The sequence below is a fragment of the Desulfovibrio sp. JC022 genome, from assembly GCF_010470665.1.
Taxonomy (GTDB): domain Bacteria; phylum Desulfobacterota; class Desulfovibrionia; order Desulfovibrionales; family Desulfovibrionaceae; genus Maridesulfovibrio.
On sequence record NZ_VOPZ01000009.1, the window covers coordinates 57,672 to 115,342 of the forward strand.

Sequence of the window (57,671 nt, forward strand, 5' to 3'; positions counted from 1 at the left end):
CCTGCTGCAAGGTGGAAGTGATGTAAGGAGGCAGGGGATTACGCTTACGCTCCTTCTCTGTGAGATCAGTAATCTCAAAAGGCACACCCTTTACGTTACTCTGGAGGGCTTCCGCTTCATCAGCAGAACCGATCTCGGCCTTTTTGCCGTCCACTTTCCAGAGGTCGGCCACGAAAGGCGGTGGATTATTGCCTTCCACATGGGCTTTAAAGAGCCAGTATTCTTCAGGAATAAAAGCACGGCGGGCCTTTTCACGCTCCACTACAAGCTTGAGCGCAACGGACTGCACGCGCCCTGCGGAAATACCCCTTTTTACCTTTTTCCAAAGAATGGGAGAAATTTTGTAACCCACCAGACGGTCCAGAATACGACGGGCCTGCTGGGAATCGAAAAGCTGTTCATTGAGCGGCTTCGGATGTTCTAGAGCTTCTTTAACAGCTCTTGCGGTAATTTCGTTGAACTGGATACGGCTGACGTTCTGGTTCACTTCCTGAATAATAGCCGCAACGTGCCAGCCGATGGCCTCCCCTTCGCGGTCGGGGTCAGGTGCCAGGAAGACATGATCGGCCTTAGCCGCTGCCTTCTTCAGCTTATTGACCACATCCTCTTTACCGGGAATGATCTGGTACTGGGGGGTAAAATCACCATCTTCTTCGACTCCCAGTTTATTCTTGGGCAGGTCACGCACGTGACCGACGGATGCGGCCACCTGGTAATTTTTACCAAGAAACTTACTGATAGTCTTCACCTTTGCCGGGGACTCAACAACAATCAAATCTTTGCTCATAGTTTGCAGCCTATAACCATCAAGTTGACACTATGCAACCATAAAAAACGGTCATCCAAAGCTTTTCAGCTTATGTGAATGGTATACTCTTTTGTTAAATATTATTTTTAACTAACCAAAAAATCAGGAAGAAATACATTTTTTCAACGCTGATAATTTTTCCTGTAAAATTTTTATGTCATTGCCATCACGGGCCGAAAGTTCCAGCTCCTTGGCCTTGACTGTCACTTTCGGCAAGCCGAAAGTCCGCGCCGAACCAGCCACAGCATGGGCGTTTTTGTACAGCTTTTCGAGATCAGCGTCATCGCCGCCGCGCTCATAAGCAGAAAGATAACCTTCCAGCTCTTCAACACGCCCACCGAGTGCCGCAGCATATCTCTTATTAAGCTCAGCAAGCTTTTCGTCAAGTGTAGCCATGTTTGCCTCCACCAAAAAAAAGCCCGCGTAGTGCGGGCTTTTGTCATTAGCGTTTGGAGCTGTTCATCAACAAGCCCCCTGCTGCTTGAATCAGCAGGAAGATTATCAGGAAGTGGATGAACATATCCTTCTGGATTGCACCCCAGATAATGTACACTGAACCGCAACCCGCCAGCAATGGGCAGAGGAAACGACTCAGAGGTCCGAGGTCGGTAAAAGTCTTCATCACCCAGATGTAAATAGAGATGTAAATCACATACAGGAATGCGATGGGCAGTTCGGATACATCCATAAACTGACCCCACCAGCCGTGAAAGTTACCGTACCAGACTACCAGCCAGAAGCAGGACAGAAAGTAACCGATAATTGCGGACCAGCTGGTGCTATTGGTAACCGGGTTAACCTGCCTGAAAAGATCAGCACGGGGACCGAGGTTACGGGAAGCAATGGAGAACATGCCGCGAGCAGACCCCATGATCAGGCCGTTCAGCGTACCGAGGCAGGAAATAATAACAAACACGGTCAGCAGGGTGCCGCCAACATTACCGAAGATCATTTCAATAACACGCACAGGTGCGGCGTCGCCTTCAGCAAGAACCTGATCATTGGTCAGTACGCCGGAAATACCCAGATAATAAAGCATGTAAATGGTCATTACCGCGATGGTACCGACAACAAGTGCACGGGGCAGGGTCTTTTTAGCGTCTTTAAGTTCGGCGTTGATGACGGTTGCGATAATCCAGCCTTCGTAAGCAAAGGCGGTGGAAAGGGTAGCCACGGCAAGTCCGCCGCCGCTGCCGGAAATTTCACTGGCAGTCTGCATGAAGTTCTGCATGGTCTGACCGCTGGAAAGACCGGTAATACCACCAACAACAGCCACAAGACCGAGCGGGATCAGCTTGATTATAGTAGAGGAAACCTGCCACTTACCGGCCAGAACCGGAGAATAGTAGTTGAGCAGGAAAAATGCGGTCAAATAAACAAAGGACAGGGGCCAGAGCATATCTTTCATACCCATCAAACCAACAGAATAGTTGGCGGATACCCAGGCCAGAACCGCAACCAGAGTCGGGTAATAGATAAAGGTCATAAACCAACCGACCATGTACCCGGCTTTCTCACCGTAAGCTTCTTCAAAATAGTCAACCAGACCGTTAACCTTCTCAATACGGGTCGCGATCTTTGAAAAAACATATGCGGTAACAACCATGATGGTACCACCGATCAGCCATGCAAGCAGTGCGGTGGGCAGATCGCCACCCGCAGCCTTGAGAACGTCATCGGCTTTAAAGAAAACCCCTGAGCCGATTACGATCCCCACAACCATAGCGGTTGCAGTCCAGAAACCGTATTTCTTCTGTAAATTATCCATATTTAACAATCACCCCTTTTACTCTTCTTCCATCCAACCTTCCCTTGATCCAAAAAGCTGCCTAGCATCTGGAAAACAAAACATGGGAAGCAAACCAACCGCAATATACAATGATCATGAAATAAATCCTGCATTATCCCTGCTGGAGATACATAAAAACATTGGCAGGATATAACCATCATCAGGCACAAACAGATTTACTTGCGCGGATAATGCGGTTATGTCCAGAATTTTTTTCCCATTTTTGCAAAAAAAGAGAATTTAACACTATAAAAATGCGTAAAAATCAGACGCATAGCAAAAATGACTTCCCTGAACTTTGCAGGCCATCGCCTCAGCTGATAATCTTTGCATTGACAAATAAGTAGAGAAATGCAAATTGGACCGAGTTATTAACTTTTAAAGGAGATTTTATGTTTACCAATGTGAGAAGGGTGTTCCTGTTCTAGGAGTGCACTTTAAGGACATTAAAAATTTAGAATATTTCTATTCTAAGCTTCAATTCTAAGCCTCTGGCTTAATTCTATCCGTCTTTTTTGTCATTCCACTCCCGCAGGACAGGTGCGCCCAGTACCTGATTGTTATTACCCTGATTAGTTTAATTTACAGCTGATTTGGCTGTTTTTGGATTTGTGTCTACGCACAGCAAGGGAATCCCATTACCTTCTGTCCGAACAACAATCCATAAACATCCTTTAAAGACAGCTGCTTATATAAGGTAAATACATTTATGTGTTTGCAGGAGTAGAGTCATGTCCAGACAACAAAAAACCATCCACATCGATACCAACCCGTTCATCTGCGAAAATTGCGGTCTTACAGTACCGTCCCCAGAAAGCGGTACCCAGAACCGGAACCATTGTCCCCATTGTTTGCACAGCAAGCATATGGATATGAAAATCGGGGACCGCCGTTCCGGCTGCCGGGGGATCATGGAACCGATCGGCTTGTGGGTAAAAGAAAACAAGGAGTGTGCAGTTATTCATCGCTGCCAGAAGTGCGGCTTTATCCGCACCAACCGTATTGCAGGCGACGACAATGAGGTAGTGCTGTTCACACTGGCTGCACGGTTGATTACCCAATTGCCCTTCCCGGCGAATATCGCACTGGAAAAAATTGAACGTCAGCAGATGGGCGGTGAAATATGATGAATATTAATAAATTAGGCTGGAATTCCTTTTTTGAAGACCAGTTTCAGACTTATAGGGAACAAGGTCTTAGTGTCGGCCGTGTTTTAAGGGAAGTGCGCGGGCAGTACACCCTCTACTCTGCACAAGGCCTTATCAGCGGGGATGTTTCCGGACATTTTCATTATAGAGCAATAGATCGCTCAGATTACCCTACAGTGGGTGACTGGGTGGTCTTCCGGCAATGTGCTGATTATGCCCAGATTGAACACGTGCTTGAGCGGAGAAGTGGATTTTCACGCAACAGTGCCGGAAGTCAGGCTCAGGAACAGGTGGTCGCTGCCAACATCGATTACCTGTGCATAGTCTGCGGACTGGACGGAGGCAGGAACTTCAACCTCCGGGGAATTGAACGCTACATTGCCATGGCAGTGGAAGGCGGTGCAAAACCAATCATCGTGCTGAATAAAGCAGACCTCTGTGATGACCGGGAAATAGCCCTCTTGCAGGCCCAAAGCGTTGCAGAAAATATCCCGATCCACATGCTCAGCGCATTAACCAAAGAAGGGGTAGACGAATTTTCAATGAGTTTTGAAAAAGGTTCTACAATAGCCTTCAGCGGTCAATCCGGTGTGGGAAAATCATCCCTGATCAATTGTCTGTTAGGCATGGAAACGCTGAAAACCGGAAATTTGCGCGAAAGTGACCTGCGCGGCAAACACACCACCACGCATAAGGAATTATTCTTCCTGAAAAGCGGGGCCATGGTCATCGACACTCCCGGTATGCGCGAATTACAATTATGGGGGAGCCGTAAAAGTCTGGATCAAACATATGGTGAAATTCATGAAGCAGCCAAAAACTGCCGCTTCCGGGACTGCACCCACCAGAACGAACCCGGCTGCGCCGTGCGCGAACTCTTGATAGACGGATCATTGGAAACAGAACGCTATGAGAATTACTCTGATATGCGTGCCGAACTCGCCTTTATCGAGAGCAAGGTTGACGAAACAAAGCGTCATGCGAGAAAAGCTAAAGAGAAGCAACTATCCAAGTTGATTCGCAAGACCATAAAAACCAAAAGAAAATAAATAAGAACCGGGTGGCTCAGTGAAAACAGAGCCACCCGGTTCCGTTACTTAGCTTTACGCTTTTCCCGCCACTCCATAACCCCCATCAGCAAATCCCATTCAATCGGGATAATAAACAGAGTCAGAAAAGTAGCAGTACAAAGACCGGTCACAAAAGTTGAAGCCATGGCTCCCCAGACAAGTGAGTAGGAAGGAAAACCCACCGCCATGGGTAAAAGCCCCAGTGTGGTGGTCAGGGTGGTTAATAGGATGGGCCGCAAACGGATGCGCACTCCCTCACGCATGGCTGCTTTGCGGTCCATGCCGGATTTATAAAGCTTGTTCATAAAATCCAGCAGTACCAGCGAATCATTGACCACAACCCCGGTTACCCCAACGGTGGCAATAAAACTGTTCACCGTGAAAATGGTCTGAGAAAAGAAGGTCCCCAAAATTACCCCGGTCAGGGAAAATATTACAGCGGAAAGGATAATCACCGGCTGAGCATAAGACTGGAATTGGGTAGCCAGAATCAGGTAAATGATCAGGATAGCAGTCATAAAAGCATATATCAGCGAAGTATAGGATTTGCGGGTGGATTCGAATTCACCGGAGAAATTAATGGTCGCTCCGGGAAATTCACCACGCACAGAATCATAAAATTCACTGACCATGTTCACTGCCGCCGGGGATGAAAGACGTGAACCTGGCTTGATGTTGGCAGTGATGGTCACAGCCCGCTGACTCATAAAGCGATTAAACTGCCCCGGTTCCATATAAATGGAAACATCGCAGATATCACCGATACGCACCGGACTCTCATTATGCTCCAGCACGGGCACGGAAAGGGCATCCTCAGGACTGTTCAGATATTGCGGATCGATCTTCAAACGCAAATCAACATCTTCATCGGAAAGCCTGAATTCTCCCACAAAGCGGCCATCCAAGACTGAACCGGAAAGATTGGCTACCTGTTTCGGGGTCAACCCGTATTCAGCGACCCGTTCATTTATGGGACTGAACCTGAAAATACGGTTGGGCGTGCCGTCATCAGTACCAAGGTTAACCAGATGCGGTCCAAGCTTATCATTTTCCTTGATAAATTTCATGATCTCCGCGGTCAGCCCATTAACGGAGGCATGATCGGCACCAAGAACCCGGATATTGATATCCTTGCCTGCTGGAGGACCGTCTTTTTCCGGTCGGATACTGAATTTCCAACCCGGCTGGGCAAACTTTTCAAGCTCTTTACGCATGTATTCAAGATGTGCACCCGGATCATTTTCCGGTGCATCCGCAAAAGCCTGCTTCTCTTTGGCCGGAAGCTCAACCACGATATTACCGAGGTTGGAACCGTAAACCATTTCATAATCTTCGTTTTGATAGAATCCGGCAAAAGCCGTAGCAGATTTGGCCATACCCGGACCCATCTTTTCCACGAAAACGGAAATACGTTTCAATTTGTCGGAAGTAACCTCAATAGGCGTAGCCACCGGCCCGTCCAATTCAATATAATAGAGGGAGTAATCATCCGGGAAAAACTTGATTTTGATCAGGGGCAGTTTCCCTGAGATGGAAACCCCGAGAATAAATATGGCTGAAATAAAAGCCCCTAGAACCACGGTCAGCGAAATAAATCTGAACCGCACAACCACGGAAAGCAGTTTGTCGGTCCATCTGCGCAAAGGACGCATGAAGGCCGGTTCGCGGGTATATTTTTCCCTGTTCTTCATCAGCCCCTTGGCACCGGGCCAATCCAGAAAGTGCGGAGGCAGAATCAGCAGACACTCAATCAATGAAGCAATAAGCGCGAAGGTTACCGCCTTGGGTACCTGTGCAAAAAATTCCCCGGTGGACCCGGTCATTATCAGCATGGGCAGGAAAGCAGCCACAGTGGTGGCAGTAGCTGAAAGAACAGGCAGAAAAACTTCAGAAGCTCCATCCACCACCGCTTCCTCTAAAGATTTGCCTTCCTGCACGTGACGAAAAATATTTTCCACCACCACAATAGCATCATCCACTATGATCCCACTGACCAGCACAAAGGAAAAAAGCGTAATCTGGTTAAGCGAGTTCCCGGTCAGCTTCATAATGATCATGGTCACCAAAAAAGCAAAGGGCACCCCGATGGTGGTCAGCATGGCATTCCTGAACCCCATGACAAGATAGATAACCACAAAGACAAGCACAATCCCCACCAGCAGGTTCATACCCAGCGTGTTGATGGCATCTTCAATGTGCAGACGCTGGTCGCTGGTCAGGATAAGTTCCACTCCTTCCTTATCCAGAGAGTCCTTAAAAGAAGCAGTTATCTTCTCAACTTCTTCAGCAATGGTCACCGCATTACCATCCAAGGATTTCACCACCTTGAGGGTAACTGCACTACGGCCATTAATGGAAGTGATCACCTGCGGATCACGGTAGGAAACCCGCGCGTCGCTCAGCACATCACCCACTGTAACGAATGATCCATCGCCGTCCATACGCACGATTGTGTCAGCTATTTCTTCACGGGTGCGAAACCGCTCATCCACAACAATCACATACTCGCCGCCAGCAGCGGAAAAATCACCTGCCGGAATAGATATATTGGCATCAGCCAAAGCACGAGCCACATCATCAAAGGTCAACTTGAAGCGGACAAGTTTATGTGGATCGAGATTTACATGAAATTCACGGGTATACTCCCCTTCCACTTCAACTTCATTCACACCCGTAATCTTACGCAGCTGAATTTTCATTTCATCAGCCATCATGGATAAAGCACGGTTGGCGCGGTCACCCACAAGACAGACCCGGATTACCGGGAGCCATTCGCTTACATTAATTTCTGTGAAAGTAGGCGGATCCATCTCCCGAGGCAGGTCATTCTGGATTGAAAGAACCCGGAAGCGCAGTTCGTCATAACCTTTGGCGTAGTCGGTATCATCAAGGAATTTGACCATGATACTGGTCCGTTCCCTGAACGACCTTGAGCGGATATATTCAACATTTTCAAGGTCATCCAGCGCGTCTTCGATCTTTTTAGTGACCAGTGCTTCAACATCCGCCGGGGATGCACCGGGCAGAAATCCTGAAATTACCACTTTGCCCATATGAACGTTGGGGTAGCGTTCAACAGGCAGGTCAGCCATGCTGAACACTCCAACAATCATCAACAATACGAAAATGATGTTGATGAAAACCGTCTGCTTAAGTGTAAAACGCATTAACTTTTTCATGATATATGCCTTCGGCGACCCTGCCGGGGGCCTTAAACCCTTTTGCAAAAGGGTTTAAGAATCCCAAAACCTTTTATTAGTTTTGGTCTGGATAAAATTCTACAATCAGGGCTTGAGAAGGAACTCTTCACCGGACTTTACTGCCCGTGAAGAAACCCTGACTTTTCCGTCTTCAGTATCGCCGAGCACTAACACTTTTACCCGCACACCGTCGGGACGGACAATAAAAGTATCGTCATAGGCTTTAAGCAGTGCGGATTTGGGAACAACCACCGCCCCGCCTGGATCCGGCATTTTGATATCCAGTTCGGTTCGCAGACCGCCACGGAATTGAAATTTGCCCTTGCTGATTTCAAAATCCACTTCAACCTTGCGGGTTTCGGGGTCAAAATCAGGGGAAATGCGTTCAAGGTTGGCGGGAACTTCAATACCGAGATCGGGAAGTGTCAGGGTAATATTACTTGATTTACTAATTTTCTTGAGTTCGGGGATAGTTAAGGCGTATGGCACGAGCAGGGATTTAAAATTACCCAGCTCCGCTACCTTCTCACCATTGTTGACCCACTCACCCGGCTCTATATAACGCTTGATCACCCGCCAGCCAGCTGGACCGCGCAATGTGTAACGACGCAGATGTTCACGATCCACATTAAGCTTGAGCTGGGTAGAACGAAGCAATGCTTCCGCCGATTCAAAATTACGGATATGCAGATCCAATTCGGACTGGGCAGCAGTGTTCTTTTTAACCAGCTTGATATAACGTTTTGCTTCCTTGTCATAATAGGTCAGATCGGAGCGCAGCCGTTTGAGATCCGCCTGTAGTTGGGCGATTTCAAGCTTAACGAAAGTGGGATCAAGCTCGGCAAAACGTCCGCTATCACTGATTGTATCACCTACATCAGAATAGACCTTGGTGCATACGGCGGATTCTTCGCTAACAAGGGTCATGGCTACCCGCGGACGGGTAAACCCGGTCAGGGTGATTATTCGCGAAGCTTGTTCTACTTTAAAAGTCTTGGAACTTGCGCCTGATGCTCCTGACACGGCAGGACCGATCCAGCCTGCCTGAATAAGCAATACAAAAAAAACCGCTATTCTAATCAGATTTATTTTCATTAGGTACCCCCTGTCTGGACCGCTCTTTTTGCGGAAGAGTTATAAAATCAAGGACCTGATCAAAAATAGTATCCATATCAAGATCCGGCATGCTGTTCTGTAGCCGCCCGGTTGAAGCAAGACTGGCCAGCCCGTGCACAGAAGACCATAACGAAGCAACGGCAATATCAACCGAAACATCGCCCAGCACCTCTGTTTCAATACATTGGCGGACAGTCTCTTTAAAATTCATGAAATTGCGATGCGGCTTGCCAACCCATTTTTCAGGATCACAAAAAGATGGTGCTCTTCTATTGAAAAAGAGCTCATAAAACTCAGGTTCGGCGCAGGCAAAATCCAGATAAATACGTCCGCCCTCACGCAAACGCTGAAATGGATCTTCCAACTCCGGTAAATGAGCCTGCATACGCCCGAATTTTTCCATCCCCTCCTGTTTGAGGGCAAGCAGCAGTTCTTCCTTGTTCTTGAAATACCGATAAAGCGCAGCCGGGCTGTAATTAATTTTCGCCGCTATCTTGCGCATAGAAACATTCTCAAACCCATCCTTGACGAACAGCTCTCTTGCCGCATCAAGGATTCTTTCTTTCATACGGTTATGCTCTTCTTCTCTTCTGGTGATTCTTGTCATAAGCAGTATTTAGCAAACAGCGTTCACATTGTAAACAGTGTTCACGGTATTTTAACACTAATTCAACTAGGTCTTAATTAAACACAAAAAAAAGACCGACCATGCATTTTTTAGCAAATGCAATGGGCGGTCAAAAATTAACTAAGTTCATAATTGGAAAAACCACTATGAATTCTTTTTCAAAAGATCGAACTGGATATTAATAATTTTCTAGATTATTAAAACTCTACAACTATCATGAAATTTCACAAATTTAACTATTCAATGAGCATGGATTGTCGTTTGAAAAGTAATTTATTCATAAAAAAATAGCAAAAGGATCAAATCGATGACCCAAAAAGCAACTTCCCCCAAACAAATCAAAAATGCCCCTACGTTAAAGAAACTTACCTTGACCACTTACACTCTTATCGTCCTGCTCACTGGCTCTTTACTTGGAGCAGGACTTGTGTGGGCATTTGGCCCCGCTGCACGGGTAGAACTGGGAGGTCAGCAGGTCGGTGTCACCATGTTGAGCAAGAATTCTGTACGTGTTATGATCTATGGTGGTCCTCAAATTACTAAAGTGGATAGATCCGGGCCATATGCGGATATTGAATTCAAATAAAAACTTCTAGCAAAAAATTAGTCCATGCATTTGTAAGCAAATGCATGGACTAACTATGACTTTTACCACAAATTACTAAATATTGATTAATCAGCACACCCCTCTTTTATGGAAAGTATCTCATCAAGATTATCAAAAAAGATATCAATCAGAGAAGGATCAAAATGAGCTCCACGCCCTTCTTTCATAATTTCAAGTGACTTCTCTATGGAAAACGGTTCCTTGTAAGGGCGACGACTGGTCAGGGCATCAAAAACATCCGCAACAGCACAAATCCTTCCAGGCTGCGGTATATTTTCGCCGGATAAACCGGAAGGATAACCTGAACCGTCCCATTTCTCATGATGACTCAACGCAATAATCGACCCCATATCAATATAATCAGAACTGCCCATGGAAAGAATACTTCCACCAATAACTGCATGGCTTTTCATCACATCCCACTCTTCAGCCGTCAGCTTGCCGGGTTTTAATAAGATATGATCCGGAATGCCTATCTTGCCGATATCATGCATGGGGCTGCTGGTATGAATAAGCTGCACAGTTTCTTTATCAAGACCGCTCTTTTCAGCGAGTATCCGGCTATACTCCGCCATCCTGATAATATGGTTTGCTGTTTCCTCATCCTTATATTCTGCTGCGGCGCAAAGATGATGAATAGTCTCAACATGTGCTTCATCAAGTTTTGACAGGGCGTCACGTAATTCGAGAGTTCTCGTTTCCACCATTTCATGTAGGTCAAACTGAAAAGCATTTATTTCATCCTGCTGCCCTTTCAGCCGCAACATGGACTCAGTCCGGGTTTTAAGCTCAACAATATCTATAGGCTTGGTAATAAAATCGTTTGCCCCAACTTCAACAGCCTTGAGGCGGTCATCCTTCCGGGAAAGGGTGGTGACCATAATTACCGGAATATCTTGTGTTTCTGTATTTTCCCGAATCTTAGTCACAAATTCAAACCCGTTCATAACAGGCATCATCACATCACTAAGCACAAGATCAAAAGATCGATCCAGCTTTTCAAGAGCCACAACAGCATTCTCAGCTCCGACCACATCATGGCCAAGCTTGGTTAAAATGCCTTCCAGCAGCATAATGTTATGCGGCTCGTCATCAACAACTAATATTTTTCTTTTGCACTCCATGAAAACCATCCCGTTTATTCAGGCCTTTCTTCAGGAATTGTGATCATTACCACAGTTTCGTTACGTTCATCAAAAGTCATCATCTCAATTTCATATTGCATGGCATCGGCCATAAGTTTTGCTGAGTAAGTACCAAGCCCGGTACCGCTGTCTTTACCGTAGGTCACATATTTTTGGAAAAATATATCTCTAATCTGCTCAGGCACAACTCCGGTATTACGAAAAGAAATCATACTATTCCCGTTACGCATAAATTCAATAACTATTTTTTTACCGGAAGGCGAGGCTTCGATTGCGTTGGTCAGCAAACCGGAAATAAGTGAATAAATCAATCTCTCTTCACCCCAGACAACAAGAGAATTGTCATCCGCATCGCCGGAGCTCAACATTTCAACTTCAACTTTCTGGGCGGAAATCTTTGATCTGCAATTATCAATAACCTGCTTTGCCACACCAATCACATCCACCTGCAAAGGACAATATTCGTATTTCCCGGTTTCCATTTTGAACATATCCAGCGACATATCAATCATGTGCAGCATATTCTTACCGGAATCTTCAATGGTCTTAAGAAGACCATGCTGCTGCTCTGTGAGATTATCATCCATACGTAATAACCCGGGAAGACCGATAATGCCGTTAAGCGGAGTTTTCAAATCATGGCGCATAATCAAATCAACATCTGATTTAAGACGCTCAAGATCCTTTTTGTCGCTTATGTCTTCCTTTACGGCAACATAACTTACTAACTCTTCTTTTTCATTGTATACCGGAGAAATAGAAGCAGCTTCCCAGTATAAAGAACCATCCTTTTTCCTGTTAACAATATCTCCGCGCCATGTCTGACCTCTTACAATGGTATCCCACATTTCTTTGTAGAATACTTCGTCATGCTTGCCGGATTTAAGAACTCTAGGATTCTCCCCCAGAGCCTCTTGTTTTGAATACCCTGTTTCTTTGCTAAAGTATGGATTTACATAGGTAATATTACCTTCAGTATCAGTAATAACAACAGATACAGGAGCATTCTCAATAGCCCGTGTAAGAATTTTCAATCTTTCCTCGCGCTCCTTACGTTCTGTAATATCTATGGCAACGCCTTCAAATATATTTTCATCCAATTCAAAATCATAAGTCATATAACCGAACACAGACATACAACATTCTCTGCCGTCAGGAATCGTAAACTCAAGTTCATATTCTACTGTGTCAACTTCCCCGGCTATGACCTGCTTATTCTTCTCCATGGCTTCCGCCAAGGATTCAGGATTGAAATCAAAAAGCTCCGTCCATCGTTGACCGATACCTGATTCAGCAGAACCATACCCCAAATGAGCAAATCCCTCACTTAAACGTAAGAAGACACCATCAACTGTGTGCGAAAAAAATATAAACTTCCTGCTGAGCTTATTGGTGACATGATCAAAACGAGTCTTGCTTTCTCTTAGCTCTGTTTCCATCAGCTTCCGACTGGTAATATCATGAATAGTACCATAGGAACGGATCGGCTTACCTGCATCATCATAGCTGAACTTACCCCGCTCTGAAACGTGCCTTACTTCACCATCTGGCCGCACTATTCTATGATCCAAGGAATAGGACTTCCCGCTCTTCATAGCTTCAAGATATGTCTCACGTACAATTCCCCGATCTTTAGGATGAACCAGTCTTGTAAAGAAACCTATTTTTGAAGGAGTGTATTCTCCCTTAACCACACCAAAAATTTGATAAGTCTCGTTTGACCACCATATTTTGCCACTCAAAAGATCCATGGACCAATTCCCGAGATGAGCTATGGACTGTGCTTCACTGAGATTTGTTTTTACCATCTCAACTTCTGCATTTTTGGTGATTATTTTGTAGATGGAGAAAGAAATGCTCAAAGCCAGCAATAAGAATATTGCATGCAGGATAAGAGATCCAGGGGGAATTACACCCCATCCGCCAACTGGAACAGCGGCAAGCTGCCACGATCCATTTGAAAGAGTAACCTGCATGACAACAGGGCTTTTATCCGGATTAAACACTTCAGGATCTCCAAAAAAAACAGCCCCGTCCGCTCCCTTGCCATCCACACCGCGTGCAGCAATTTTCAAATTTTTAATGGTGGTTAGCCCGGCGTTAACGAAAAGTTTTTCCAAATCAATGACCGCTGAAACTATCCCCCAGAAATATTCATTGGAACGAACAAATACCGGAGCCCTTCCTACAAATCCCCTTCCGCCCTGAACCAGATCAATCGGCCCGGCCACTATCATTTTCCCGGTATTATGAACCTGTTTTACCTGCTCCCACTGATCCGGGTGCAACCTGTAATCCATCCCAAGCACGTCCTCATTACCTTCAAGGGGGTACACATAATCAACAATATAGTCAGGAGCTACTCCGATATTTGTGATAAGTTTCGACCTGAAAAGCATTCCCCGGCAGTAACTCTCCAATTCACTTGTGCGCAATTCCGGATGGTAGGAGACATAATCCGCCAACCCCTGAATCAATAAAAGATTGCTGTTCACTTCCTTTTCAAGTTGAGCTCGAATTGTTGCAGTCTGATGGTAAACTGAAAATTTCTGATCATTTTTGTAACGCTGGTAAAGCTGATACTGAATAAATATATCCAGAGCCAAAAATATGCAGATTACAATTGCGACATATTTTAAAATAACAATCTTTGTTTCACGCATAATCTAACAATCAGCCTATCCGTCATATTCAGGGGATAACGGGCAACTTCTTAAAACAATGAATCCCAGAATTCCGGCAACAACAGATGCCGCAAGAATGCTGAATTTGGCTTCAACAATAAATGGTGAAGAAGCATCCCAAGCCAGAGTGGTGATAAAAATGGACATGGTAAAACCGATACCGGCCAACAATGCCGCACCGAGAAAATGACCGGGAACAAGCGTTTTAGGCATATCGGCTATTCCACTCTTAACCGCTACCCAGCTGGCAAAGCAGATTCCGATAACCTTACCCACAATCAAACCGGAAAAAATACCCAGACTTACCGGATGAAAAACATCCAGCCCGCCGCCCTCAGCACTGAAGTTTATTCCCGCATTAGCAAGAGCAAAAATAGGCATGATCCCGAAAGCCACCCAGTAGTGCAGATTATGCTCAATTCTCTTAAGCGGAGGGCTGGCCATCAAAACATCACGATTAATATTACCGAGAGCAGAAAGCATCTGCTTGTTGGAAAGAGTTACCCTGTTTTTATCCCCGCCCATTTCGTAATCCATGAGGTGGTTGCGCATTGGAATCAAAAAATCTGTGCAGCAAAGCCGGGTGGAAGCCGGGATAGTCATGGCCGCAAGCACACCGGCTACAGTGGCATGTACTCCGCTTTTCAGGAATGCCAGCCACATCAGGCAGCCAAAAAACAAATATGGAAGCGGATGGCGTACACCAAGTTTATTGAGAATAATCATGCAGATGAAAAAGAGCATACCCAGCCCGATAATCCAGAGCGATATACCGGATGAATAAAAAATGGCGATAACAAGGATCGCCCCTATATCATCCACAATGGCTACTGCGGTAAGGAACACCTTCAAGCTGAGCGGAACCCGGTCACCAAGCATAGAAAGTACGCCCAGTGAAAAAGCGATATCCGTAGCCATGGGAATTCCCCAACCGTCCACCGAAGGGGTTCCGATATTGAAAAATGCATAAACAAGGGCCGGGACAACCATCCCCCCCACAGCCGCGAAAATAGGCAACGATGCCTGACGGAATGAATTAAGTTCGCCAACCAGAATCTCACGCTTGATCTCAAGACCTACCAAAAAAAAGAAAACAGCCATAAGGCCGTCATTAATCCACAAAATGGCAGGCTTAGAGAGGATAAAACCCCCAGCCCCAACGGTAAGCGGCATATTTTTAAAAGCTTCGTAATAATGACCCCACGGTGAATTGGCCCAGATCAGGGCAATGACGGTTGCTATGATTAATACCAGACCGCCGGAAGATTCAATCTTAACGAACTCATAAAAAGGCTGGAGCATTTTATCAATTTTCGGCTCACTATCCTTGCTCACAACTTGTGCTTGGCCCATGGGAACTCCCTGCATTTTCTGATCAGAATATTGTTAACAGATGATATCCGTTTATTTGACAACACCATAACAGGAATGGATGTTTATTGAAATTACTTAAAATAAGATTATAAAAAGAAAAAACGGGCTCCAGTTACACTGAAACCCGCTATTAGCTACGTTATTAATATTTTTACTGATTTGAATGTGCTTCCTTAATCCTTGCTGCAATGTAATCCTTCGGACCGGCATCATCAGCATCAAAGCAATTTGCGTCCTCGCCAAGCAATCCTTCAGGAACAAAATCTGCCATTTCATCAGGATCGGTAATGCAATCGCCGTAAAAGCATACGGACAGCCAGCGGTTGGCGGGATCATCGTCAATAACATCCACCATCACAAAAAGAGGCCATTTATCCTGTCCTTTTTTTACTCCGCGCATAGAGTAAGTAACACCGGGACGGGCATGGAATTCAATCTCAGTATTATCAAGGGATTCCAGAATCTGCTTAAATTCAACAAAAACATCTTTCACGCCGGCAGGATCTTCAGTCCATTCGGAAATAAATTTTTCCAGCTCCATTTTGCAAAACTCCTTGGTTGAGTATTATCGATCCCATGAACGGGTAAAACGAAACAGCCCTGAAATGACAATAATTCATGATCAGGACATAATTCCGTCACTTTTTTGCGTTATCCATACTCCGATGTATAGAGATGAGCAATGATCATTTGACATTGACATTCAATTCAATGTAAGTGAACTGTACTCTAAAAAGGTAAACATAAAATTTTGGATACAGTTTAATGAAATCAGCACAGGACATATTTACTGAATACCTGACCCGTCAGAGACTTAAAATGACCCCCCAGCGCAGAACTATTCTGCAAGTGTTCCTTGCTGAGGAAGGTCATATCTCTTCAGAAGAACTGTACAACCTTGTCCGGGCAGAAGACTCGTCAATCGGACAGGCTACTGTTTACCGTACCCTGAAACTTCTTGCTGATTCCGGCATCGCCAAATCCGTCGATTTCAACGACGGTGTTATCCGCTATGAACATAAGTACGGTCATGAGCATCATGACCATCTTGTCTGCGAACGTTGCGGTAAGACCATTGAAGCTGTGGATAACGAAATCGAACATCTACAGGAAGAACTCGCCAAGAAATATGGTTTCGAACTTACCCATCATGAGATGTATCTTTTCGGCGTCTGCAAGGAGTGCCAAGGAAAAAGCGAGAAATAACGCACAAAATTTCCTTACACATACTTAAAAACGCCGCCTGAAATCAGTCGGCGTTTTTTTTTGCATCACGGGAAAATTTAATAACGGCAATTGGCGGGATTTCATAATCCCATTTCATATTTATAACCAAGGCTGCAAGGCCCCGCTAAACAGAGGATTGTATGATCAAGCCCGACTTTGAAAAAATGAACAATCTGGTACCGGCCATTGCTCAGGACGCCGAAACCGGTGAAGTCCTGATGATGGCTTACATGAATGAAGAAGCATGGAATAAGACGCTTGAAACCGGCGATGCCCATTATTGGAGCAGAAGCCGCAACACCCTCTGGCATAAAGGCGGAACATCCGGTCATGTACAGAAAATCAAATCCATAAAGATTGATTGTGATGAGGACACCCTCGTACTGCTCGTGGACCAGATCGGCGGCGCAGCCTGCCACAAAGGATACAGAAGCTGTTTTTATCGTGAACTTAAGGAAGGCGAAGTTATCAAATGTTCGCCCATGGTTTTTGACCCCAAGGAGGTATACAAATAATGTCTAAGCAACTGAAAATCGGACTGCCTAAAGGTTCTTTGCAGGATGCAACTATCAAACTCTTCGCCAAATCCGGCTGGAAAGTTAACCTGCACCACAGAAACTATTTTCCTGATGTAAACGATGATGAACTGAACATTTCCATGTGCCGTGTTCAGGAAATTTCACGCTATATCGAAGACGGTGTTCTGGACTGCGGTCTTGCCGGAAGAGATTGGGTTCTGGAAAACAAATCCGATGTTATTGAAGTCTCCAGCCTTGTGTACTCCAAAGTCAGCAACCGTCCCGCCCGCTGGATTCTGGCTGTTGCAGGAGACTCCCCCTACAAAAAACCGGAAGACCTTGCCGGAAAGAAAATCGCAACAGAACTTCTCGGTGCCACCAAGGATTATTTCGAATCCAGAAATATCGACGTAGATGTTTTCTACTCCTGGGGTGCCACTGAAGCAAAAGTTGTTGAAGGCCTTTGCGACGCAATTGTTGAAGTAACCGAAACCGGTACCACCATCAAAGCCCACGGGTTGCGCGTAATTGATGAAGTCATGTCCACCAACACCGTGCTCATCGTTAATAAAGACGCATGGAATGATCCCTGGAAGCGTAAGAAAATTGAAAACATCAATCTACTGCTCCAAGGCGCACTCCGCGCTGAAAAAATGGTTGGCCTGAAAATGAACATGCCCAAGGCTTCCCTTGAAAAAGCCATGGAAGTAATGCCCAGCCTGAACTCACCAACCGTATCCGATCTTTCCGATCCGCAGTGGGTGTCGGTTGAAATCATGGTCGAAGAAGTGGTTGTGCGTGAGCTCATCCCCGAGCTTATCGACATGGGCGCGGAAGGAATTATCGAGTATCCGCTGAATAAAGTTATTTAACTTTCTAAATAGCCTAATAAAAAACTGGACCGTGGATTATCTCCACGGTCCAGTTTTTTATTAGGTTGAATAACCCCGACTAATTCTATTGCGAAACAATCCTTACACACATGGGCACCTGCTTATCTCCGAGCTGAATCACGATTTGCTGCTGCCCTGCGGGGCATGAATTACTGTTAGCATAACTGATCTTGGCACAGCGAACTTTAGGATCACCTTGAATGCTGTAAGGAAATGTACCCGGAGGGCAGGTCATATTTATACCGACCCGGGGAGGCTGATTACCCATTAACTTACTTTTAACACCCGCAACACATACAGCAAGATACTCATCCCCGAGACCTTCGGAAGCCAATGATTTTCTACATTCCTGCTCAATAAGGGTATCCATTTCACTAGCCTGTACCGGTATCACCAGCAGGACTGCGAATAAAGAAATACACGCGATCAGAGTAGACACAATTTTCATACCTTTCATTTTCACTCCAGATTTATAAAAGAATAAAGGGACAAAAAGGCTTATAACATGTTCAACATCAATGAATCAAACATCATCATAAATTTTCACATTCAGGTGCCCCTCTCAGCTTTGCTTTTTTCAAGAAGACGATTTAATAAGTCTTACACATGTTCAAAATTCTTATCTTCATAGCAATCCTGATTCTGATATTCGGGTACCGCAAAAAGCAAAAAATCAAAGGCGGTATTAATATCAATACCATCCTGATGGCCGCTTTGGTGGTTCTTTTCATTATTTCCCTGCTTACCAGATTTCAAAACTGACCTCCTGAACGCTCTGCTTTAAATAAAACCTATCGATAACTACAAATCAATCTAAACCCTTAAATAAAAACATCAACACGTATCTAAAAAATATCAGCTGATTTGAATTTTAACATTGATATTCAATCCCCACCGGGCGTATCCTAAACCAACTCAGGCATTAAGAATCCACCCACTAAATACCTGAGTCAGGTTATCTCATGACCTCTGTTGCTTAGAACGGCTGCTCTTACCATGACAGCAGCCGTTCTATTTTTTTGGCTGTTGACCCTGCTGACGATTAAGGTTATCGATAAGCAATATTTTTGTTATTCATTTAATATATTGCATAAATTTATCAAAAAATCAGCAAGCAAACATAGGTTTGCGTATCTGTAGACCTGTAAAAAAGCGCATAGGATTAAAAATGACAGCTGAAACCTTCACTCACCGTGAGCTTTCCTCCATCACCGGAGTATCGGTCACCACCATCAAAAGTTATCGCAAAAAATTTCCGGAATTCTTTTTTATTGTCGGACACGGCAAACCCCTGCGCTTCAGAAAAGGGGCTGACAAACTCTGCCTGCGCATACGCGATCTCTTTAATAAAAATCTATCGGTAAAGCAGATACACGACAAACTTTTAACAGAATTTGAATCAGTTAAAGAAAATCGTCAGCTATCGGAAAACATCAAAAATTCAGATAATCCACAGGTAAGCAGTGATGAATTCGAAAAGCTGGCTAAAACCACAGCTCAGATGATGAACGGACTTGCAGCACTGGTCACCGTACAGGCAAAAGCTGAGCAGCGTCTTGCCCGCATTGAGAAATCACTGAAAGAACTGGTTTCGACCCAGTCTCAAGCACCATCCAGCACAGAAATGTTACAGGAAATAAAGGATATCCTTGCTGCTTCCGGTGGTTTGCAGCAGCCGGAAAGGATCACCGCCAAAAAAGTTGTCACCATTAAAAAAGATGACGGACAGGCTGAATCATATTCCTTAGATGCTGATAGATCAGCCATTGAACCGGAAGCTGAATTTCTGGAGCTCCCGGTGGTCATCCACTCTGAAAACGGCGAATTTCTGGGCCTGCCCGGTAAGCCAGGACATCCTTTCACTCTGCAAGAACTCGTTTATCTGGTCAGCAGCCGCAAAGAAGAAGGTGCTTCCAAGGTCTGGCATAAACAGGGACGGGACTGGGTTTTGGCCGTCAAATCTCCGGAAGGACCGTTGTATGAGCTTTATTTCAGCATGACCAAGACTCCTAAAGGAAATATCGTATCTTTCTTCAATAAATTAGATATAAATTCAGAATCAAGCAACCATGCAGATATCCTTGTTTTCTTCAAAGAAGTGCGGGATTTGATTGATTCAATCTAATTTCTGGAAAATTGTGCGGATACCGTTTGCATAAAGAATCTATATTCAGCTATTATCGGCTTGATATTCAATAATTAAGCACAATTATTTTCAACAATATCAACAAACTACCCTTAAAAAGCAATCAAAAATGATAACACTGCTTAGCGGGGGCTGTTTTTAAAACTTCTTTTTCAAGGAGGAAACCACTGTGGCTGCGCCAATTTTTAACTGCAAAAACGCTGATGATGTTCTGAAGGCTGTACGCGATTACAATATCAGTTTCGTACAGTTCTGGTTTGTGGACATTCTTGGAACGCTGAAAAGCTTCCAGATTACCCCCAAAGAACTTGAAGCATCTTTCGAAGAAGGCATGGGATTTGACGGTTCTTCCATTCTCGGTTTCACCAGAATCGAGGAATCGGATATGATCGCCATTCCCGACCCAACCACCTTTCAGCTCTGCTCATGGCGCCCCACGGACCGCCCTGTTGCCCGCATGTTCTGTGATATCCAGAACCCGGATGGAACACCTTATGAAGGCGACAGCCGCTGGGTACTCAAAAAGACACTCGATAAGGCTGCCGAGCGCGGTTACACCTATTACGTAGGTCCTGAACTTGAATTTTTCCTCTTTAAGGATGAAAAGGGCACCAAGATTATCGACCGTGGCGGTTACTTTGATGCTCCGCCGCTGGATCTCGGTAACGATGTCCGCCGGGACATCATCTTCTCCCTTGAGCAGATGGGGTATGATGTTGAATACAGCCATCACGAAGTTGCCCCGAGCCAGCATGAAATTGACCTGCGTTATGCCGAAGGCATGCGCATGGCCGACACCGCCATGACCTACCGGGTTATTGTCAAGGAAATGGCCCGGAAACACGGTATATACGCCACCTTCATGCCCAAACCAATTTTCGGTGAAAACGGTTCCGGCATGCATGTGCACCAATCCCTGTTCAAAAACGGCCGCAACGTCTTTTTTGATGCCAATGATGAGTACCATCTCAGTCCGGAAGGTAAAAGTTACATCGCAGGTATCCTCAAGCATGCCCCGGAAATGACCTGTGTAACCAACCAGTGGGTCAACTCTTACAAACGTCTTGTTCCCGGCTACGAAGCACCTGTCTACGTCTCATGGGCCCGTAAGAACCGCTCCACACTGGTCAGGGTGCCCATGTATAAACCCGGCAAGGAAAACGCCACCAGAATGGAACTTCGCTGCCCGGACCCGGCAGCCAACCCCTATCTCTGTTTTGCGGTAATGCTGCAAGCCGGACTTAAGGGAATAGACGAGGCTTACGAGCTGCCCGCTCCCATCGAAGAGAACATCTTTGCCATGGACGGCCCTACCCTCGCAGAGCACGGCATCACCGCCCTGCCCGGCAACCTTTACGAAGCTGCCGTAGCCATGAAAAACGGTGAAGTGGTTAAGGAATGCCTTGGCGAACACATTCACAGCAATCTTTACAGAAACAAGATCAAGGAATGGGATAAATACCGCACTCAGGTAACTGAGTACGAGATATCTACTTATCTGCCTGTACTTTAATATTGCCTTCGGCGACCAGAGAGGGGAAACTTTTTGTAAAAAGTTTCCCCTCTCTGGACTCTCCCCTTCAAAAACTTTTAATTCGCTTCGCGGTTCTATCCGTACAGGTGTCATATGCCTGAAATTTCATCTCTCAACGGACAATACAAATTAGATTCCCTTGGCCTCTTGCCTGACTTTTGCTTACAGGAAATCTTCAGCCGCAAAATCAGCAATGCCGCAGCGGCAAAAATAATTATTCTGCTTTCTGAACAGACACGCCAGAAGCTCTTGGATAATTTCAATATGGTTCGCACTGTGCGGATCAAAACAATTATCGATAAATATGAAAGTGGAGAACTTAAAATCCCATTTTCACGTTTTGAAAAGACCTGTGAAGATCTCATGGACCGGGTTCAAAACCTTAAAGAAGAGGGAAAGATTCAAATTCCTGAAGTAAGTCTTGATGAATCCTTTTTTAATTCTTCCAATGAATTGACTACCTTTTCAGACACTATTCCCCGATTCAATTTCTGCCATAATGATATTCATGATTTAATATCATGGTGGAATCTGGCTGCCAGAAATATCAGGTCCCTTTTCGGTAAAAAGGCTCAGGCAGAGGATATTGTTCTTGAGAGACTGGATGATGAATTCAGTGCCAAAATTTTTGCCCACGCAATTGATGATCTCAGGACAAATGAATTTAATGATAAAGCTGAAGAACTTCGTAAATCAGCCTTTCATGAATATGAACTGCGCCTTAACCTGATTGAAGAATTCCTGCTGGAATTGATAGACAAAAAAAATGACCGAAATTTTGCAGCAAAACTGGCCAGCTTTTTCCCGGAGGATAAATTGATGCAGGATAAACTGATCAAGAACGGCCCCCTGCTGCTTATACCTGCGGTTAAAGATGAGCTTCCGGTTAAAGATATCGCCATGAGTCTTTTTAAACTTAAGCTCATTTATGATGAGTTTGAAATGCACGGAATCGAAAAACTTGTAAGCACCTCCAACAACCATTTTTTCAAAAAAGGATTATCGATAACTTCATCGAAAATGAATCCCAGTTATGAACGTAGAATAATTACGGAGCGTAAAAAATCTGCTCTTGCTGAATTTGAAATCAAGTTGCGCATGATCATTGATGCGGCAATCTGTATCAGGGAAAACATCAGCACTTTCATCATGCTGGAATTGATGAGCAGTTATACGGTTTATGATTTTGAAGAATAATTAAAAAGTCGGCTCCAAATGGAACCGACTTTTAATTATTCAAATGTTCATAACTATTCTATTTCCCCAATTTCCTTCAACAATCCCATAATATGGGTTACTTCCCCTGCGGCCATTGTTCCGCCGAGAGAAATTGCCACTGCACATGTTTCAAGAATTTCATCAACAGTTGCGCCGAGATTCAGAGCTTCTTCGGTCTGATAAAGCATACAGGCCCTACACCCGCTGACCAGTGCCCCCACCAGAGCCATCAATCTCTTTTCTTTAGCTTTGACAGACCCATCCTTATATATTTCGCCATTATACTGATCGTAGAGATCGGCAACCTCGGGCATGAGTTTATTGTAGGTTTCCCAGTTCGCGCCGATTGAGTCCTTAAATTCAATTTGTGATTCAGCCATTTTCTAACTCCTTGTTTTTGGATTTAACTTCTTTCTTTTGGAGATAATGGCTGAGACATATACATTAGACAAACTAATGTTTTTTATCTAGGACATAAGAATGCTTGATATCACAAAAACAGCACAACTAACACCGGATCTGCTCCGCTCCTTCTTAGTAGCAGCGGATACCGGCAGCTTCACCCGCACCGCATCTCTTGTCCACAGAACGCAGGCAGCGGTAAGCATGCAGATGAAAAAACTGGAAGAGGACCTGAAATGTGTACTTTTCAAACGGGATGGCAGAGGGGTCAGTCTCACCGCCGAAGGGGAAATTCTTTACCGCTATTCAACTAAGATTCTTGATCTTCATGATGAAGCACTGTCCGCTGTGTCCGGTCCAAAACTTCATGGAAGTGTACGCCTGGGAGCCCCGGATGATTACGCCATGAAACATCTTCCCGGAATTATGCAGGAATTTGCAGTAAACCACCCACAGGTTCAAGTGGATGTATTTTGTGATGACACCCCGACTCTGGCCGGAATGCTGGATAACGGTAAGCTCGATCTGGTTATTGCTACGGACCATGCACAAACGGAGTACTCCACACCACTCGAACTGAGCTGGATCTTACCGGAAAGAATGGACCCGTCAGAAATGGAAGAACTTCCGCTGGCCCTGTTCCACCCAGTTTGCTGTTATCGTGAAAATGGCTTGAAAGCCCTTGAAAAAGCCGGGCGCAAATACCGCATAGCTTACGGCAGCCCCAGCTTGGCGGGCCTGCTTGCCGCAGTTCGGGGAGGGTTGGCAATTGCCGTTGTTACCAAAGATACGACTGCAAAAGGATGCAGGCACGTCCTTCCTTCAGACGGCCTGCCACCCATAAAATCGGTTTATATTGATTTGAGATTCCAGCCCGGAAACCGTTCAGAAGTGGTTTCAGTATTCGGAGGATTTATTGCGAAGGGATTGGGGATTGTGATTTAGCAGTTATTAAGAAAGACTTAATAACTGCTTGGTTAATCAATTTAGAGCTACTTAAAAATATCAAAACTTCTTCTTCAAATAATCCAGCTTATACCTGACCGCGTAAGGATTAGGATAAGTATCCAAAATCTTTTCCAGCAATTCAGCGGCACGGCGGTATTCATGACGGTCTTCATAGATATCAGCGAGCATGAAAGCTGCCTCTGCATGGATATCTTCGGGAACATCATCCATTTTAAGCAACTTTTCCAGCTCTGATTCCGCCCTTTCCCAGGCCTGGATAAGGGTCAGGGTATGGGCCATTTCAAAGAGCGCGCGAGCCTTTGTAACTTTATTATCGGTAGTTTTGGCTATGTCATTGTAAGTATAGATAGCGAGATCGTAATTCCTGAGTTTACGGAAAGTCTCGGCCAGCATGGTCCGGGTTGAATCGAGCTGCTCCTGCGGCTGGTCTGAATATTCAAGGCTCTTTTCAAGTGCCTCTACGGCCGGTTTATACTGCCCGGTACGAATATACATTTCAGCCAGATTACGCTTCATGCTCGAAGCAAGTTCCGGTTTATGCCCGAACTCAAGATACATGGCTTCAAGTATCGCGGCCCCGCGGTCACTGTCGTGACGGACTTCAGCGGCGATTTTTACCAGATAATTCCAGGCCTCAAAACGATGCTCTCCCTGCGGATTATCCTGCAAATACCTTTCAAACCCTTTTTCGGAATCAACATAAAAGCCACTGATGAAATTTGACCGAGCCTTATCGATAACCTCTGATGTGTTATCACTCGGTTTATCACATCCCTGCGCCATAAGCAGCAGGGATGTGATTATAATGATCAAACATCTTTTCATGATGCGGATTCTTCACCTTCAGGTTCGGAAACTGTTTCTTCATTTGCATCCTGAACAAGGTCAAAACCAACAACATGGTCACCGTCATCCATGCGAACAAGACGAACACCCTGAGTAGCACGGCCTACAAGAGATACATCCTTCACGCCCATGCGGATGATCTTGTTACCGGAAGTAAGCAGGACAACTTCATCATCAGGGGAAACCATGATTGAACCAAGCACCTTGCCGGTTTTGGTGGTCACCCTCATGCTGATGATACCTTTACCGCCACGGGTCTGTAAGCGGTGCTGTTCAATATCGGTACGTTTACCGTAACCGCCTTCAGAGATGGTCAGCAGCTGTATACGATCTTCATCACCGGTTACAACTCCTGAAACCACTTCATCACCGGGACGAAGAGCGATTCCTTTAACACCGCTGGCTACACGGCCCATGGAGCGGGCATCCTGGCAGCTGAAGCGGATGGAGGTACCGTTTCTGGTAACCAGTACGGCCTCGGAATCAGCGTTTACCTCTTTCACGGTAATCAGCTCATCGCCGTCTTTCAGAGCCACCGCACGGATACCGGACTGGCGGCAGTTGCGGTACAGGGCGATGGAAGAACGTTTAACCATGCCGTTCTTGGTAACGAACAGGAAGAAGCATTCTTCTTCGAATTCACGCATAGTCATTGCAGTGGCAATGGTCTCGTCCTTCTCAAGAGGCAACAGGTTGGCAATATGCGCGCCACGGGCAATGCGGCTTGCTTCGGGAACCTGATGAACCTTGATTTTGAACATCTTACCCTTAGAAGTGAACAGCAGCAGGTACTGGTGGTTGGAGGTGGTCAGGAAGGTGTGGATAAAATCCCCGTCCTTGGTCTGAACACCGGCAATACCTTTACCGCCGCGTTTCTGCTTCTGATAATTGGAAAGCGGGGTACGCTTGATATAACCGCGTCTGGAAAGAGTGATTACCGCATCGTCATCGGGGATCAGATCTTCGATGTCGATATCATCGGGGTTGTGATCCATGAGTACGGTCTTACGCTCGGTAGCGTAATTATCTTTGATCTCAACCAGCTCATCGCGGATAACGCCTTTAAGTACTTCTTCGTTTTCAAGAATAGACTTGAAGTATTCAATTTTCTTGAGAATTTCAGCGTATTCTTCAAGAAGTTTTTCCTGCTCAAGGTTGGTAAGACGCTGTAATCTCATATCCAGAATAGCCTGAGCCTGAACCTTAGAAAGTTCAAATCTGTCCATGAGTCCGTTACGGGCTTCATCACCGTTTTTGGATGCGCGGATAATCTTGACCACTTCATCGATGTTATCCAACGCAATGCGCAGACCTTCGAGAATGTGAGCGCGTTTTTCGCATTTATCAAGGTCAAACCTTGTACGGCGAATGATAACCTCACGGCGGTGCTCAAGAAATGCAGCCAGAATCTGCTTAATATTCATCAGCTGCGGACGGTTGGCATTAACAGCCATCATGTTGATGCCGAAGCTCTGTTCCAGCTGGGTGAATTTGTACAGGGAGTTAATGATGATATCTGCGATTGCGCCCTTCTTCAGGTCAACAACAACGCGGATACCCTTACGGTCGGATTCGTCACGCAGATCGGAAACACCCTCGATTTTACCTTCACCCACCAGCTGGGCGATTTTTTCAACCATGCTGGATTTATTCAAGGCATAGGGAATTTCGGTGATGACAATGGACTGGCGGCCGTTCTTTTTCTCCTCAATATTCACAACACCGCGAATTTTGATGGAACCACGTCCGGTCAGATAAGCCTCACGCAGACCTTTTCCGCCGAAACAAAGTGCTCCGGTGGGAAAGTCAGGTCCTTTGATGTGGCCCATGAGGTCTTCGATCTCACACTCGGGGTTATCAAGCAGATGTACGGTACCGTTGATCAGTTCGCCGAGATTGTGAGGCGGAATATTGGTAGCCATACCGACCGCGATTCCGGAAGTACCGTTCAGCAGCAGGTTGGGCACCTTGGTGGGCAGGACAGAAGGTTCCTGCAAAGAGTTATCGTAGTTGTCGCGGAAATCGACAGTCTTTTTCTCAAGGTCGGCCAGAAACTCGGAACTGAGTTTGGACATCCTTGCTTCGGTGTAACGCATGGCCGCTGCGGCGTCGCCGTCAATGGAACCGAAGTTACCCTGACCGTCAACAAGCGGATCGCGCATGGAAAATTCCTGCGCCATACGGACCAAGGCATCGTAAACAGCAGAGTCACCGTGCGGGTGATATTTACCGATTACGTCACCTACAACACGGGCGGATTTCTTGTAAGCCCTGTTGTAACTGTTTCCAAGCTCGTGCATGGCGTAAAGAATACGCCTGTGTACAGGCTTCAGCCCGTCCCTTACATCAGGGATCGCACGGCCTATAATTACGCTTAAGGAGTACTCCAGGTACGATTTCTTAAGCTCTTCTTCAATCGTAATTTGAGACATTATTTCTCCGAATTAAATATCAAGCTCTTGAACTGCCAGAGCGTTCTTTTCAATAAATTCGCGGCGCGGCTCAACGTTGTCACCCATGAGATCTTCAAAGATGTCGTTGGCACCGGATGCGTCTTCAATGGTCACCTGAAGCATGGTTCTCTTATCGGGATCCATGGTGGTTTCCCAGAGCTGTTCGGGGTTCATTTCACCCAGACCTTTGTAGCGCTGGAGATTGATACCTTTGTAGGCCTCTTCCATTACGCCATCGAGCAATTTAAAAATACCCCTGACTTCGGTTTCATTTTCACCGCGCGTGATTTTGAAATCAATTCCTTCACAATCATCAACAATCTTGCGGTTACGGTCATAGGTATTTCTGAACAGCTTGGAGTTGAAAAATTCAACCGCCAATCTGTTGCGGTGCCCGTTTTCGTTTTCAAAAATAACGTAAACGCGGGCTTCGCCTTCTGTTTCAGTCTCTTCACGCTCGATGATGACCTTGTAACCGACTTCTTCCATCTTGGAGACAAAAGATTGCGGATCGCTGTCAGCAAACATTTCAGGAGTCATCTTTTCATCAAGGCTGACCAGATTGGCAAACAGGGCATCTGAAATACCCATGTTGGCTGCTTCCCCGATTTTGTCTTTGATAAAACGGATGTCATCAAGCAATTCAACGAGTGATTCCTGATGATATTCCTGACCGCATTCGGTCTTGATGGTAATATCTTTGGCTACCCGCTGGATAAGCAGGGAATACAATTCCGGATCATCCTTGATGAATTTCTCATATTTACCCTTGGCAATGCGGTACAGGGGCGGCTGGGCAATATAGAGGTGCCCGCGCTGGATAAGCTCTTCATACTGCCTGAAAAAGAAAGTCAGCAGCAAGGTTCTGATGTGAGATCCGTCAACGTCCGCATCAGTCATGATAACGACCTTGTGGTAACGCAGCTTATCAAAATCCTTCTCACCTTCTTCCTGACCGATACCGATACCCATGGCAGTGATCAAAGCGCGGATTTCCTTGTTACCGAGCATCTTGTCAAAACGGGTCTTCTCCACGTTCAGGATCTTACCGCGCAGAGGAAGGATAGCCTGATGCTTGGGGTTACGGCCCTGTTTTGCAGAACCGCCCGCAGAGTCACCCTCAACAATGAACAGTTCACTTTCGCTGGGGTCTTTGGACTGGCAGTCAGCCAGCTTACCGGGCAGCGAGTGGTCGGAAAGAGCACCCTTACGGCGTACAAGATCACGTGCCTTACGCGCTGCATCCCTTGCACGGGCCGCATCAACCACCTTTTCAATTACAGATTTGGCGTCTTTGGGGTTCTCCTGAAAATAAGAGGAAAGCTTGTCGTAAACCATACCGGACACAATACCGACCATTTCGGAGTTACCGAGTTTGGTCTTGGTCTGGCCCTCAAACTGCGGTTCAGGCAGTTTTACGCTGATGACCGCAGTGAGGCCTTCACGCACATCATCACCGGAAAGTTTGATCTTAAGCTTTTTAGGCAGATCAGAATTCTGGATGTAGGTGTTGATGGCGCGGGTCAGCGCACCCTTGAAACCTGCCAGATGTGTTCCGCCCTCAACGGTACGGATATTGTTGGCAAAGGTATGGGTGTTTTCCTTGAAGGCAGTATTGTACTGAATAGCCAGTTCAGTGATCACGTTGTCGGTTTCGGACTCGGCATAAATAATATCACTGACTGTGGTCTGCCCTTTGTTCAAATCTTCGACAAAAGAAACAATACCGCCGTCAGCTTTAAAACTGGCACTTTCATTTGTCCTTTCATCCAAAAACTCAATCTCAAGCCCTTTGTTCAGGTAAGCCAGTTCACGGAACCGTTTTCTGAGGACGTTAAAATCAAACTGGTTGGTTTCAAAAATTTCCTCATCAGGACGGAAACGAATGGTGGTACCGGTGGTAACTGCATCACCAATGCACTCCAGAGGGCCCGTAGGAACCCCTCTCTCGTAACTTTGGCGATACATCTTGCCCCCGCGTCGAACCGTGGCCTCAAGATGCTCAGAGAGGGCGTTTACGCAAGAAACACCAACTCCGTGCAGACCGCCGGAAACTTTATAGGCATCGTTATCGAACTTACCGCCCGCGTGGAGCACGGTCATAACGATTTCAAGGGCCGGCTTTTTCTTTTTGGGATGGATATCAACAGGGATACCGCGGCCGTTATCGGATACGGTTACACTGTTATCCATATGCAGGGTGACCTTGAACTTGGAGCAGAAGCCACCCATGGCTTCATCGATGGAGTTGTCGACCACCTCGTAAACAAGGTGATGCAACCCCCTGATATCGGTGGAACCGATGTACATGGCGGGTCTTTTTCTAACCGCAGCCAGACCCTCTAGGACGGTAATCGATTCCGCGCTGTAATCTTGATTAGGAGCCATTAAACGTCTTCCTCGCTGTAGTAGGTCTCTTCCTGAACCTTCATGGGCATGACGATAACGAGATACTCGTTGTCATCATTTCCGGTTACGCCGCAAGGTGCTTCGGATCCGGTCAGGGTGAAATTAATTTTATCGGACTGGAAGTGTCCAAGGATCTCAATGAGGTTCTTGGTGGGAAAAGCAATGCGTTCCATTTCACCTGCAAATTCGATTTCCATGGATTCTGTTGCGGTACCCACTTCCTGCCCCTGAGAAAAGAGCACCAGCTCACCGGGGTTGAACAGGAAAGAAGCACAACGGTTGGAATCAGTATTGAAAATGGAGATACGATCCAGAGCCATGGAAAGCTCGGATTTTTCCACTGTCATACGGGAAACATCGTCATCACCCAGCTTGGCAAGAAAGTTCTTGTAGTTGGGATACTGGTAATAACTAAGTGGAAGGCTGAAAGTTTCCTTACCGTCAGCAGTCTTAAAGAAAAGACGCTTTTCACTGAGGCTGAGTTCAATCTCATCTTCGGTGAGCCACTTCTTCAGTTCAACCAGATATTTCTTCTGAATGAGGATTCCTTCTTCAGGGAGAATAGAATGGATGTCATCATTGATGAATTTAAGGCGTGCGAACTGGTGTCCATTCAAGCCGCATACTTCCACAAACTTACCATTCTCATCAGCAGAAGGGATAATGTTCATGCAGGCAATGGCTTCCATGCTGTCCTCATCACTGATGCAGAAGGCGATTCTTTCGATCATCTCCAGCAGGAAATCACCGGACCAGAATACAGCTCCCTCTGAAGGGAAATCGGAGAATTTCTGAAACCAGGTAGGATCGTTCACCGGCAGTTTATATTTTCTGGAACCCTGCTCCACCAGAATAGAAGAACCGTCTGCATCGTTCTTGATGGTCAGTTCTCCTGAAGGAAGCTTGCGGACCAGATCATAGAAAGCACGTCCCTGCACACCGGCAAGACCCTCTTCCACAATCTCAGCCGGATATGTTCCGCAGAATTCCAGATTGGAATCAGTGGACATGATGCGCAGATTTCCACTCTCACTTTTCAGCCAGATGGTGCGCAGATACGCAGCACCTGTTTTGGCGGGAATGATGCTGGCAGACTTCTGTAACCCTTCGATCACTTCATCCCTATTCACCTTTAAATACATATATATTCTCCTTGTATTTTTAATAAGGTCGGTTCGTATGTTTCTATTGTAGTTAACTGATTTAAATTAATGGATTTTTTTTGCACAATCAATGTTGTATTTAAGTAACATATCTACATGCAATTTGAACTTTCCTAGTTTGAGACACGCAAAAGACACTTATTCTTCAAGTCTATCAACAGTCTTTTCAAAACCTTATCATCTCGTTGTAATTCTTGTATTTTTTTAACAGAATAAAGAACAGTAGAGTGGTCTTTTCCTCCAAATGTCCGGCCCAGGGCGGGATAGGATATACCTAAAAGTTCCCTGCAAAGGTACATGGCCACCTGCCGTGCGTGGGCGGTCATCTTGTGCCTTTTGCTCCCGGTAAGGTCGGAAGGTTTGAGGTTGAAATGAGAGGCCACGCATTCGATCACATATTCAGGTGTGAGGGTCTCGTCGGCCTTTTCTTCCGTGTTACTGAGGATATGTTCAAAATCCCGGTCATCCATGTTCTTGCGTACAAGCTCACGGAATGCAGAAAGTTTGATGATGATACCTTGCAGGTATCTGAAGTCCTGAAATCTTTGAGAAAGAGTAAGGATCTGGTCCTTACTCAGGGGCAGTTTTTTTAGCTTACACTGCTTTTGAACATACTTGGCCCTGATCTCAAGGTCCGGTCTTTTCAGGGTGACGATAAGCCCCCACTCCAGTCTTGATTTCAGGTTCTTGTTCAAAAAGTCGTAGGAAGCCAGCTTGTCCGTACAGCTGAAGACCATCTGTTTTCCATGTTCATAAAAGTTGTTGAAAATGGAGATGAGTTCCTGCTGCAAATGTTCATATTTTTTGATCTGCTTGAGGTCATCAAGAAAGAAGTATTCGAAATCAAAGAAAAAATTCCTTGCGCGCATGACGTCTCCGCCGAAACGAACAGAGTAGATATTCTGTACGTCATCAACGTTTCCGAGGAATACTTTTTCCCGGTCGACATTTTTGCAGACTTCGTTGGCAATGGCTTTTAATAGGTGTGATTTACCTGAACCGCTTTTGCCGCAGATGACAAATGGGTTGAAAGATACGTTGTCCACACGGGTGACTTCTCTGGCCGAGGCAAGGGGAAAGTAGTTCTTCTTGCTGATCAGGAAGTTTTCAAAAGTAAAGTTATGCCCGAATGGAAAGTCAATTTTCTTGACGCTGACAGGCTGTTCCTGAACTGAAGTCTGGCTTGAACCGTTATTGGAATAGGATACAGAGAATCCGCTACCCAGAAACTGGCCCAGCTGTTCTTCAAAACGGTCCTGTATGCTTGATTTGAACCACTGCCCGAAAAAAGCGTGTGGAAAAGTAACTACAACTTCTCCGCTCTTGTCGGAAATGTCGATATTTATGGGGTCAAACCAGCGCGTCAGCTCGGAATCTGAGCATGAATTCAAAAGGTGATTTCTCAGTGCTTCTTTCACGTGAATAATTTATTTTTTAGGGGTGTTCTAAGTTGTTGAAATTAAAATAAAAAAAATCTTAAAAAATCCGAAATTCATTAACCCCCGCGACCACAGGTTCTTATACATTATTATATAGCTTAAGCCAAGGCATATTCGCCCCTGAAACGTTTTTGTAGCGCAAAATAATATCTACCCCTTAAAAAAAATAAAATTGCAATCAGAGGCTATTTAAGCCACAATCTCTGCTCGTCTGACTTTATACTCAAATGCACAGGGCGGTTCAGCCCGGATAATCCTTTTGAACGTATTGTGGAAAACTTGAGTCAGGCTTGCCAGTAACCAAATTCCAAACGGAGTCTTTTCCATGGCCACTACCTTTGAAGTCAACAAGACAATCAGTGAAATCAATGAACGAATCAAAAAAGGTAAGGCTGTAGTCGTCAATGCTGAAGAAATGGTCGAAATCGTCCGTTCCAAAGGCAAGGTTGAAGCAGCCAAAGAGATAGATGTTGTTACCACCGGGACTTTTTCTCCCATGTGCTCTTCCGGTATGTTTTTCAATATCGGGCAGGTTCCGCCGCTGATGAAGACTTCACAGGTCTGGCTGAACAATGTTCCCGCTTACGCCGGTCTGGCGGCTGTGGATTCCTACATCGGCGTTACCGAGCCTTCTGAAGACGATCCTTTGAACAAAGTCCATCCCGGACGTTTTGCTTACGGCGGCGGGCATGTCATTGAAGATCTCATTGCCGGGAAAACAGTGCGTCTCAAAGCCAAAGCTTACGGTACAGATTGTTATCCCCGCCGGGAAATTGAAAAAGATGTTTCTCTCAAGGATCTCAAGGACGTGACCATCCTCAATCCGCGCAATTGTTACCAGAACTACAATGCCGCGGTGAACATGACCAGCAGGACTGTCTACACCTACATGGGACCTCTCAAGCCCAATCAGCGCAATGTCAACTTTGCCACTGCCGGGCAGCTTTCCCCGCTTTTTAACGATCCTTATCTGCGTACCATCGGCATGGGCACACGAATTTTTCTTGCCGGGGCCAAAGGTTACGTCATCGGGGCCGGAACACAGCATGTTAAGAGTCCGCAGCGTAATGAACGCGGTATCCCGTTGACTCCCTCTGGAACACTCATGCTTAAGAGTGATAATGTAACTGAAATGGATTCACGCTATTTTCGCGGCCTCAGTTTCCCCGGATACGGCACTACCGCATCAGTTGGTGTAGGTATTCCCATTCCCATCCTGAACGAGGAAATGGCCTGGTTTACCGGCGTATCCGACGCTGATATCCAGATGCCGGTCAAGGATTACGGTTACGATTACCCCAACGGCGTAGGTAATATCCTCGCCCACGTGACTCTTGAAGAGCTCAAGTCCGGTTCCATCAACCTGAACGGCAAGGATATTCCCACCGTTCCGTTGACCAGTCATTCAATTTCCCTTGAAATTGCAGACAAGCTCAAGGATTGGATCCAGAAAGGCGATTTCTTGCTGACCCAGCCTGTAGAAGAAATCGAGTCTGAATAAATAATTTCAATAAATAATTGTGCTTAATCAATCCGGCAGAAAAATCTTTCTGCCGGATTTTTTTGAAAAGGAACATATGAACACCAAAAGTTTTAAAGCTGATATTTTATTGCTTATCACTGCAATTATCTGGGGTGCTGCTTTTGTGGCCCAGCGGGTGGGTATGGATTACATGGGACCGCTTACTTTTAATGCGGTCCGTTTTGCACTTGGTGCTGCGGCGTTGATTCCGCTGATTCAACGCATAGACCGCGAAAAGAAGAAAGACGGTACTTATCAGGAAGTGGATAAGAGAAGTTTTTTTAAGGGCAGTCTGATTGCGGGTGGGGCATTATTTTTAGGTGCAACTTTTCAGCAGTGGGGGCTTGTTTATACTACGGCCGGTAATGCAGGATTCATCACCGGATTGTATGTTGTTTTTGTTCCCATTATGGGATTATTTTTCAAGCAGAAAACTGGGTTGCCCACTTGGATAGGGGCGGTGCTGGCGGTAATCGGTATGTATTTGCTTTCTGTTAACGAAAGCTTTCATATTGAAATGGGAGATCTACTTGTCTTAGTTTGTGCGGTCTTTTTTGCCGGGCATGTTGTTGTGATTTCCCTGTTGGCAACCAAGGTGGATCCGGTAAAGTTTGCGGTCGGGCAGTTCGTAGCCTGTTCTGTTTTTAGTTTTATCGGTGCGTTCGCGTTTGAAACCATGACATTTGCAGGTATTTGGGCAGGAATTGTACCAATCCTTTACGGCGGCCTTATGTCTGTCGGGGTAGCCTATACTTTGCAGGTTGTGGGCCAGCAGGAAGCAAAGCCTGCGCACGCGGCAATTATTCTCAGTCTGGAATCAGTTTTCGCGGCTCTAGCCGGGTGGCTGATGCTTGGTGAGCTTTTGACAACGCAGGGCTTGATCGGTTGCGGGTTGATGCTTTGCGGGATGTTGCTATCGCAGATTAAGTCGTAGTAAAAAGGGGTGATGTTCATGAACATCACCCCTTTTTTTAATCCCATTTTTTCTTCATTAAAAACTTATACGACCGTACCCCGTGAACCATGTCGGCCAATATTCTGGGCATGGATTTGAACATCATCTTAAATGACATATGTTTTAAGAGCGGCTGGGAATAGAACAGAGTCCAGCGCAAACGGTTGGAGTAGCGCAGCTCTGGGAATACGTACTTTTCCAGACGTTCAAGGTAGAATTTTTCAGGGGCTTTGTTTTCAGTAATTCCGCGAGCTATGGATTCAGCGGCGTAGCGTCCGGTCTGGATGGCGTAGAAGATGCCTTCGCCGAAGAGCGGTTCGACTAGGCCGGCAGCATCTCCGGCAAGGATGGTCCGTCCGAAGCAGGGATTCTCCATGAAATTTCCGTATGGCAGAGGATAACCCTGCATATGTAGGGATTCCGGGTCGGTAATGCCTTGAGTGCGCAGGAAATCCATATATGTTTTTTTGAAATCAGTGGTGCAGCGTTTGAGCGCGCCGATTCCGGTGACAACTTTTCCTTTGGCGGGAAAAACCCAGATATACCCGGCGCGGAGATGTCCGATGTAAAGTTCCGGCTTGGTGACCTTGCGCGGGAAATCCTTTTCATCAAAAATGATCTCAATGGTCGAGGCCATATCATCACGCCATTTTTTCTTATCATATGGCACGGAGCGGCGGATGGTGGAATGTACCCCGTCTGCACCGATGAGGTATTTTCCCTTGAAAATTCGGTTTGATGCGGTTTTTACTTCCGCGTCCTGATAGTTGCACGATTTTATTTCTTCGCCGGTGAAAATGTGCGCTCCGGCATTTGCGGCTTTTTGCAGAAGGAAGTAATCAAAATCCACCCGGTCCACAAAGCGGAAGGGGATGGATGACTGCGCATCGCGGATATTATGGTCCCGGTAATTGATGGAATATTCGGGCGATTCAAAGTTGATGATTCCTTTTTTTGTAAGGCAATCAACGTCGCAGTTAAATATTTTGTTTAATACTTCAGTAGCCTTATAGGTTAAAAGTCCACCACAAAGTTTTTTTCTGGGGAACTCGGCCTTATCGATCAAAGCTACTTTGAAACCTTTGCCAGCAAGGATACAGGCGGCAGTAGAGCCGGTAGGGCCTCCTCCTGCAATAATTACATCAAATTTACCGGACACATTGACTCCTGAAAAACTGTTCACAACCGGAATATCTGCTTGATTAAGTTATGATTTCATATCGGTTCAAGACCACTTGGGCAAGCAAGACCGTACAAAACTTATCGGAATATGAAAAAAATAGAAGCAATAATTTTTGATTTTGACGGCACATTGGCCGAGTTGAACATTGATTTCGATGAGATGAAGAAAAGATTAAAGGCCTTGGGGAGTGCTTTTCTTCATCCTTTGCCGGAAAATGATGTTCCGGCCCTTGAGTGGGTGGATTTCATAGCCGACTGTCTTTCCGAAGATGACCCGGATCTGGGAAAAGAATTCCATACCCGCTGCCGCTTTTTGATTATCACCATGGAAGTGGAAGCGGCCCGTAACGGAAAGCTTTTTCCGTTCACCTGCGATATCCTTAACGGTTTGCGCGATTCCGGAATCAAAACCGGGATCATCACTCGCAATACCGCTTCAGCCGTGCGGGAACTTGTCCCGGAAATCAACGACATTTCCGGTTGTTTTCTTTCCCGTGAAGATGTTCAAAACGTCAAACCGCACCCGGAGCACTTATTCAAGGCTCTGGAAAAAATCGGGGTGGATGCATCAAACGCACTTATGGTCGGTGATCATCCCATGGATATTGAAACAGGGAAGCGGGCTGGAGCTATGACCGCCGGAGTAGCAACAGGGCGTATGTCCGTAGAAGAACTTCAGAAAGCAGACCCGGATTTCGTAGCTGCAAATTGTGCAGAACTTATGCAACTACTTGAAAAAGAAGGTTTAGTTATAAACAGTTAGTAGTTGGAAATTGTTCAAAACAAAAGGGCGCAGTATCGATGAAGATACTGCGCCCTATGTTTTGAACATATTTATTATGCTAAATAGTAACCAGCTTGTAGTTCCGTGACCCCAGTCCGATCTCTTCGGCATACTTGAGGCCGAAAGAGTCCGGTGTATCCGGGGTGAGGGCTTTGAACTTGTCATCACCCTGACTGAGCCCATCGGGAAGCCTGCTGGGATAAAGCGGCGGTGCCGAGTTGATCATATCCAGAGAGGCCTGATCAATAGCAACAGGGTCGGATGAGATCATAACCCCGAGATCGGGACAGATGGGCGCATCGCTGTAGCCGTGGCAATCACAGTCCGGGGTGATGTTCATAAGAAAGTTGATGTGCATGGCCGGACGTTTGAGCTGGTCCAGAATAGCTTTATTGTACTCGATGAGCCTTTTGGTGAAAATTTCCACATCGCTTTTCCAGTCGATGGAAATGGCACCATATCGACAGGAAAGGAAGCAGCGTCCGCATCCGGTGCATTTACCACCCATTATGATCTTACCGTCATCGTCAAGATCGAGTGCCTTGGCTGCACATTCAGTGATACAGACCCCGCATCCGGTGCACTTTTCAGGATGCAGATGAGGTGCGGTTGAGACATGAACATGCATTTTCCCTTTCTTGGAAGCACAGCCCATGCCGATGTTTTTGATGGCCCCGCCGTATCCGGCCAGCCCGTGTCCTTTGACATGGTTTAGGGTAACCATCATGTCCGTTTCCATGAACATGCCAGCTACGTAGGCTTCAGAAATATGTTTTCCTGCATAAGGGATGGTTGTTTCGTATTCCCCGCGCAGTCCGTCAGCAAACATAACCGGAGCACCGACAATATTGGGATCGTAACCGTGACGGGCAGCAAGTAAGCCATGGGAAACCGATTCTCCGCGGTCACCTACATAAAGGGTGCTGGTATCGGTAAAGAAAGGTTTTGCACCTGCTTTTTTCAGGAAATCCACGATGGGACGCAGGTTTAGGGCGTTCAGGTATCCGGTATTACCGCTTTCCCCGAAATGGACTTTCAGGGCCACCAGATTGCCCGGATCAATGATGGCGTTCAAGCCGGACTGCTTGAGCAGTTTTTTCATTCTTAAGGCGTGTGGAGATTTACGTGTGGTGCGTAAATTCCAAAAATATACTTTAGACATATCACTTCCCCTTATGTTGCCGAAAATGTGTAAGAGCTTTCCCTGACTGCTTTTAGCGGCATTAAAGTATAGCCTACTTTAAAGATTGTCTATTTTAAAGAGTAGTCTTGCAGTTAAAAATTATGCAAAAATGAGCGGGTAGCTTTCAGCTTCCAGTTGATTTATAAAGCTAGGAGCAAATGATGTTGGTTAGAAGAGAAATAGAATATTCAGGAGCTTGAAAATGCATTTACTGAAAAGGGTTTTGGTAACTGGCGGAGCCGGATTTCTGGGGGCGCACCTTTGTGAACGGCTGCTTGATGAGGGCTGTGATGTTATCTGTGTTGATAACTTTTTTACCGGGACAAAATCAAACGTTACCCATTTGCTTGGCAATCCTAATTTTGAAATAATTCGCCATGATGTAACTTTTCCGCTCTATCTGGAAATTGATGAAATTTATAATCTGGCCTGCCCTGCTTCACCTATTCACTACCAGCATGATCCGGTGCAGACCACCAAGACTTCCGTACACGGTGCAATCAACATGCTCGGCCTAGCCAAGCGTACCAGAGCGAAAATTTTTCAGGCATCAACATCCGAAGTCTACGGTGACCCGCAAGTGCATCCTCAGCCGGAAAGTTACGTTGGCAGCGTAAATCCCATCGGCCCTCGCTCCTGTTACGATGAGGGTAAACGTTGCGCTGAAACCCTGTTTTTCGATTACTACCGTCAGCATCGGGTGAATATTAAAGTTGCCCGCATCTTCAATACCTATGGTCCAAAAATGCATCCCAATGATGGTCGTGTGGTTTCAAACTTTATCACTCAAGCCCTGCTCGGCAAATCGATCACCATTTACGGAGACGGCTCCCAGACCCGTTCATTTTGCTATGTCGATGACATGATAGAAGGGTTTCTCTCCCTGATGGATACACCGGACGAAGTGACAGGTCCCATGAACCTCGGTAACCCGACAGAATTTTCAATCCGCGAGCTGGCTGAGAAAGTAATTGAACTCACCGGATCAAAATCAGAACTTATCTACAAGCCGCTGCCCGGAGATGATCCCAAGCAGCGCAAGCCCGATATTACCAAAGCGAAAGAATTAGGTTGGGCACCGACCATTCAGCTGGAAAAAGGTCTGGTCAGTACAATTGAATATTTTAAGACTCTGGATTTAGAAGCAATATTTCAGAAGTAGATGCTGGAAGACCGGAGGCATAAAAACAAGACGGGCGGCCTGTTTGTGGTTAACAGGTCGCCCGTCTTGGCAATCTTAAGAATCTCATCAATCCGGGTTCATCCACAACCCGGATATTCGGGAGGTTTTACCCCTTTCAGGAAAAGGGTTTAAAACCGACAGCGGAAACATCCAGAACCGCTGCCGGCCTTTAATACTGTAATTAGGTCAGCATCCTAGGATAAACCCTTAGATACCGCACTTAGCCATGTAGTCGATCAGGTCGGCCAGACGGCAGGAGTAACCCCATTCGTTGTCGTACCATGCGTAAACCTTGGCAAGGTTACCGCCCTGTACAACGGTGAAATCCGCTTCGACGATACCGGAACGGGGATCGGCGAGGAAATCGGAGGAAACAAGAGGAGCTTCAGAGTAGCCCATGATTCCGTTGAGTTCACCTTCAGCAGCCGCTTTCAGGGTAGCCTTGAGTTCTTCGGTGGTTGTGTCTTTCTTAAGCACAGCAACGAAGTCAACAAGGGAAACGGTAGGTGTTGGTACACGCACGGAGTAACCTTCGAAACGGCCTGCCATTTCGGGGATTACCAGAGCAACAGCTTTGGCCGCACCGGTGGAGGTGGGGATCATGTTGCAAGCAGCAGCACGGGCGCGACGCAGGTCCTTATGGGGCTGGTCGAGAATGCGCTGATCGTTGGTGTACGCGTGAACAGTGGTCATCACACCTTTATCAATACCGAACTTCTCGTGCATGGTCTTAACGATAGGCGCGAGGCAGTTAGTGGTACAAGACGCGTTGGAAATAATGGTGTGCTTTGCAGGATCGTAGTCCTTGTGGTTAACACCCATTACAACAGTGATGTCTTCTTCCTTTGCAGGAGCGGAGATAACAACTTTTTTTGCGCCGCCTTCAAGGTGCTGGGCAGCGGTAGGACCGGTTCTGAAAATACCGGTACACTCGATAACGATATCTACACCGCACTCACCCCAGGGGATGCGGCGGGGATCACGTTCTGCGAAGTTTTTGATGGTGTAGTCGGAACCGATGTACATGGTGGTTCCTTCTACTTTTACTTCTGCGGGAAATTTACCGTAGTTGGTGTCGCGTGCAAAAAGAGCGGAGTTTGTTTCAATATCGAAAAGGTCGTTGATAGCAACAACTTCAACAGTGTCGCGATGTCTTTCCCAGATGGTCTTAAGAACCTGACGGCCGATACGGCCGAAACCGTTAATACCTACTTTTACTTTACTCATTATAAATTCCTTATATTCACACGTCTTACAGATCGTCGACGCGGTAGATGTAATCGTTTGCCAGTTCGCTTGCACGCTTCAGTGCGCTGTACATGCGGGCATTTTCAAGAGCGAGACCGGAGAGGTCGGCAACGCATTTGAGAAAGTCCAGTTCTTCTTCGGAAAATTCGCGGAGCTCAGCGGAGTATACGCGCAGAACACCGATTACTTTTTCGCCGCGTGCAGTCAGAGGAACAACTACCAGAGAGCAAAGACCTTCTTCAGCAGCCTGCTCGGGATACTGGAAACGGTCATCCTTTCTTACATCGGGAATGGATACGATCTTACCTTCAAGAACTTCCTGATCCAGACGGCTCTTGGAAACCTCAACAGGACCTTTCTTTTCGTAACGTTCGCTCAGACCGTAGGATGCGTCCGCTTTAAGGGTTTCACCCTTGCGGTCGAGAAGTCTGATAAAACAACCTTTCAGTTCCATTTCAGTTGCCACTTTCTCGGCAATGCTGTGCAGAACTTTTTCAGGTTCCAGGCTGGAGTTAACAGCTCTGGTGATTTCAAAAATTGCTTTGTAGAGTCTGGTTACACCCATTTCTCATACCTGCCTTGTTTATGTTTAACCGAAAGGACCGCTAAAAGGGCGGACCTGCGTATCAAGTTCTGGGTTAAATGCTTTCTAACAGATTTGAAAACATTTTGCATGTAAAAAATGACCACTTTCTTACATTTTTATGTTTTTTGCACCTAAACGATTTTCGTTTATGAAAATTTTGTTCGCTTTTGTTGTGAATCACAACCCCGCAGTTATTTATAAATTAAATAAAATTAAAGACCTTGAAAGCATTGCAGATTCGCAATTTCACATCAAGTACGATTAGAAAATTTATTCAATAAAAAAACTGATCCGGGCAAGGGAGAACTGAATTGAGATAGGTTCGGTTTAGAAATACCAACAAGAACCCGGAAATGAGACAGGTTCAATAATAACAGAATCCACCCTGACAGCAACCAATAAAGGTACAAACAGGGCTCGGAAATGAAGTTCGATGAAAAGCGGCAGTTAAGAGGTAGCCTTGCGCAAACCGCTGAGAAAACGTGAACGAAGCGTATCGCTCATCAATCTTTTTTTTACCGGGGAAAGTTTAAGGAATCCGCCCAGCAGGGAACGCATGAAGTCCTCGCTACGGCTGTTTGGGTTATCAAAAATAAGGTTCTGCAAAGTGCCGCGCTCAAGAGTTTGCAGGATAACCCGCTCAAAGCTGTCTTCAGGGTGGATGACCCGCTGTTCGCGTTTATCCATTTGCAAGGCATCGGTGGGACATTTAAGGGCGCAGACTCCGCAGCCAAGACAGATCTCTTTGTTTATTTCAGCATATCGGCGTGGTTTATCTGATCCGGGGACAGTTTCTTTATGAATGCTGATCGCATCAACAGGACAGGCCCGTGCGCACTTGCCGCAGCCGTTACAGTCGGCAAGATCAACCTCAGCAATAAAAGTAGAGGAGACAACGATTCCCGGATAGCCGGAATATTTAATCCCGTTCATTAAATTACAACAACATCCGCAGCAATGGCAGAAGAACCCGGCATTCTCGCGCACGTTATCTGTAGTCAGAGTAAAGCCGAGTTCCCTTGAGCGGGCCATGATATCGTCCATTTCCGAACGGCAAATCTCGCGCGCAAAATTGTTGCGAATCAGGAAATCGGCGGCTTCGCCCATAGAGGTACAGGTTTCAAGATCGATTCCGCACTTCTGCTCCCCGAGGTGCATTTTCTCGTGGCGGCAGGAACAAAGGCTGACCGCAAACCTGTCTTGCTGCCCTACCAGCGCGGAAGCTTTTTCGTAATCAAGTACTTCCACGTGATCCACATTGCGGATAGTGCCTTCATGGGGCAATGCACGCATGATGGAGACCTGTTCATTGTTGCCGAAATTGGCCTCAAAAAACGACTTGTCCCCGAACATGTAATTATTGAACAGTTCGGCCCATTTGGCGGAATCAAGCTCGCCCTTGGTGCGCATCATGGTGAATTCGAAAAAGCCGATCACAAAAGGGCTTATCATATAAAGATAGCGGTCCTGCTCCCACAGGTCACAGACCAGACCTTTATTGCACATGGATTCGAGCATGGGACGCAGCGCATTCCCGCTCATTCCGGTCAACTTTGAAATTCGTTCAATTGAAGATGGGCGGTAAGGCATACGTACAATAAGTTCCGCTTCCGCAGGAGAATAAAGGGCCTTAAGCATTTCACGCATGGAATCGGACCACGGCATACGCACGGTAGTTCCGTCCACTTTATCACCCAGTTGGCGGTAGATATCTTTTCCGATGATGTGTCCCATGAATCACTCAACTACATTCACTGATCAGTATTAGCAATTAGTTTGAGACGATTCATCAATCTCATAACCAAGTTCTTTAATTGATCTAATAACTTCTTCATGGGGAATCCCTTCCCCTCTATTTAACTCATCCAACCCTTTTTGCACCTCAGACCTAAACCAGACATCATACTCAAGTCTCTCAATGGAATTCTCGTCGAAATCGGTGTTTACGATTTTCTGCATACATTCCTCCGTAATGTACTAATTACATATAAAGAAAACATACAAAAAGTGCTAATTGAAAAATATTTCCCGCAAAATCCCAAGCCCCTTACGCAACTGGGCAATATCCTTGGGACCACTCAGGGAAAGCCTGATATTGGCTGGAACAGGGCCACCACCCACGGCGAATTTCTCAGCTCCGAAAATATTTAGCCCCGCTTCACGGGCGCGCTGCTCAACCATGTACCCTTTCCACGGCTTGGGCAGGGAAAGCCAAAGAAAAAATCCGGATGGATTCGCCCCAAGCCCCATGCCGTCCAGCAGATCCTTAACCGCATCAAACCGACGCCTCGCGGCCTGTCGTTTGAGCTTGACGGTGATGTCAGCGGTGCCGTCCTGAATCCATTGCGAAATAAGTTCAACATTGAGCGGAGGAGTCATCCACACGGAATTGAGTATGGCGTGGGCCAATGCTTTGAACCGCTCCCCCTGCGCAACCATAAAGGCCACCCTCAGCCCCACGGCTATGGATTTGGAAAGTCCGGCAATAAACACGCTTCGCTCCGGGGCAAAGGATGTAACCGGAGGCAGGTCACTTTCCACGGTCAGTGCGTAGGCGTCATCTTCAATGATGGTCAGATCATGATTGCAGCAGATCATGGCAATCTGCTCCCGCCTCTCCACAGACATGCAACCGGAAGTCGGATTCTGCACTCCGGGCATGAGCGAAACGCCGTTGATTTTTTCCCGGCGGCAGATTCTGTCCAATTGTTCAGGAATCATGCCCTGATCATCCATGGGAACAGGAACCAGGCGGATACCGAGCATATTGGCAAGAGTCTTCATACCCGGATAGATAAGTGCGTCAGTGGCAATACGGTCCCCGGCCCGGAACAGACTGCTCAGGCAGCAGGTCAATGCATGCTGCGCACCGGAGCAGACCAGCACATCCCCCGCCGAAGCATCCAACCTATACCGCTTGGCCCACTGCGCCCCAACTTCACGATGCTCCGGCAAGCCCTGCGGATCGGTGTAACGTAGAAAGGCATTCAGATTGCGGCGGCGGGTCAACCGCTTCATACCGTCCTGAATGTCCGGGTCCAGATCATAGAAAGTATTAACCATGCCCAGTTCGATCATGCCCGGTGCATGCGGCTCAAAAGTCACCATTGATGATGACGTGATCGCATCGGAAGCGATGAAAGTCCCGCGACCTACGGTGCCGCTGATAAAGCCCCTTTTTTCAGCCTCGGCGTAACCACGGGTAACTGTGCTCACGTTCATCTTCAGATCATCAGCAAGATCACGGTGGGTGGGCAACTTATCTCCGGGACAGAGTTTCCCGGCATAAACGTCACGCTCAATGGCATCTGCCAGTTGCTTGAACTTGGGCCGCGCACTTCCTTCCAGTTCAGGTATCCATTTTGTCATGCAGACAATGTTTCATTTGACTACATACAATGTCAAGCATATGAATACAATTACGCAATCAAAAACATACAATTCTACCTCAATTTCGAACACGAAGCGGCGAAGCCTATTAAAAGGTTTTGGGATTCTTAAACCCTTTTGCAAAAGGGTTTAAGCTCCCGGAGGGCCGCCGGAGGCATCTTCATGCAAGAAAATTTCTGGGCTTTCCTTATCTTTGTTATTGTCATGACCGGGACTCCCGGTCCGGGCAACATCGCCTCCATGGCTCTTGGTCAGGCTGTGGGCTTCAAACGCTCCATCCCTTTCCTTTCCGGTATAGTCATCGGCGGCATGGTCATGGATATTCTGACTGCCATGGGCCTTGCAGAACTGTTCATGCGCTATCCGCAGGTCTCATCGGTACTTAAGGTCGGCGGCATGATCTACATCCTCTACCTTGCATGGAAGGTCTTGAATATGCAGGCCAATTCGTCCGGGCAGCCCAAGGCATTCAAATTCGTGGAAGGTCTGGCCCTGCATCCGCTGAACCCGAAACATTATGCCATGACCGTCTCTGCCTTCGCCCAATTCGCCGACCCGAACGCAAACAGCTTCATGGAAATTCTGATCTTTGTGGGCACCTTCACCTGCGGAGCGGCCCTCTTCCATTCCCTGTGGTGCTTTGCAGGCGAATCGTTTATGAAAATGCTGCGTTCACCAATGATCCGCCATACAGTTAATATATCTATGGTCGTACTTATGGTCGGAGCTACGGCCTATGCACTTTATAAATAAATTTACCTCCGGCAGGTCTGCGACGCTTTGACTTGATGCGCTATCGCGCTTTTTGATAATCGCATTTCGCCTCCGGCGGCCAAAGGGGATAATCCCCTTTGGAATCCCTAATAGTTTAAATTAGTTATTTTTCGAGAGGACTAATTCTTATGAGTATAAAAATCGGATGGATCGGAACAGGCGTCATGGGATCTTCCATGTGCATGCACCTCATCAAAGCAGGCAATGAAGCTTACGTATACAACCGCACCAAATCCAAAGCTGACCAACTGGTAGCCGAAGGCGCAACTTGGTGCGATTCTCCGGCAGAAGTTGCCAAGCAGGCAGACATCATCTTCACCATTGTCGGTTATCCCATTGACGTGGAACAGACTATCCTCGGTGAAAATGGCGTACTGGCAAATACCGATTCTGGAAAGATCATCGTAGACATGACCACTTCCGAACCCGCCCTTGCACAGCGCATTGCTGAAGAATCCGCAGCCAAAGGCGTAGGCACACTTGATGCCCCGGTTTCCGGCGGCGACCTCGGTGCACGTAATGCGACTCTAGCAATCATGGTCGGCGGTGATCAGAAAACTTTTGATGAAGTAATCCCGCTCTTTGAAATCATGGGCAGCAACATCAAACTCATGGGTAAAGCGGGCGCAGGCCAGCACACAAAGATGTGCAACCAGATCCTCATCGCCGGAACCATGATCGGAACCGTTGAATCCCTGCTCTATGCTCACAAAGCGGGCATGGATCTCAACGAAGTGATCGATGTGATCGGTTCCGGTGCTGCCGGATCATGGTCCATCAATAATCTCGGCCGCCGCATTGCGGATGATGATTTCAACCCCGGTTTTTTCATCAAACACTTTGTAAAAGATATGGGTATCGCTCTTGATGAGGCCAAGCGCATGAATCTCTCCCTGCCCGGACTGGCACTGGTCAACCAGTTCTACATCTCAGCCATGGCACTTGGTTATGATGAACTTGGCACTCAGGCTTTGTATAAGGTGCTGGAAAAGATGAATGGGAAGTAATTAAAAACAAAAAATCAATAAAAAGGGCTTCTGAGCAAATACGCTCAGAAGCCCTTTCTGCTTTTGTAGACTTACGGTAAATTACTATTTATATTTCGGACAACATATTCACGCTCAACAATTCGAGAAAACAATGGCTGAAAAAAAATCACTCACCCAATCCAGCATAGACAGACAAAATATCCTTAATAATCCATTCGCCATTGAAAAACTGCAAGAAAACATAGGGCTCGTCGGCTTTCAATGGAAAGGCAATCCTGTTTTTCTTAAACAGCAGGTTGCTAACTTTCTTGAAGTGGATGTCCGCACTATCGAAAGGTATCTTTCTACCCACGGTGAAGAACTTGAAAAAAATGGCTACGCCCTTCTAAAAGGAAAAAATCTTAAAGATTTTAAAGCCTTATCGAAGCTGACCGACATGAATGTCGGTCAGTTCACTCAATCCCTTGGAATATTTAACTTTAAGTCAGTTCTCAACTTAGCAATGCTCCTAACCGAGAGCGAAAAAGCAAAAGAAATCAGAAGTAGAATATTAAGCATCGTCATTGACACAATAGCCCACAAATCAGGTGGACGAACCAAATATATCAACCAAAGAGATGAAGACTACCTCCCCGCAGCATTCCAAGAAGAAAACTATCGTAAAGAATTCACTGCTGCAGTAAATAGATATATCGATGCTCCCAATTGGAAATATGGGAAATATACAAACCTTGTGTACGAAAGTATTTTCAAAGAAAATGCTACGGAATATAAAAAAATACTGAATCTAGCTGCCAAAGAAAGAGTACGATCCACCATGTATGCCGAAGTGCTTGACCTAGTAGCAAGCTTTGAAGCAGGCCTTGCCGAGGAACTGGAAAATAAGGCCAAAATTTTAGGACGCCAATTATCAATTCAGGAAGCCAACATAATATTTAGTGACTTTGCAAAACAACGTGCTTTTAAACCACTGATTACTAAAGCGCGATCTAAAATGGCCAGCCGGGACCTCTGTTTTAGAGACGCATTACACTCTAAACTTGAAGCTTACATTCAGAGCGTTCCCGAAAGTGACTTTGAACGTTTCCTTGGAGAAAAAAGTAAAGACCTTAAAGAGCGCATTGACGAAAACATAGCTGTATTCAAAAGACTCAAGGACAAATAGACATGAAAGTTCTATACCTTGACTTGGACCATGCTGTTGAGATCCATGATTACATAATTTCTGAATCAGGTGGGACCCATGGCATACTAAATTCCGGAAGCCTGGAAAGTGTGCTTGAACATATTAAAAATGATTTATACTACCCTGAATTTTTGGATAAAATTTCCCACCTCAGTTTTGCTATCAACAAGAATCACGCTTTCAATGACGGCAACAAAAGAACATCCATAGCTTTAGCCGCTTTCTTTCTATCTTTAAATGGCTATGATCATTGTATATCTTCTTTCATCAGGGAAATGGAAAACTATGCCGTCTGGATTCCTGAAAACAAAATCAGCAAAGAATTACTTCATGATGTAATCGAAGATATTATCATGGGTGAATTCAGTGAAGAAACTCAAATCGCAGTTATGAACGCCTTATCGAAAGAAAGTTGATCCAACCATGCAATTTAATCTACAAATAATTGTTGACTTCGTTTAACGATCTACGTAGAAGATTTTCTCCGGCGCCGAGGTAGCTCAGTCGGTAGAGCAGGGGACTGAAAATCCCCGTGTCGGCAGTTCAATTCTGTCCCTCGGCACCACTTGATTAGAATAGCCGTTACAACTTAGTTGTAACGGCTTTTTCTTTTTCAGATCGTTTATAAAGCACCATCTACTTCGTTGCTGCAACAAATACTGAAACTCACGTATGCTTTATACGCATCGTTCCAGTATTTGTTTTGCGCCTTGTATCTGGCACTTTCTAAACAATCTGATTATATTGGGTAATTCAAATTCTCCGAACCAATCCCATCCAGCACTTCAGCATAATACTTTGCGGCTTCCTGCTTGGCCTGCGCCAAATCCATAAGCGTGTAATTGCCACACTCAACAGCAGACGCTCCGGGAACCTCTCCTTCAAAATCAGCAGCGAATTTAAACAATTCCTGCATCAGCCCCAGCACATCTTTTGAATCATACCTGCCGTTCAGCAACAGATAGAATCCGGTCAGACAACCCATGGGACCGAAGTACACAACCTTCTCACCATACTCCGCGTGATTGCGCAAAAAAGTTGCCCCGATATGCTCCAGCGTATGAGCCGCGGCAGGATCAAGGGCGGGTTCGTTATTGGGTTCTTTTACTCGCAAATCAAAAGTTGTAATATTTTCAGCACCGATTTCATCACGACGGGAAACATAAATTCCGCGCTTAAGCAGGGTATGATCAATTTTAAAACTTTCTATTTTATTCATTACAATCTCTCAAACAAAGCAGCGAAGCTTACTAAAAGTTTTTGGGATTCTTAAACCCTTTTTTCAAAAAGGGTTTAAGCCGCCGGAGGCGAAATATATTCATCAAAAAGCGCGACAGCGCATCAAATATTATCAAGCATAGATAATACCATGCGCACGGAATTGGCAGCAGCAGCCTCCATGCTGGATTCGTAAACCGCACTACTTCCGTCCTCGTGGACCTTGTCTGAAATGGACCTGATCAAAATAAAAGGCACGTTGAACAGAAAGCCGGTCTGAGCAATAGCCGCCCCTTCCATTTCCACAGCCATGACATCGGGAAATTTCTGTTCGATCTGCGAAATCTGCTGCGGGGTATGGATAAAAGAATCCCCGGAAAGAACCGGACCCTGATGCACGCTGATGGTGTCCTCATTAATCCATGCCTTCTGCGCTAATCCGAGCAGAAGCTTGTCGGCCTGATATGCTGCTGGCATCTGCGGAATCTGGCCCATTTCGTAGTCAAAGGCAGTGGCGTCGGCATCGTAATGGCGCACTTCCGATGAAACCACGATATCGCCGATATTGATATTTCCGGGAAATGCCCCGGCCACCCCGGTATTGATCAGGTAATCAGGTTTAAATTTATCCAGCAACAGAGTAGTGCCGACAGCGGCATTGACCTTGCCGATTCCGCATAGAAATAGAGCCACGTCCACCCCGTAAATTTTTCCGGTGTGGTAGGTGAACTGCCCGAAACTTTCCACCCTCGGCCTGTCCAATTTATTGACCAGCAATGCAAGCTCCTCTTCCATTGCCGCGATAATTCCTATCTTCAAAACTTTTTCCTCTTATCTGTTCGGACAGAAAATCTGCCCTTTGAATGCTTGAAAAATAAACGCAGCAGGTGTAATTAGTAAAATTAATAGTTCTACTTTTTTTAATTACTAAAACTTACTAATAGGCAAAAAACATGCTTCCCGATCTAAACAGACTAAAAGTCTTCTTTCACATATTTAATGAACAAAGCAGCACCGGAGCCGCAAAAAGACTGCATATCACCCAGTCCGGAGTCAGCCAGCATCTAAAAAAACTGGAAGAAGAACTCCAGACAGAACTGTTCACAAGGGTCAACCGCAGATTGATTCCCACCGCCGCAGGAAAAAAATTATATGGAATCGTACAAGGATTCATGTCTGAACTGGAACAGGGAGTCCGCCATATAAATGATGGCCTAGAAATGCCATCCGGCCCGCTACGCATCGGCGCACCTATAGAATTCGGGAAAATTTACTTACCGCCAGTATTCGGCTCATTCCGGCGCAAATATCCGAAAGTGACCATGCAACTGGAATTGGACGAACCCAAAGTGCTCTTTGAAAAAGTAGCAGAGGGCGAATTGGATTTCGCTTATATCGATATCCTGCCCTTCTTCATGAATACACCGGGCGGCACTTCGGCTTATTCCATTGAGCCAGTGGTGCGTGAAGAATTCGTGCTGGCCTGCTCAAAAAAATATTACCGGGCGCGGGTAAATGGGACTGATTACGATCAGCTGAAGAAACTTAATTTTATCGGCTACAAAGACGACATCGCCCTCTTCCGCAGTTGGTTCAAACTGCATTTTGAACGCGAACCGCAACAATTAAACCTTGTATTCATTGCTGACAGCTCCGAGGCCATTGTTTCAGCCATTAAAGCCGGACTGGGGGCAGGGATTACAGTCAGCCACCTGATGAACAGAGAGATTGCAACCGGGGAAATCATCGCCATCCGTCCGGACGAAGAAAAATTACAGAATACAATAGCTTGTGTTCAATTCAAGGACAAACAATCGACGATAACTGAAAAAGCATTTCAGGAGCACTTACGGCTGGAGCTAAATAAGAATTATGCAAAGCTGGAACTGGAATAAACCACGCATGGATACGCCAGCAAGCTATCATTGCACACTAAGCTTATATAAGTTATCAAGCCAACCAAAGACAGCCTGTCTTAATAGCAGCAAAGGAGCCTGAAACTGTGCCTAAAATATTTTATACTTCTGCTCTTTTAATACTCTTCCAGTTCTTCACCATATTGGGCGCACCCGACGCCGTCTTCAGCCAAAACAGCGTTGAAAGCCAGCTCATAGTTAAATTCAAAAACGGAATCAGTGAAGAAGACGCACGCTCAATTGCTGCAAACCACTACATGAGTGTCATAGCCGTTCTGGACAGCGCAACCCGCGAAAAAGGACAATGCATCCTGCTTTTACGATCCCACCTGAGTACGCAGGAAATGATCGAAGAAATTTCAGGACTGCCGGAAATCGATTCCTATTCACGCAACTACATACGAAAAGGCAAAAAAACTCCCGATGACCCAAGATTCAATAATCAGTGGTCCTTGCAGGATTCTACCGCCGGAATTCATGCCCCCGCAGCATGGGATGCATCAACCTGTGAATCGGCGGATATTGTAATCGCGGTCATTGATTCAGGCATTGACTTAAACCATGAAGACCTTTCGGGGAGCCTTTGGAACAACCCTTTGGAAATTGATGACGGCATTGATAATGACGGGAATGGAATTATCGATGACCTCTACGGCATAAGCATTGATTACGAAGACGACAGCGGCAACTACCAGACCGGAGACGTTCAGGATACCGATGGTCACGGGACAACTGTATCAAGCGTCATTGCAGCCCGGACAGACAACAATCTCGGGGTAGCCGGGGTAAGCTGGGGCGCAAAAATAATGGTCCTGCGTGTAGAAAACAACACAGATGCCGAAATAACTACCGCCATAAATTATATCATTAAAAAGAAAAAAAGCGGGATCAATATTCCGGCCGTGAACATGTCCATCGGAGGTGCGGGAGGCAGCACAATCATCAGGGATAAAATTCAGGAACTTGCGGACAACGGTATTATTTTCAGCACTTCCGCCGGGAACGACGGCTACGATAATGACAACAATAACATCCGTGAATATCCGGCCAGCTTTGATATTCCGAACATTGTAAGTGTGGGGGCCAGCGATTCTAACAGCAACAAGCCGGACTGGTCGCATTTCGGACAATATACCGTTGATATCTTTGCTCCTGGAGTAGAAATTCTCTCTGCGAAACTCGGTGGAGGGTACGAATCCAATGATGTGAGCGGAACTTCCTTTGCCGCTCCGCACGTAGCCGGGGTAGCGGCTCTGCTGGCTGCTCATTACCCCAATGACGACATTTACACCCGCATCAGCAGAATACTCTCAAGCACCGATGCCGGAAGCAGTTTTGCCGGTAAATGCTTGACCGAAGGCAAACTCAATGCAGCTTCAGCCATGCAAAACAGCCTGAGCCTGAGCCCGGTCATCAGCGGATCTGATTCAAGGAAGGGAAAAAACGAAGGAAGCTCCTTCACCCTCAACGGACAGCGGTTCGGAACCACTCAAGGGACAATCCACTTCTGCAACAAATCCGGGAAAACAGAAGCCAGCATCAACAGCTGGTCCGACACGAAAATCACCGGAGTGGTGCCTCAAGGGGCCGGAGTGTTTGTTCAGGCAACGACCAGCAGCGGATTAAAATCAAATGCGCTCCAGTTTTCAGCTTGGGCGGACAAACAGGCGGCTGCAAAACCGCATGGGCTGGGGGCATCAGTTGTACGTAACGGTAAAATATATGTCTTCGGCGGAGGAATGATTTCACAGGATACCAAATGCGAGGTCTACGACCCTAAAACAAACCAATGGACCCAGTTCGCAACCATGCCGGACAAACGCTCAGGTGCCGGAGTAGTATCGTATAATGATGAAATATATTTCATCGGTGGACTTAAAAGAGAGGACGACAAATCCCTGACCGCGTACACAGATGTAATCAAATATTCTTTTACAACCAATACATGGAGCACCCTGCCCGGCACAGTTCCCTATCCGGGATTCTGCGCTGCCGCCGAGCTTGATGATCAGATATACGTATTCGGCGGCAACTCCACTGACGGCAATACCATAAGTGATGATGTATATGTTTACGAGCCTGAGACAGGTAATTTCCGGGAAGATGGATTTATGGACATCCCCCGCCACAAGCACACTGCCATTACCTTTGAAGATTCGATCTATATTTTTGGAGGAATAACATCAGATGGTACAAAAAATTCAGGAGTTTCCACTGTAACAGTATACAATGGCACCACCTCGACAATATCCGGGCCGGACATCAGCTCAGCAGGGGTTACGACCGATGGACAAAAAATATTTCTGGCCAACGGTGCCATGACAATCGAGGAAGCCCTCACCCCTTTTTTTTATAAATTTAATCCAACAGCCAGCACATGGGATTACGGCAACAACACCATCCAGCAACCGGGCATAGGCAGGGCAGGTTCCTTGCTGGAATACATTGATGGACGCGGCATATATTCTATCAGCGGCCTGTGCGGTGAATCAGATGACAAAAGTTTAATATTTTTAAGCACCCCGTCCCCGGTAAGTGCTCCTTCCGCGCAGCCTGACCCTTCAGTAAGCATTACTCTTACACAGGCCACTGCAAGCTTTGAATCTGCTGCTGAACTGAAAACAAAATACAAACTTGCCGATTCCGGCGAAAGGGTAACCGATGTCCGTGAATTCAGTGCCACAGTAGACAAAACCGGGGCACTTATTCATTTGCAATATGAGTTCACTGCCGCCGACTCTACCCTTACTCCTGCGGAACTGACTCTTTACAAGCTGAAAAATGCAGACAGCAGCAACATCCCCTACACCTATGCAAATTCAAACACCGACTGGTCTGACGGAGCGTGGTGGCTGGAGAATGCAGACGGTAACTATATTGATTCAACCGTTAAATTAACCGCAGGACGGGTTTATTCCGTACATTTTTGCCTGCAGGACAATGGACAATACGATCAGGACAGCACTGCCAAGATCATTCAGGACCCGCTGGTACTATTTTCAGGAACATCCGGGACTTCCGCATCAGGTTGCGTATTCTCGCCGCGTGGCGGGATGAATTTTGAATTTATGCTGGTCGCATTCGGATTGCTGCTACTGCTGGGCAAAGCATGGTTGCGTAGAAGAGCATTCAGGTAGGATAGAAAACGAAAAAGCCCTCATGATTTTTCATGAGGGCTATTCTATGCACTTAGTGGTGCCGAGGGACAGAATTGAACTGCCGACACGGGGATTTTCAGTCCCCTGCTCTACCGACTGAGCTACCTCGGCGCCGCTGAGGAGAGATTACTAACCAAACAGAACACGCTTGGCAAGAACTTTTTTTAATTTTACTCAATTTTTTTTAAATTAAGTTTCTCAAGGGCCTCATCTGTGACCAGTTCGCAAATTCTGCGACCATATTCCGCTTTAAGCTTTTCCATATATTCAGGGTCAGTTTTACCCTTCCAGGTGCTTACTTCACGGTACCGTTTGGGGATACTGATTTTCTCAGGGTCATAGCCGGTGGCAAAACGTATTTTCCAACGCATAGCCCGAACCCTTTCCCCGATAAGATCCATATTTTCAGCTATTTCTTCGTATCCTACGGACTTCAGACATTCGGCAAGGACGTCATCGTTATACACCCCGCGCCCGAACAGACAGGAAACCATGGAAGTAAGGAATGCCCGCCCTGTTTCATCGTTGATCAGGAAATCGCAAACCTCGTCAGCATCTTTGCGATCATTTTTCTGATCCCATGAATACCCGCCTGAATCCAGATGGGAGTGACGGAAACCCAGCCCTTCAGCTACGTAAAAAGCTTCCCCGGTGGCGTATCCGGCCATTTCCTGACCAAGCACACAGGCAAAATCCTCACCCCCGTACTTTGCAGCCGCCACAAGTGACCCTTTGCCCAGCGCGGTATAAAACTCGTTTTCCGCACTGCCGAGGTATTGTACTGCTTTTTTGTAGTTTTCCGCATCACCGAATGCGAGGGGAACAATGGTCTCCGCCTCTCTGACCAGACCCTTTTCAAAGGCCTCGGTAGCCCACGCAAGAGCCACCCCGCCGGACATAACATCAAGACCGGCCTTTTCCACCTCGTCCATTATGCCCAGCACTTGAAAGGCATCAGTGACACCGAGCATGGTCCCGGTGGCGAAAATAGGTTCATAATCGTAAGCCACCTGACGGTAGAGGTATTGGTTATCCTCCATGAATTTTTCGCGCACAAAACCGATGTGGATACAACCTACCGGACACCCGGCACAGGCTGCGTTACGCAGCAGGGTGTCATCGGCAAATTTCTTCCCGGTAATCCCGGTTATTTTCTCATCCTTGGTGGCCTGTAAATTACGCCAGGGCAATGATTCCAACTCGTTGAGCGCATCGAGATTCGCTGCCGTACCCAGATTATGATATTTACTCATCATGTCGGTGGCGGTCATCTTCTCGTAAACCTGCTTATAGATCTTGGAGTACTCTTTACTTTCCGGCAGGGCGAATGACCCGTCCCCCTGAATGACAATCCCCTTGAGGTTCTTGGCACCCATAACCGCACCGGACCCAAGCCGCCCGAAATGGCGATAGGTGTCGGCATTGATGCAGGCCATGCCCGAAAGGTTCTCCCCGGCAGGACCGATACGCAGAATAGACCTGTGCCCGGACCCCGGATACATGGAACGCAAAATCTTTCCGGTACTGAAGACATCCTTCCCGGCCAAAAACTGAACGTCTTTCACTTCCAGATGCTTCATACCGAGAGAGAGACAGGATAAACGCGGCGCACGCCCGGTAATGACCAAAGCATCGTAATCCGCAAAACGGATGGCCAAAGCAGAACGGCCCCCGGCATGACTTTCGGCAAACTGATCATGATAGGGAGACTTAAACGAGCAGACCGTCTTGCTCATCAAAGGGAACAGCCCGGTCAAAGGCCCGATGGAAAAAATAAGCGGCTGGTCCGGGTCATCCCACGGACGATCAGCATGCCCGTACTTTTCAAAAAGCAAGGCTCCAAGCCCGCTACCCCCGGCAAATTCATTACGCCCGTCAACCTTGACCACATTTCCTTTGCCGCTGCCCAGATCAACTGCGAGGACCCTGAAGTAATCACGTATCATTTTTAGTCCCTCCTCTGATCTGATTCGACCATTTCAAGACATTCATGGGGGCAGAATTCAACGCACCTTCCGCAATGGATACAGACATAAGGACGATCCTTGAGGTCCAGATAAATAGCATCCACCGGACAGGCTTCAGCACATTTTCCGCAACGGATGCAGAGATCCTTTTTATGGATAACCCCGCCCCCTTTTTTACGTCCCCGCATGGCCCCGGTAGGGCAGGCTTCAGCACAAGGAGCCGGAGAACAGGCCAGACAGACCTTGGCTACAAATCCGGTGGAAAGACCGCCGGAAGAGGCAATCCTGATCCCTGCGGTATTCCACGAGAGCAGCTTGTGCACCAGCCGTGCGCAGGCAAAGGAACAGGAATGACAGCCTATGCAACGTTCCATGCGCGAAGCAGTCAATGTTTTCATATGGTCTCCCAAATTAGATAAATATCATTTACGAACATAAACATTTATTTTTGAAATTTTGACCCCGACTATAATTTTAACACAATGAACATCATACACAAACAGAATTAAAACTATGCGGAAAACTTCAAATCAGCCCTGAAAAATTTGACAGTCGCAATTTACAATTTATATTTTAAATATGAACCATAGATAAAATCGATAAAAACCTTCTCACTTACAATCAGGAGGGGGGAACCATGAGACTTAATGACTCCCAAATCCGGCAGATGGTCATGGACCTTTATCCGGAAATAGAAATGTTTAACATCGGCATGTCCACAAAGTTCAACGAAGAACAGGACACTTGGATCATAACTCTTGGAAGCGATTCGGGATCTTTATACACCTATATGGATTCTTCATATGTAAGCAGCTGCTTTAATGAACATAATTGCGTTTACTTCACTAACCAAATGATGAATGTAATCGACAATTACTGCTCCGAAAGCGGAACCTGCTCAATCTAAGTTTTAAAAAAAAGGACCAGCCTGAGAAGACTGGTCCTTTTCACTTCTTTCTACAAATCAGCTATTATTTAAGTGCTTCAGCCTGTTCCAGATTACCGACGCCTTTTCCTTCGTAATCTTTGCCCTTAAGGTTGGCGACCAAAAGCTTGGTCAGTACACCCTTGGGCCCCAGCTCGAGGAAATTACGCGCACCGGCAGCGTACTGGTTAGTAACAATTTCAATCCAGCGCACAGATGAAGTCATCTGGGAAGACATGATTTTCTTGATCTCTTCAGGATTGGATTCTGTCCCGGCAGTAACATTAAAGTAGACCGGGAATGCGGGTGCATTCCAATTCAGCTTGCCAAGGTAAGCTGCAAATTCATCAGCAGCTTCCTGAATGAGCGGGCTGTGGAATGCGCCGCTGACCGGCAGGGGAATAGCACGCCCTTTCTTTTCCTTGATCACGGTTCCGGCAGCCTCAATGGCAGCCTTTTCACCGCTGATCACATACTGGGCCGGGGAGTTGTAGTTGGCTACACGAAGTTCCTTTCCGGTTTCGGAACCACCGAATTCAACGGCCTCTTCAACCGCGGACTGATCCAGCTTAAGCACAGCGGCCATGCCGTGATCTTCGTTAGCCACCTGAGACATAAGCTTACCGCGCAGGGATACCGCCTTGATGGTGTCTTCAATGGAGAGAACACCGGAAGCACCAAGGGATGCGAATTCACCGAGGCTGTGTCCGGCGGTAGAC

51 protein-coding genes and 2 tRNA genes (2 of these 53 cut by a window edge) are annotated in these 57,671 nt (G+C 46.4%); 22 read left to right on the top strand and 31 right to left on the bottom strand.

Features of this window, described 5'->3' with window-relative positions:
* The 3 genes from topA to FMS18_RS15605 all read right to left on the bottom strand — a co-directional run.
* A protein-coding gene (gene topA, locus FMS18_RS15595) for a type I DNA topoisomerase (protein WP_163295611.1) crosses the window boundary here: on the bottom strand, window positions 1-787 show its beginning. Its footprint begins 1,616 nt before the window's first position; the window shows 787 of its 2,403 coding nt (coding positions 1-787); its start codon is at window positions 785-787; its stop codon lies beyond the left edge, outside the window.
* A 123-nt stretch (window positions 788-910) separates the two neighbouring features.
* Entirely contained in the window at window positions 911-1,204 is a 294-nt protein-coding gene (locus FMS18_RS15600; protein ID WP_163295612.1) for an Hpt domain-containing protein, read from the bottom strand.
* A gap of 46 nt (window positions 1,205-1,250) precedes the next feature.
* On the bottom strand, window positions 1,251-2,576 hold the full coding sequence (locus tag FMS18_RS15605; RefSeq protein ID WP_163295613.1) for an APC family permease: 1,326 nt from the start codon (window positions 2,574-2,576) through the stop codon (window positions 1,251-1,253).
* Between the two features lie 752 nt (window positions 2,577-3,328).
* Between FMS18_RS15605 and FMS18_RS15610 the strand changes: the two genes are divergently transcribed.
* Both FMS18_RS15610 and rsgA read left to right on the top strand, forming a co-directional pair.
* The gene (locus FMS18_RS15610) at window positions 3,329-3,724 is read left to right on the top strand and encodes an RNHCP domain-containing protein (protein WP_163295614.1); all 396 of its coding nucleotides are present in this window, start codon (window positions 3,329-3,331) and stop codon (window positions 3,722-3,724) included.
* Complete coding sequence (gene rsgA / locus FMS18_RS15615) at window positions 3,721-4,794, top strand: ribosome small subunit-dependent GTPase A (RefSeq protein WP_163295615.1); 1,074 nt, start codon at window positions 3,721-3,723, stop codon at window positions 4,792-4,794. The genes FMS18_RS15610 and rsgA overlap by 4 nt, the downstream gene beginning before the upstream one ends.
* Before the next feature lie 44 nt (window positions 4,795-4,838).
* On the opposite strand, the gene FMS18_RS15620 is transcribed toward rsgA, so the two are convergent.
* The 3 genes from FMS18_RS15620 to FMS18_RS15630 form a co-directional block, all read right to left on the bottom strand.
* Window positions 4,839-7,994, bottom strand: a complete 3,156-nt coding sequence (locus FMS18_RS15620) for an efflux RND transporter permease subunit (protein ID WP_163295616.1) — start codon at window positions 7,992-7,994, stop codon at window positions 4,839-4,841.
* 105 nt (window positions 7,995-8,099) lie between these two features.
* Complete coding sequence (locus FMS18_RS15625) at window positions 8,100-9,110, bottom strand: efflux RND transporter periplasmic adaptor subunit (RefSeq protein WP_163295617.1); 1,011 nt, start codon at window positions 9,108-9,110, stop codon at window positions 8,100-8,102.
* Window positions 9,091-9,699: a TetR/AcrR family transcriptional regulator gene (locus FMS18_RS15630; RefSeq protein WP_239061065.1), complete on the bottom strand. Its 609-nt coding sequence runs from the start codon at window positions 9,697-9,699 to the stop codon at window positions 9,091-9,093. Before FMS18_RS15630 ends, FMS18_RS15625 begins: the two co-directional genes overlap by 20 nt.
* Before the next feature lie 367 nt (window positions 9,700-10,066).
* On the opposite strand from FMS18_RS15630, the gene FMS18_RS15635 reads away from it, so the two are divergent.
* A complete protein-coding gene (locus FMS18_RS15635; RefSeq protein WP_163295619.1) occupies window positions 10,067-10,345 on the top strand; it encodes a hypothetical protein in 279 nt (92 codons plus the stop codon).
* A gap of 86 nt (window positions 10,346-10,431) precedes the next feature.
* On the opposite strand, the gene FMS18_RS15640 is transcribed toward FMS18_RS15635, so the two are convergent.
* From FMS18_RS15640 to FMS18_RS15655, 4 genes are all read right to left on the bottom strand, one after another.
* A complete protein-coding gene (locus FMS18_RS15640) occupies window positions 10,432-11,490 on the bottom strand; it encodes an HD-GYP domain-containing protein (RefSeq protein ID WP_163295620.1) in 1,059 nt (352 codons plus the stop codon).
* 14 nt (window positions 11,491-11,504) lie between these two features.
* Window positions 11,505-14,174: a PAS domain S-box protein gene (locus tag FMS18_RS15645; protein ID WP_163295621.1), complete on the bottom strand. Its 2,670-nt coding sequence runs from the start codon at window positions 14,172-14,174 to the stop codon at window positions 11,505-11,507.
* Between the two features lie 15 nt (window positions 14,175-14,189).
* Window positions 14,190-15,548, bottom strand: coding sequence for a Na+/H+ antiporter NhaA (nhaA, locus tag FMS18_RS15650; RefSeq protein WP_163295622.1), 1,359 nt, complete (start codon window positions 15,546-15,548; stop codon window positions 14,190-14,192).
* A 172-nt stretch (window positions 15,549-15,720) separates the two neighbouring features.
* A complete protein-coding gene (locus FMS18_RS15655) occupies window positions 15,721-16,110 on the bottom strand; it encodes a hypothetical protein (protein WP_163295623.1) in 390 nt (129 codons plus the stop codon).
* A gap of 224 nt (window positions 16,111-16,334) precedes the next feature.
* Between FMS18_RS15655 and FMS18_RS15660 the strand changes: the two genes are divergently transcribed.
* The 3 genes from FMS18_RS15660 to hisG all read left to right on the top strand — a co-directional run bounded on the left by FMS18_RS15660 (window position 16,335) and on the right by hisG (window position 18,186).
* Window positions 16,335-16,775, top strand: a complete 441-nt coding sequence (locus tag FMS18_RS15660; protein WP_163295624.1) for a Fur family transcriptional regulator — start codon at window positions 16,335-16,337, stop codon at window positions 16,773-16,775.
* Between the two features lie 161 nt (window positions 16,776-16,936).
* Window positions 16,937-17,311 (top strand): phosphoribosyl-AMP cyclohydrolase, encoded by a 375-nt coding sequence (hisI, locus tag FMS18_RS15665; protein WP_163295625.1) that lies wholly within the window; start codon window positions 16,937-16,939, stop codon window positions 17,309-17,311.
* A complete protein-coding gene (gene hisG, locus FMS18_RS15670; RefSeq protein ID WP_163295626.1) occupies window positions 17,311-18,186 on the top strand; it encodes an ATP phosphoribosyltransferase in 876 nt (291 codons plus the stop codon). The genes hisI and hisG overlap by 1 nt, the downstream gene beginning before the upstream one ends.
* 85 nt (window positions 18,187-18,271) lie before the next feature.
* Here hisG and FMS18_RS15675 read toward each other — a convergent pair whose 3' ends face one another.
* Both FMS18_RS15675 and FMS18_RS15680 read right to left on the bottom strand, forming a co-directional pair.
* Window positions 18,272-18,664, bottom strand: a complete 393-nt coding sequence (locus FMS18_RS15675) for a hypothetical protein (protein ID WP_163295627.1) — start codon at window positions 18,662-18,664, stop codon at window positions 18,272-18,274.
* A gap of 143 nt (window positions 18,665-18,807) precedes the next feature.
* A complete protein-coding gene (locus FMS18_RS15680) occupies window positions 18,808-18,963 on the bottom strand; it encodes a hypothetical protein (RefSeq protein ID WP_163295552.1) in 156 nt (51 codons plus the stop codon).
* 412 nt (window positions 18,964-19,375) lie between these two features.
* Here FMS18_RS15680 and FMS18_RS15685 point away from each other — a divergent pair, with 412 nt between their 5' ends.
* The 3 genes from FMS18_RS15685 to FMS18_RS15695 all read left to right on the top strand — a co-directional run bounded on the left by FMS18_RS15685 (window position 19,376) and on the right by FMS18_RS15695 (window position 23,084).
* Complete coding sequence (locus FMS18_RS15685; protein WP_163295628.1) at window positions 19,376-20,332, top strand: hypothetical protein; 957 nt, start codon at window positions 19,376-19,378, stop codon at window positions 20,330-20,332.
* Between the two features lie 190 nt (window positions 20,333-20,522).
* Window positions 20,523-21,866, top strand: a complete 1,344-nt coding sequence (locus tag FMS18_RS15690; protein ID WP_163295629.1) for a glutamine synthetase family protein — start codon at window positions 20,523-20,525, stop codon at window positions 21,864-21,866.
* A gap of 114 nt (window positions 21,867-21,980) precedes the next feature.
* Window positions 21,981-23,084 (top strand): hypothetical protein, encoded by a 1,104-nt coding sequence (locus FMS18_RS15695; RefSeq protein ID WP_163295630.1) that lies wholly within the window; start codon window positions 21,981-21,983, stop codon window positions 23,082-23,084.
* Window positions 23,085-23,137: 53 nt separating this feature from the next.
* Here FMS18_RS15695 and FMS18_RS15700 read toward each other — a convergent pair whose 3' ends face one another.
* The gene (locus tag FMS18_RS15700; RefSeq protein ID WP_163295631.1) at window positions 23,138-23,485 is read right to left on the bottom strand and encodes a carboxymuconolactone decarboxylase family protein; all 348 of its coding nucleotides are present in this window, start codon (window positions 23,483-23,485) and stop codon (window positions 23,138-23,140) included.
* A gap of 100 nt (window positions 23,486-23,585) precedes the next feature.
* Here FMS18_RS15700 and FMS18_RS15705 point away from each other — a divergent pair, with 100 nt between their 5' ends.
* Window positions 23,586-24,452 (top strand): LysR family transcriptional regulator, encoded by an 867-nt coding sequence (locus FMS18_RS15705; RefSeq protein ID WP_163295632.1) that lies wholly within the window; start codon window positions 23,586-23,588, stop codon window positions 24,450-24,452.
* Window positions 24,453-24,512: 60 nt separating this feature from the next.
* Here FMS18_RS15705 and FMS18_RS15710 read toward each other — a convergent pair whose 3' ends face one another.
* The 5 genes from FMS18_RS15710 to FMS18_RS15730 form a co-directional block, all read right to left on the bottom strand.
* Entirely contained in the window at window positions 24,513-25,301 is a 789-nt protein-coding gene (locus FMS18_RS15710) for a tetratricopeptide repeat protein (protein WP_163295633.1), read from the bottom strand.
* Entirely contained in the window at window positions 25,298-27,754 is a 2,457-nt protein-coding gene (gene gyrA, locus FMS18_RS15715; RefSeq protein WP_163295634.1) for a DNA gyrase subunit A, read from the bottom strand. The genes FMS18_RS15710 and gyrA overlap by 4 nt, the downstream gene beginning before the upstream one ends.
* Window positions 27,755-27,766: 12 nt before the next feature.
* Window positions 27,767-30,163 carry a DNA topoisomerase (ATP-hydrolyzing) subunit B gene (gene gyrB, locus FMS18_RS15720; RefSeq protein WP_163295635.1) on the bottom strand — a complete coding sequence of 799 codons (2,397 nt, stop codon included), beginning with the start codon at window positions 30,161-30,163 and terminating at the stop codon, window positions 27,767-27,769.
* Window positions 30,163-31,326 (bottom strand): DNA polymerase III subunit beta, encoded by a 1,164-nt coding sequence (dnaN, locus tag FMS18_RS15725; RefSeq protein ID WP_136674681.1) that lies wholly within the window; start codon window positions 31,324-31,326, stop codon window positions 30,163-30,165. The genes gyrB and dnaN overlap by 1 nt, the downstream gene beginning before the upstream one ends.
* Window positions 31,327-31,460: 134 nt before the next feature.
* Entirely contained in the window at window positions 31,461-32,738 is a 1,278-nt protein-coding gene (locus FMS18_RS15730) for a DnaA/Hda family protein (protein WP_239061066.1), read from the bottom strand.
* Between the two features lie 373 nt (window positions 32,739-33,111).
* Here FMS18_RS15730 and FMS18_RS15735 point away from each other — a divergent pair, with 373 nt between their 5' ends.
* Together FMS18_RS15735 and FMS18_RS15740 are read left to right on the top strand one after the other, a co-directional pair.
* Complete coding sequence (locus FMS18_RS15735) at window positions 33,112-34,287, top strand: homocysteine biosynthesis protein (RefSeq protein WP_163295637.1); 1,176 nt, start codon at window positions 33,112-33,114, stop codon at window positions 34,285-34,287.
* A 76-nt stretch (window positions 34,288-34,363) separates the two neighbouring features.
* On the top strand, window positions 34,364-35,242 hold the full coding sequence (locus FMS18_RS15740; protein WP_163295638.1) for a DMT family transporter: 879 nt from the start codon (window positions 34,364-34,366) through the stop codon (window positions 35,240-35,242).
* Between the two features lie 37 nt (window positions 35,243-35,279).
* On the opposite strand, the gene FMS18_RS15745 is transcribed toward FMS18_RS15740, so the two are convergent.
* Entirely contained in the window at window positions 35,280-36,422 is a 1,143-nt protein-coding gene (locus FMS18_RS15745; RefSeq protein ID WP_163295639.1) for an NAD(P)/FAD-dependent oxidoreductase, read from the bottom strand.
* Window positions 36,423-36,533: 111 nt separating this feature from the next.
* On the opposite strand from FMS18_RS15745, the gene FMS18_RS15750 reads away from it, so the two are divergent.
* A complete protein-coding gene (locus FMS18_RS15750) occupies window positions 36,534-37,208 on the top strand; it encodes an HAD family hydrolase (protein WP_163295640.1) in 675 nt (224 codons plus the stop codon).
* Between the two features lie 79 nt (window positions 37,209-37,287).
* Here FMS18_RS15750 and FMS18_RS15755 read toward each other — a convergent pair whose 3' ends face one another.
* Entirely contained in the window at window positions 37,288-38,391 is a 1,104-nt protein-coding gene (locus FMS18_RS15755) for a DUF362 domain-containing protein (RefSeq protein WP_163295641.1), read from the bottom strand.
* A gap of 223 nt (window positions 38,392-38,614) precedes the next feature.
* On the opposite strand from FMS18_RS15755, the gene FMS18_RS15760 reads away from it, so the two are divergent.
* Window positions 38,615-39,574, top strand: coding sequence for a UDP-glucuronic acid decarboxylase family protein (locus FMS18_RS15760; protein ID WP_163295642.1), 960 nt, complete (start codon window positions 38,615-38,617; stop codon window positions 39,572-39,574).
* A 228-nt stretch (window positions 39,575-39,802) separates the two neighbouring features.
* Here FMS18_RS15760 and gap read toward each other — a convergent pair whose 3' ends face one another.
* From gap to FMS18_RS15785, 5 genes are all read right to left on the bottom strand, one after another.
* On the bottom strand, window positions 39,803-40,822 hold the full coding sequence (gap, locus tag FMS18_RS15765) for a type I glyceraldehyde-3-phosphate dehydrogenase (protein ID WP_163295643.1): 1,020 nt from the start codon (window positions 40,820-40,822) through the stop codon (window positions 39,803-39,805).
* A 25-nt stretch (window positions 40,823-40,847) separates the two neighbouring features.
* Window positions 40,848-41,408 (bottom strand): GAF domain-containing protein, encoded by a 561-nt coding sequence (locus FMS18_RS15770; protein WP_163295644.1) that lies wholly within the window; start codon window positions 41,406-41,408, stop codon window positions 40,848-40,850.
* Between the two features lie 468 nt (window positions 41,409-41,876).
* Window positions 41,877-43,163, bottom strand: a complete 1,287-nt coding sequence (locus FMS18_RS15775; protein ID WP_163295645.1) for an ATP-binding protein — start codon at window positions 43,161-43,163, stop codon at window positions 41,877-41,879.
* A gap of 30 nt (window positions 43,164-43,193) precedes the next feature.
* Entirely contained in the window at window positions 43,194-43,388 is a 195-nt protein-coding gene (locus FMS18_RS15780) for a hypothetical protein (RefSeq protein WP_163295646.1), read from the bottom strand.
* A 51-nt stretch (window positions 43,389-43,439) separates the two neighbouring features.
* The gene (locus FMS18_RS15785; protein ID WP_163295647.1) at window positions 43,440-44,798 is read right to left on the bottom strand and encodes a PLP-dependent aminotransferase family protein; all 1,359 of its coding nucleotides are present in this window, start codon (window positions 44,796-44,798) and stop codon (window positions 43,440-43,442) included.
* A gap of 183 nt (window positions 44,799-44,981) precedes the next feature.
* Between FMS18_RS15785 and FMS18_RS15790 the strand changes: the two genes are divergently transcribed.
* The 5 genes from FMS18_RS15790 to FMS18_RS15810 all read left to right on the top strand — a co-directional run bounded on the left by FMS18_RS15790 (window position 44,982) and on the right by FMS18_RS15810 (window position 48,333).
* Complete coding sequence (locus FMS18_RS15790) at window positions 44,982-45,572, top strand: LysE family translocator (RefSeq protein ID WP_163295648.1); 591 nt, start codon at window positions 44,982-44,984, stop codon at window positions 45,570-45,572.
* 149 nt (window positions 45,573-45,721) lie between these two features.
* Window positions 45,722-46,600, top strand: a complete 879-nt coding sequence (locus FMS18_RS15795; RefSeq protein ID WP_163295649.1) for an NAD(P)-dependent oxidoreductase — start codon at window positions 45,722-45,724, stop codon at window positions 46,598-46,600.
* A gap of 133 nt (window positions 46,601-46,733) precedes the next feature.
* A complete protein-coding gene (locus FMS18_RS15800) occupies window positions 46,734-47,747 on the top strand; it encodes a DNA-binding protein (RefSeq protein ID WP_163295650.1) in 1,014 nt (337 codons plus the stop codon).
* A gap of 2 nt (window positions 47,748-47,749) precedes the next feature.
* Window positions 47,750-48,184 (top strand): type II toxin-antitoxin system death-on-curing family toxin, encoded by a 435-nt coding sequence (locus tag FMS18_RS15805; RefSeq protein WP_163295651.1) that lies wholly within the window; start codon window positions 47,750-47,752, stop codon window positions 48,182-48,184.
* Between the two features lie 73 nt (window positions 48,185-48,257).
* A tRNA-Phe gene (locus tag FMS18_RS15810) sits at window positions 48,258-48,333 on the top strand.
* 174 nt (window positions 48,334-48,507) lie between these two features.
* Here FMS18_RS15810 and FMS18_RS15815 read toward each other — a convergent pair.
* Window positions 48,508-48,987 (bottom strand): S-ribosylhomocysteine lyase, encoded by a 480-nt coding sequence (locus tag FMS18_RS15815; protein ID WP_163295652.1) that lies wholly within the window; start codon window positions 48,985-48,987, stop codon window positions 48,508-48,510.
* Window positions 48,988-49,109: 122 nt separating this feature from the next.
* The gene (locus FMS18_RS15820) at window positions 49,110-49,805 is read right to left on the bottom strand and encodes a 5'-methylthioadenosine/adenosylhomocysteine nucleosidase (RefSeq protein WP_163295653.1); all 696 of its coding nucleotides are present in this window, start codon (window positions 49,803-49,805) and stop codon (window positions 49,110-49,112) included.
* Window positions 49,806-49,939: 134 nt separating this feature from the next.
* Here FMS18_RS15820 and FMS18_RS15825 point away from each other — a divergent pair, with 134 nt between their 5' ends.
* The gene (locus tag FMS18_RS15825; RefSeq protein ID WP_163295654.1) at window positions 49,940-50,881 is read left to right on the top strand and encodes a LysR family transcriptional regulator; all 942 of its coding nucleotides are present in this window, start codon (window positions 49,940-49,942) and stop codon (window positions 50,879-50,881) included.
* 107 nt (window positions 50,882-50,988) lie between these two features.
* Window positions 50,989-54,039: a S8 family serine peptidase gene (locus tag FMS18_RS15830; RefSeq protein ID WP_163295655.1), complete on the top strand. Its 3,051-nt coding sequence runs from the start codon at window positions 50,989-50,991 to the stop codon at window positions 54,037-54,039.
* Between the two features lie 56 nt (window positions 54,040-54,095).
* On the opposite strand, the gene FMS18_RS15835 is transcribed toward FMS18_RS15830, so the two are convergent.
* From FMS18_RS15835 to FMS18_RS15845, 3 genes are all read right to left on the bottom strand, one after another.
* Window positions 54,096-54,171 (bottom strand) — tRNA-Phe (locus tag FMS18_RS15835).
* A 59-nt stretch (window positions 54,172-54,230) separates the two neighbouring features.
* Entirely contained in the window at window positions 54,231-56,006 is a 1,776-nt protein-coding gene (locus FMS18_RS15840) for an aldehyde ferredoxin oxidoreductase N-terminal domain-containing protein (protein WP_163295656.1), read from the bottom strand.
* 2 nt (window positions 56,007-56,008) lie between these two features.
* Complete coding sequence (locus FMS18_RS15845) at window positions 56,009-56,425, bottom strand: 4Fe-4S binding protein (RefSeq protein WP_163295657.1); 417 nt, start codon at window positions 56,423-56,425, stop codon at window positions 56,009-56,011.
* A gap of 239 nt (window positions 56,426-56,664) precedes the next feature.
* On the opposite strand from FMS18_RS15845, the gene FMS18_RS15850 reads away from it, so the two are divergent.
* Window positions 56,665-56,934: a hypothetical protein gene (locus tag FMS18_RS15850; RefSeq protein WP_163295658.1), complete on the top strand. Its 270-nt coding sequence runs from the start codon at window positions 56,665-56,667 to the stop codon at window positions 56,932-56,934.
* A 64-nt stretch (window positions 56,935-56,998) separates the two neighbouring features.
* Here the strand turns inward: FMS18_RS15850 and FMS18_RS15855 are convergent, their stop codons facing one another.
* Window positions 56,999-57,671, bottom strand: partial view of an ACP S-malonyltransferase gene (locus tag FMS18_RS15855; RefSeq protein ID WP_163295659.1) — the 3' portion only. It continues 251 nt past the right edge of the window; only the last 673 of its 924 coding nucleotides appear in the window; its start codon lies beyond the right edge, outside the window; it ends in the stop codon at window positions 56,999-57,001.

Excerpts from the sequence above, each read along its gene's own strand:
- FMS18_RS15600 (WP_163295612.1), bottom strand. The coding sequence starts at position 1,204 with ATGGCTACACTTGACGAAAAGCTTGCTGAGCTTAATAAGAGATATGCT.
- FMS18_RS15605 (WP_163295613.1), bottom strand. The coding sequence starts at position 2,576 with ATGGATAATTTACAGAAGAAATACGGTTTCTGGACTGCAACCGCTATG.
- FMS18_RS15610 (WP_163295614.1), top strand. The coding sequence starts at position 3,329 with ATGTCCAGACAACAAAAAACCATCCACATCGATACCAACCCGTTCATC.
- rsgA (WP_163295615.1), top strand. The coding sequence starts at position 3,721 with ATGATGAATATTAATAAATTAGGCTGGAATTCCTTTTTTGAAGACCAG.
- FMS18_RS15620 (WP_163295616.1), bottom strand. The coding sequence starts at position 7,994 with ATGAAAAAGTTAATGCGTTTTACACTTAAGCAGACGGTTTTCATCAAC.
- FMS18_RS15625 (WP_163295617.1), bottom strand. The coding sequence starts at position 9,110 with ATGAAAATAAATCTGATTAGAATAGCGGTTTTTTTTGTATTGCTTATT.
- FMS18_RS15630 (WP_239061065.1), bottom strand. The coding sequence starts at position 9,699 with ATGAAAGAAAGAATCCTTGATGCGGCAAGAGAGCTGTTCGTCAAGGAT.
- FMS18_RS15635 (WP_163295619.1), top strand. The coding sequence starts at position 10,067 with ATGACCCAAAAAGCAACTTCCCCCAAACAAATCAAAAATGCCCCTACG.
- FMS18_RS15640 (WP_163295620.1), bottom strand. The coding sequence starts at position 11,490 with ATGGAGTGCAAAAGAAAAATATTAGTTGTTGATGACGAGCCGCATAAC.
- FMS18_RS15645 (WP_163295621.1), bottom strand. The coding sequence starts at position 14,174 with ATGCGTGAAACAAAGATTGTTATTTTAAAATATGTCGCAATTGTAATC.
- nhaA (WP_163295622.1), bottom strand. The coding sequence starts at position 15,548 with ATGGGCCAAGCACAAGTTGTGAGCAAGGATAGTGAGCCGAAAATTGAT.
- FMS18_RS15655 (WP_163295623.1), bottom strand. The coding sequence starts at position 16,110 with ATGGAGCTGGAAAAATTTATTTCCGAATGGACTGAAGATCCTGCCGGC.
- FMS18_RS15660 (WP_163295624.1), top strand. The coding sequence starts at position 16,335 with ATGAAATCAGCACAGGACATATTTACTGAATACCTGACCCGTCAGAGA.
- hisI (WP_163295625.1), top strand. The coding sequence starts at position 16,937 with ATGATCAAGCCCGACTTTGAAAAAATGAACAATCTGGTACCGGCCATT.
- hisG (WP_163295626.1), top strand. The coding sequence starts at position 17,311 with ATGTCTAAGCAACTGAAAATCGGACTGCCTAAAGGTTCTTTGCAGGAT.
- FMS18_RS15675 (WP_163295627.1), bottom strand. The coding sequence starts at position 18,664 with ATGAAAGGTATGAAAATTGTGTCTACTCTGATCGCGTGTATTTCTTTA.
- FMS18_RS15685 (WP_163295628.1), top strand. The coding sequence starts at position 19,376 with ATGACAGCTGAAACCTTCACTCACCGTGAGCTTTCCTCCATCACCGGA.
- FMS18_RS15695 (WP_163295630.1), top strand. The coding sequence starts at position 21,981 with ATGCCTGAAATTTCATCTCTCAACGGACAATACAAATTAGATTCCCTT.
- FMS18_RS15700 (WP_163295631.1), bottom strand. The coding sequence starts at position 23,485 with ATGGCTGAATCACAAATTGAATTTAAGGACTCAATCGGCGCGAACTGG.
- FMS18_RS15705 (WP_163295632.1), top strand. The coding sequence starts at position 23,586 with ATGCTTGATATCACAAAAACAGCACAACTAACACCGGATCTGCTCCGC.
- FMS18_RS15710 (WP_163295633.1), bottom strand. The coding sequence starts at position 25,301 with ATGAAAAGATGTTTGATCATTATAATCACATCCCTGCTGCTTATGGCG.
- gyrA (WP_163295634.1), bottom strand. The coding sequence starts at position 27,754 with ATGTCTCAAATTACGATTGAAGAAGAGCTTAAGAAATCGTACCTGGAG.
- gyrB (WP_163295635.1), bottom strand. The coding sequence starts at position 30,163 with ATGGCTCCTAATCAAGATTACAGCGCGGAATCGATTACCGTCCTAGAG.
- dnaN (WP_136674681.1), bottom strand. The coding sequence starts at position 31,326 with ATGTATTTAAAGGTGAATAGGGATGAAGTGATCGAAGGGTTACAGAAG.
- FMS18_RS15735 (WP_163295637.1), top strand. The coding sequence starts at position 33,112 with ATGGCCACTACCTTTGAAGTCAACAAGACAATCAGTGAAATCAATGAA.
- FMS18_RS15740 (WP_163295638.1), top strand. The coding sequence starts at position 34,364 with ATGAACACCAAAAGTTTTAAAGCTGATATTTTATTGCTTATCACTGCA.
- FMS18_RS15750 (WP_163295640.1), top strand. The coding sequence starts at position 36,534 with ATGAAAAAAATAGAAGCAATAATTTTTGATTTTGACGGCACATTGGCC.
- FMS18_RS15755 (WP_163295641.1), bottom strand. The coding sequence starts at position 38,391 with ATGTCTAAAGTATATTTTTGGAATTTACGCACCACACGTAAATCTCCA.
- FMS18_RS15760 (WP_163295642.1), top strand. The coding sequence starts at position 38,615 with ATGCATTTACTGAAAAGGGTTTTGGTAACTGGCGGAGCCGGATTTCTG.
- gap (WP_163295643.1), bottom strand. The coding sequence starts at position 40,822 with ATGAGTAAAGTAAAAGTAGGTATTAACGGTTTCGGCCGTATCGGCCGT.
- FMS18_RS15770 (WP_163295644.1), bottom strand. The coding sequence starts at position 41,408 with ATGGGTGTAACCAGACTCTACAAAGCAATTTTTGAAATCACCAGAGCT.
- FMS18_RS15775 (WP_163295645.1), bottom strand. The coding sequence starts at position 43,163 with ATGGGACACATCATCGGAAAAGATATCTACCGCCAACTGGGTGATAAA.
- FMS18_RS15780 (WP_163295646.1), bottom strand. The coding sequence starts at position 43,388 with ATGCAGAAAATCGTAAACACCGATTTCGACGAGAATTCCATTGAGAGA.
- FMS18_RS15785 (WP_163295647.1), bottom strand. The coding sequence starts at position 44,798 with ATGACAAAATGGATACCTGAACTGGAAGGAAGTGCGCGGCCCAAGTTC.
- FMS18_RS15790 (WP_163295648.1), top strand. The coding sequence starts at position 44,982 with ATGCAAGAAAATTTCTGGGCTTTCCTTATCTTTGTTATTGTCATGACC.
- FMS18_RS15795 (WP_163295649.1), top strand. The coding sequence starts at position 45,722 with ATGAGTATAAAAATCGGATGGATCGGAACAGGCGTCATGGGATCTTCC.
- FMS18_RS15800 (WP_163295650.1), top strand. The coding sequence starts at position 46,734 with ATGGCTGAAAAAAAATCACTCACCCAATCCAGCATAGACAGACAAAAT.
- FMS18_RS15805 (WP_163295651.1), top strand. The coding sequence starts at position 47,750 with ATGAAAGTTCTATACCTTGACTTGGACCATGCTGTTGAGATCCATGAT.
- FMS18_RS15815 (WP_163295652.1), bottom strand. The coding sequence starts at position 48,987 with ATGAATAAAATAGAAAGTTTTAAAATTGATCATACCCTGCTTAAGCGC.
- FMS18_RS15825 (WP_163295654.1), top strand. The coding sequence starts at position 49,940 with ATGCTTCCCGATCTAAACAGACTAAAAGTCTTCTTTCACATATTTAAT.
- FMS18_RS15840 (WP_163295656.1), bottom strand. The coding sequence starts at position 56,006 with ATGATACGTGATTACTTCAGGGTCCTCGCAGTTGATCTGGGCAGCGGC.
- FMS18_RS15845 (WP_163295657.1), bottom strand. The coding sequence starts at position 56,425 with ATGAAAACATTGACTGCTTCGCGCATGGAACGTTGCATAGGCTGTCAT.
- FMS18_RS15850 (WP_163295658.1), top strand. The coding sequence starts at position 56,665 with ATGAGACTTAATGACTCCCAAATCCGGCAGATGGTCATGGACCTTTAT.